At 59.4% G+C, this 56,408-nt stretch carries 57 protein-coding genes and 1 tRNA gene (2 of these 58 only partly in view); 32 read left to right on the plus strand and 26 right to left on the minus strand.

Annotation, left to right across the window (positions count from 1 at the left end; translation table 11 throughout):
* The 4 genes in view from AAFN47_RS07185 to AAFN47_RS07200 are tightly spaced (at most 18 nt apart) and all read right to left on the minus strand, a layout consistent with a single transcriptional unit that may run on beyond the window.
* Positions 1–696, minus strand: the start of a protein-coding gene (locus AAFN47_RS07185; protein WP_499808524.1) for an adenine deaminase. Its footprint begins 1,107 nt before the window's first position; 696 of the gene's 1,803 nt are visible here — the first part of the coding sequence; it begins with the start codon at positions 694–696; its stop codon lies beyond the left edge, outside the window.
* Between the two features lie 18 nt (positions 697–714).
* Complete coding sequence (locus AAFN47_RS07190) at positions 715–1,347, minus strand: glutathione S-transferase family protein (protein ID WP_499808525.1); 633 nt, start codon at positions 1,345–1,347, stop codon at positions 715–717.
* Positions 1,347–2,084, minus strand: coding sequence for a Rieske 2Fe-2S domain-containing protein (locus tag AAFN47_RS07195; RefSeq protein ID WP_499808526.1), 738 nt, complete (start codon positions 2,082–2,084; stop codon positions 1,347–1,349). The genes AAFN47_RS07190 and AAFN47_RS07195 overlap by 1 nt, the downstream gene beginning before the upstream one ends.
* Positions 2,081–2,356 (minus strand): hypothetical protein, encoded by a 276-nt coding sequence (locus tag AAFN47_RS07200; RefSeq protein WP_499808527.1) that lies wholly within the window; start codon positions 2,354–2,356, stop codon positions 2,081–2,083. The genes AAFN47_RS07195 and AAFN47_RS07200 overlap by 4 nt, the downstream gene beginning before the upstream one ends.
* Positions 2,357–2,882: 526 nt before the next feature.
* Between AAFN47_RS07200 and AAFN47_RS07205 the strand changes: the two genes are divergently transcribed.
* The 9 genes from AAFN47_RS07205 (at position 2,883) to AAFN47_RS07245 (ending at position 13,783) form a co-directional block, all read left to right on the plus strand.
* Complete coding sequence (locus tag AAFN47_RS07205; protein ID WP_499808528.1) at positions 2,883–4,004, plus strand: BMP family ABC transporter substrate-binding protein; 1,122 nt, start codon at positions 2,883–2,885, stop codon at positions 4,002–4,004.
* Between the two features lie 89 nt (positions 4,005–4,093).
* Positions 4,094–5,677 carry an ABC transporter ATP-binding protein gene (locus AAFN47_RS07210; RefSeq protein ID WP_499808529.1) on the plus strand — a complete coding sequence of 528 codons (1,584 nt, stop codon included), beginning with the start codon at positions 4,094–4,096 and terminating at the stop codon, positions 5,675–5,677.
* A gap of 1 nt (position 5,678) precedes the next feature.
* Positions 5,679–6,728 (plus strand): ABC transporter permease, encoded by a 1,050-nt coding sequence (locus AAFN47_RS07215; protein ID WP_499808530.1) that lies wholly within the window; start codon positions 5,679–5,681, stop codon positions 6,726–6,728.
* Between the two features lie 10 nt (positions 6,729–6,738).
* Positions 6,739–7,674, plus strand: a complete 936-nt coding sequence (locus AAFN47_RS07220) for an ABC transporter permease (protein WP_499808531.1) — start codon at positions 6,739–6,741, stop codon at positions 7,672–7,674.
* A gap of 2 nt (positions 7,675–7,676) precedes the next feature.
* Positions 7,677–9,077 (plus strand): 8-oxoguanine deaminase, encoded by a 1,401-nt coding sequence (locus tag AAFN47_RS07225; RefSeq protein ID WP_499808532.1) that lies wholly within the window; start codon positions 7,677–7,679, stop codon positions 9,075–9,077.
* Positions 9,078–9,088: 11 nt separating this feature from the next.
* A complete protein-coding gene (locus AAFN47_RS07230) occupies positions 9,089–9,946 on the plus strand; it encodes an aromatic ring-hydroxylating dioxygenase subunit alpha (RefSeq protein ID WP_499808533.1) in 858 nt (285 codons plus the stop codon).
* A 4-nt stretch (positions 9,947–9,950) separates the two neighbouring features.
* Positions 9,951–11,330, plus strand: coding sequence for a guanine deaminase (gene guaD, locus AAFN47_RS07235; protein ID WP_499808534.1), 1,380 nt, complete (start codon positions 9,951–9,953; stop codon positions 11,328–11,330).
* 41 nt (positions 11,331–11,371) lie between these two features.
* Positions 11,372–12,532, plus strand: a complete 1,161-nt coding sequence (locus AAFN47_RS07240) for an ABC transporter substrate-binding protein (RefSeq protein ID WP_499808535.1) — start codon at positions 11,372–11,374, stop codon at positions 12,530–12,532.
* A 36-nt stretch (positions 12,533–12,568) separates the two neighbouring features.
* Positions 12,569–13,783, plus strand: coding sequence for a cytochrome P450 (locus AAFN47_RS07245; protein ID WP_499808536.1), 1,215 nt, complete (start codon positions 12,569–12,571; stop codon positions 13,781–13,783).
* Here AAFN47_RS07245 and AAFN47_RS07250 read toward each other — a convergent pair.
* Entirely contained in the window at positions 13,767–14,768 is a 1,002-nt protein-coding gene (locus tag AAFN47_RS07250) for a zinc-binding dehydrogenase (protein WP_499808537.1), read from the minus strand. The two genes, AAFN47_RS07245 and AAFN47_RS07250, sit on opposite strands and share 17 nt — an antisense overlap.
* 83 nt (positions 14,769–14,851) lie before the next feature.
* On the minus strand, positions 14,852–15,121 hold the full coding sequence (locus AAFN47_RS07255) for an aa3-type cytochrome c oxidase subunit IV (RefSeq protein WP_499808538.1): 270 nt from the start codon (positions 15,119–15,121) through the stop codon (positions 14,852–14,854).
* Positions 15,122–15,278: 157 nt separating this feature from the next.
* Here AAFN47_RS07255 and AAFN47_RS07260 point away from each other — a divergent pair, with 157 nt between their 5' ends.
* Positions 15,279–15,569, plus strand: coding sequence for a hypothetical protein (locus AAFN47_RS07260; protein ID WP_499808539.1), 291 nt, complete (start codon positions 15,279–15,281; stop codon positions 15,567–15,569).
* Between the two features lie 25 nt (positions 15,570–15,594).
* Entirely contained in the window at positions 15,595–15,924 is a 330-nt protein-coding gene (locus tag AAFN47_RS07265; RefSeq protein ID WP_499808540.1) for a hypothetical protein, read from the plus strand.
* Between the two features lie 20 nt (positions 15,925–15,944).
* Here AAFN47_RS07265 and AAFN47_RS07270 read toward each other — a convergent pair whose 3' ends face one another.
* Complete coding sequence (locus AAFN47_RS07270) at positions 15,945–16,544, minus strand: SAM-dependent methyltransferase (protein ID WP_499808541.1); 600 nt, start codon at positions 16,542–16,544, stop codon at positions 15,945–15,947.
* Between the two features lie 573 nt (positions 16,545–17,117).
* Between AAFN47_RS07270 and AAFN47_RS07275 the strand changes: the two genes are divergently transcribed.
* A complete protein-coding gene (locus AAFN47_RS07275) occupies positions 17,118–18,554 on the plus strand; it encodes an NAD-dependent succinate-semialdehyde dehydrogenase (RefSeq protein WP_499808542.1) in 1,437 nt (478 codons plus the stop codon).
* Positions 18,555–18,612: 58 nt separating this feature from the next.
* Here AAFN47_RS07275 and AAFN47_RS07280 read toward each other — a convergent pair whose 3' ends face one another.
* The 11 genes from AAFN47_RS07280 to AAFN47_RS07330 form a co-directional block, all read right to left on the minus strand.
* Positions 18,613–19,452 (minus strand): fumarylacetoacetate hydrolase family protein, encoded by an 840-nt coding sequence (locus tag AAFN47_RS07280; RefSeq protein ID WP_499808543.1) that lies wholly within the window; start codon positions 19,450–19,452, stop codon positions 18,613–18,615.
* A 19-nt stretch (positions 19,453–19,471) separates the two neighbouring features.
* Positions 19,472–20,767: an L-fuconate dehydratase gene (locus tag AAFN47_RS07285; RefSeq protein ID WP_499808544.1), complete on the minus strand. Its 1,296-nt coding sequence runs from the start codon at positions 20,765–20,767 to the stop codon at positions 19,472–19,474.
* Between the two features lie 19 nt (positions 20,768–20,786).
* On the minus strand, positions 20,787–21,521 hold the full coding sequence (locus AAFN47_RS07290; protein WP_499808545.1) for an SDR family oxidoreductase: 735 nt from the start codon (positions 21,519–21,521) through the stop codon (positions 20,787–20,789).
* Between the two features lie 17 nt (positions 21,522–21,538).
* Positions 21,539–21,991, minus strand: a complete 453-nt coding sequence (locus AAFN47_RS07295; protein ID WP_499808546.1) for a MaoC/PaaZ C-terminal domain-containing protein — start codon at positions 21,989–21,991, stop codon at positions 21,539–21,541.
* A 2-nt stretch (positions 21,992–21,993) separates the two neighbouring features.
* On the minus strand, positions 21,994–23,067 hold the full coding sequence (locus tag AAFN47_RS07300; RefSeq protein WP_499808547.1) for a Gfo/Idh/MocA family protein: 1,074 nt from the start codon (positions 23,065–23,067) through the stop codon (positions 21,994–21,996).
* Positions 23,060–23,389, minus strand: coding sequence for an L-rhamnose mutarotase (locus AAFN47_RS07305; RefSeq protein ID WP_499808548.1), 330 nt, complete (start codon positions 23,387–23,389; stop codon positions 23,060–23,062). The genes AAFN47_RS07300 and AAFN47_RS07305 overlap by 8 nt, the downstream gene beginning before the upstream one ends.
* Entirely contained in the window at positions 23,389–24,513 is a 1,125-nt protein-coding gene (locus AAFN47_RS07310; RefSeq protein WP_499808549.1) for a mandelate racemase/muconate lactonizing enzyme family protein, read from the minus strand. Before AAFN47_RS07310 ends, AAFN47_RS07305 begins: the two co-directional genes overlap by 1 nt.
* A 4-nt stretch (positions 24,514–24,517) precedes the next feature.
* Positions 24,518–25,615: an ABC transporter ATP-binding protein gene (locus AAFN47_RS07315; RefSeq protein ID WP_499808550.1), complete on the minus strand. Its 1,098-nt coding sequence runs from the start codon at positions 25,613–25,615 to the stop codon at positions 24,518–24,520.
* A 2-nt stretch (positions 25,616–25,617) separates the two neighbouring features.
* Positions 25,618–26,484, minus strand: coding sequence for a carbohydrate ABC transporter permease (locus AAFN47_RS07320; RefSeq protein WP_499808551.1), 867 nt, complete (start codon positions 26,482–26,484; stop codon positions 25,618–25,620).
* Between the two features lies 1 nt (position 26,485).
* The gene (locus tag AAFN47_RS07325) at positions 26,486–27,382 is read right to left on the minus strand and encodes a carbohydrate ABC transporter permease (protein ID WP_499808552.1); all 897 of its coding nucleotides are present in this window, start codon (positions 27,380–27,382) and stop codon (positions 26,486–26,488) included.
* Between the two features lie 114 nt (positions 27,383–27,496).
* Entirely contained in the window at positions 27,497–28,813 is a 1,317-nt protein-coding gene (locus tag AAFN47_RS07330; RefSeq protein ID WP_499808553.1) for an ABC transporter substrate-binding protein, read from the minus strand.
* 168 nt (positions 28,814–28,981) lie between these two features.
* Here AAFN47_RS07330 and AAFN47_RS07335 point away from each other — a divergent pair, with 168 nt between their 5' ends.
* On the plus strand, positions 28,982–29,764 hold the full coding sequence (locus AAFN47_RS07335) for an IclR family transcriptional regulator (RefSeq protein ID WP_499808554.1): 783 nt from the start codon (positions 28,982–28,984) through the stop codon (positions 29,762–29,764).
* Between the two features lie 63 nt (positions 29,765–29,827).
* Positions 29,828–30,664 (plus strand): amidohydrolase family protein, encoded by an 837-nt coding sequence (locus tag AAFN47_RS07340; protein ID WP_499808555.1) that lies wholly within the window; start codon positions 29,828–29,830, stop codon positions 30,662–30,664.
* A gap of 15 nt (positions 30,665–30,679) precedes the next feature.
* Here the strand turns inward: AAFN47_RS07340 and AAFN47_RS07345 are convergent, their stop codons facing one another.
* Both AAFN47_RS07345 and AAFN47_RS07350 read right to left on the minus strand, forming a co-directional pair.
* Positions 30,680–31,789 (minus strand): extracellular solute-binding protein, encoded by a 1,110-nt coding sequence (locus tag AAFN47_RS07345; RefSeq protein WP_499808696.1) that lies wholly within the window; start codon positions 31,787–31,789, stop codon positions 30,680–30,682.
* Positions 31,790–31,806: 17 nt separating this feature from the next.
* Positions 31,807–32,967 carry a CaiB/BaiF CoA transferase family protein gene (locus AAFN47_RS07350; RefSeq protein WP_499808556.1) on the minus strand — a complete coding sequence of 387 codons (1,161 nt, stop codon included), beginning with the start codon at positions 32,965–32,967 and terminating at the stop codon, positions 31,807–31,809.
* A 597-nt stretch (positions 32,968–33,564) separates the two neighbouring features.
* Between AAFN47_RS07350 and AAFN47_RS07355 the strand changes: the two genes are divergently transcribed.
* From AAFN47_RS07355 to AAFN47_RS07385, 7 genes are all read left to right on the plus strand, one after another.
* The gene (locus tag AAFN47_RS07355; protein ID WP_499808557.1) at positions 33,565–33,957 is read left to right on the plus strand and encodes a hypothetical protein; all 393 of its coding nucleotides are present in this window, start codon (positions 33,565–33,567) and stop codon (positions 33,955–33,957) included.
* Positions 33,958–34,142: 185 nt separating this feature from the next.
* On the plus strand, positions 34,143–34,520 hold the full coding sequence (locus tag AAFN47_RS07360; RefSeq protein WP_499808558.1) for a hypothetical protein: 378 nt from the start codon (positions 34,143–34,145) through the stop codon (positions 34,518–34,520).
* Positions 34,521–34,789: 269 nt separating this feature from the next.
* Positions 34,790–35,308, plus strand: coding sequence for a putative pterin-binding protein (locus AAFN47_RS07365; RefSeq protein WP_499808559.1), 519 nt, complete (start codon positions 34,790–34,792; stop codon positions 35,306–35,308).
* A gap of 11 nt (positions 35,309–35,319) precedes the next feature.
* Entirely contained in the window at positions 35,320–37,917 is a 2,598-nt protein-coding gene (locus tag AAFN47_RS07370; RefSeq protein ID WP_499808560.1) for a PAS domain-containing hybrid sensor histidine kinase/response regulator, read from the plus strand.
* Positions 37,918–38,464: 547 nt separating this feature from the next.
* Positions 38,465–39,313 (plus strand): CsgG/HfaB family protein, encoded by an 849-nt coding sequence (locus AAFN47_RS07375; RefSeq protein ID WP_499808561.1) that lies wholly within the window; start codon positions 38,465–38,467, stop codon positions 39,311–39,313.
* Positions 39,297–40,034, plus strand: a complete 738-nt coding sequence (locus tag AAFN47_RS07380; protein WP_499808562.1) for a hypothetical protein — start codon at positions 39,297–39,299, stop codon at positions 40,032–40,034. Before AAFN47_RS07375 ends, AAFN47_RS07380 begins: the two co-directional genes overlap by 17 nt.
* Positions 40,035–40,167: 133 nt before the next feature.
* Positions 40,168–40,830, plus strand: coding sequence for a hypothetical protein (locus tag AAFN47_RS07385; RefSeq protein WP_499808563.1), 663 nt, complete (start codon positions 40,168–40,170; stop codon positions 40,828–40,830).
* Between the two features lie 38 nt (positions 40,831–40,868).
* Here the strand turns inward: AAFN47_RS07385 and AAFN47_RS07390 are convergent, their stop codons facing one another.
* Complete coding sequence (locus AAFN47_RS07390; protein WP_499808564.1) at positions 40,869–41,552, minus strand: response regulator; 684 nt, start codon at positions 41,550–41,552, stop codon at positions 40,869–40,871.
* Between the two features lie 152 nt (positions 41,553–41,704).
* Here AAFN47_RS07390 and AAFN47_RS07395 point away from each other — a divergent pair, with 152 nt between their 5' ends.
* Both AAFN47_RS07395 and AAFN47_RS07400 read left to right on the plus strand, forming a co-directional pair.
* Positions 41,705–42,028, plus strand: a complete 324-nt coding sequence (locus tag AAFN47_RS07395) for a WecB/TagA/CpsF family glycosyltransferase (RefSeq protein ID WP_499808565.1) — start codon at positions 41,705–41,707, stop codon at positions 42,026–42,028.
* A gap of 24 nt (positions 42,029–42,052) precedes the next feature.
* Positions 42,053–42,349, plus strand: a complete 297-nt coding sequence (locus tag AAFN47_RS07400) for a sugar transferase (RefSeq protein ID WP_499808566.1) — start codon at positions 42,053–42,055, stop codon at positions 42,347–42,349.
* Here AAFN47_RS07400 and AAFN47_RS07405 read toward each other — a convergent pair.
* The 3 genes from AAFN47_RS07405 to AAFN47_RS07415 form a co-directional block, all read right to left on the minus strand.
* Positions 42,307–43,230 carry a 50S ribosomal protein L11 methyltransferase gene (locus AAFN47_RS07405; protein ID WP_499808567.1) on the minus strand — a complete coding sequence of 308 codons (924 nt, stop codon included), beginning with the start codon at positions 43,228–43,230 and terminating at the stop codon, positions 42,307–42,309. The two genes, AAFN47_RS07400 and AAFN47_RS07405, sit on opposite strands and share 43 nt — an antisense overlap.
* Positions 43,231–43,394: 164 nt before the next feature.
* On the minus strand, positions 43,395–43,667 hold the full coding sequence (locus AAFN47_RS07410; RefSeq protein ID WP_499808568.1) for a hypothetical protein: 273 nt from the start codon (positions 43,665–43,667) through the stop codon (positions 43,395–43,397).
* Positions 43,668–44,280: 613 nt separating this feature from the next.
* Positions 44,281–45,054, minus strand: coding sequence for a class II aldolase/adducin family protein (locus AAFN47_RS07415; protein WP_499808569.1), 774 nt, complete (start codon positions 45,052–45,054; stop codon positions 44,281–44,283).
* Positions 45,055–45,378: 324 nt separating this feature from the next.
* Between AAFN47_RS07415 and AAFN47_RS07420 the strand changes: the two genes are divergently transcribed.
* The 6 genes from AAFN47_RS07420 to AAFN47_RS07445 all read left to right on the plus strand — a co-directional run bounded on the left by AAFN47_RS07420 (position 45,379) and on the right by AAFN47_RS07445 (position 51,947).
* Positions 45,379–46,335 carry an NAD(P)-dependent oxidoreductase gene (locus tag AAFN47_RS07420; RefSeq protein ID WP_499808570.1) on the plus strand — a complete coding sequence of 319 codons (957 nt, stop codon included), beginning with the start codon at positions 45,379–45,381 and terminating at the stop codon, positions 46,333–46,335.
* 161 nt (positions 46,336–46,496) lie between these two features.
* Positions 46,497–47,153 carry a TetR family transcriptional regulator C-terminal domain-containing protein gene (locus tag AAFN47_RS07425; protein WP_499808571.1) on the plus strand — a complete coding sequence of 219 codons (657 nt, stop codon included), beginning with the start codon at positions 46,497–46,499 and terminating at the stop codon, positions 47,151–47,153.
* Positions 47,154–47,164: 11 nt separating this feature from the next.
* Entirely contained in the window at positions 47,165–48,361 is a 1,197-nt protein-coding gene (locus AAFN47_RS07430) for a pyridoxal phosphate-dependent aminotransferase (protein ID WP_499808572.1), read from the plus strand.
* 862 nt (positions 48,362–49,223) lie between these two features.
* Positions 49,224–50,216 carry an OmpA family protein gene (locus AAFN47_RS07435; protein WP_499808573.1) on the plus strand — a complete coding sequence of 331 codons (993 nt, stop codon included), beginning with the start codon at positions 49,224–49,226 and terminating at the stop codon, positions 50,214–50,216.
* Positions 50,217–50,310: 94 nt separating this feature from the next.
* Complete coding sequence (locus tag AAFN47_RS07440) at positions 50,311–50,841, plus strand: DNA adenine methylase (RefSeq protein WP_499808574.1); 531 nt, start codon at positions 50,311–50,313, stop codon at positions 50,839–50,841.
* 128 nt (positions 50,842–50,969) lie between these two features.
* The gene (locus AAFN47_RS07445; protein ID WP_499808575.1) at positions 50,970–51,947 is read left to right on the plus strand and encodes an SIR2 family protein; all 978 of its coding nucleotides are present in this window, start codon (positions 50,970–50,972) and stop codon (positions 51,945–51,947) included.
* A 139-nt stretch (positions 51,948–52,086) separates the two neighbouring features.
* On the opposite strand, the gene AAFN47_RS07450 is transcribed toward AAFN47_RS07445, so the two are convergent.
* A tRNA-Met gene (locus AAFN47_RS07450) sits at positions 52,087–52,163 on the minus strand.
* Positions 52,164–52,371: 208 nt separating this feature from the next.
* Between AAFN47_RS07450 and AAFN47_RS07455 the strand changes: the two genes are divergently transcribed.
* Complete coding sequence (locus AAFN47_RS07455) at positions 52,372–53,331, plus strand: Gfo/Idh/MocA family protein (protein WP_499808576.1); 960 nt, start codon at positions 52,372–52,374, stop codon at positions 53,329–53,331.
* A 313-nt stretch (positions 53,332–53,644) separates the two neighbouring features.
* Positions 53,645–54,784: a DegT/DnrJ/EryC1/StrS family aminotransferase gene (locus tag AAFN47_RS07460; RefSeq protein WP_499808577.1), complete on the plus strand. Its 1,140-nt coding sequence runs from the start codon at positions 53,645–53,647 to the stop codon at positions 54,782–54,784.
* 71 nt (positions 54,785–54,855) lie between these two features.
* On the opposite strand, the gene mnmA is transcribed toward AAFN47_RS07460, so the two are convergent.
* On the minus strand, positions 54,856–56,001 hold the full coding sequence (gene mnmA, locus AAFN47_RS07465) for a tRNA 2-thiouridine(34) synthase MnmA (RefSeq protein WP_499808697.1): 1,146 nt from the start codon (positions 55,999–56,001) through the stop codon (positions 54,856–54,858).
* A 335-nt stretch (positions 56,002–56,336) separates the two neighbouring features.
* On the opposite strand from mnmA, the gene sciP reads away from it, so the two are divergent.
* Positions 56,337–56,408 carry the start of a CtrA inhibitor SciP gene (gene sciP, locus AAFN47_RS07470; protein WP_220229729.1) on the plus strand. The gene runs 204 nt beyond the window's last position, so the window shows 72 of its 276 coding nt (coding positions 1–72); it begins with the start codon at positions 56,337–56,339; the stop codon falls past the right edge of the window.

A 56,408-nucleotide genomic window follows, 5' to 3' on the forward strand; every position in this document is an offset into this window, starting at 1 on the left:
AGCGGCGGCGTAGGCCGCGACGAACTGGCGACCGTAGATATGACCGCAGACTGGCCGGCCGCGTTCAAGTGCCGCGGCGATGATGGCGTGGCTGCGTTCGTCGCTCATCGCCACCGGAACGAAATCCATCTTTTCGCCGAGCGCCACGGCCTCCGGCCATTTGTCGAAGATCGCGGCGATCTTGTCCGGCGTCAGGTCGCCGCCGGCAGTCTCAAGCTCCGGCGAGGTCGCGGGCACGGTGCTCGGAACGGTCAGGAAGATCGAAAGTGGCGCCTGGCGCGCATCCTCGAGCATCGCCTCGACGCCCTCGACGTCCATCACGTTGCCGATCTCGTGGCTATCGCAGAAGATCGTCGTGGTGCCGTTAAGGAGCGCCGCTTCAGCATAGGCGCAAGCCGTGATCATGCTGGACTCGACATGGATGTGCGGATCCACCAGCCCCGGGGCGATGATGCCGCCGGCGGCGTCGTAGATCTTTGCGCCGCCGCCCTTGTAGGTTCCCTTTGGCTGCACGGCGGCGATCCGCCCGCCGGAGATCCAGATTTCCTTGTCGGGCAGGATACGTTCGGAATAGGTCGAGAGCACCCTTGCGTCCCCGATCACGAGATCCGGCTCCTGTCGGCCGAACGCCACATCGGCGAGTTTGCGGGTCATGGTGGAAAGAGGGGCGACTGAAAATCGTGTGATGGTGCTCATCGCAACAAATATCCTGCTTCAGTGATAGTCGGGAATACCGGGCATGGTGGTGAAGTTTTCGAGATTGCGGAATCGCCTGATCCACCGGCGAAGCGCCGGAAACTCGTCGTGGTCGATTCCGAAATCGCGGCTAAGCGCAAACGACGGAAAAAGTGCGAGATCGGCCAGCGTCACATGATCGCCGACGAACCACTCGCCGTTTTCATAGCCGCGCTTCGTCATATGATCGTCCATGATGCGGAAAGCATTCCGGCTCGCCTCTATCAGCGGAGCGTCGACGCCCGTCGTCCCGAAAAGCGACTGCAGCCGGGCTTGCGAAGCAGACTGGAGATCCAGAGTGGAGAAATTGAGCCACATCATGACGCGACCGAAATCGGCGGCTTCTGCAGGCAACCATGTGTTCGCGCCGTCATAAGCGCGCGCCAGATAGGCGAGCAACGCCTCCGTTCCTTGCAGGACCAGATCGCCATCTTTCATGACAGGCAGTCGGCCAAGCGGATTCAAGGCAAGCATGGGAGGCTGCTTCTCCTCTTCGCCCGGAACCATGTCGATCGGATGCGGCTCCCATTCGAGGCCCAGCATGGTCAGCAGCAACCGAACCCGGTAACAATGTTCGTCGAGTTCGTAATCGTAAAGCGTTATCGCGGACATCAGGCGACCTCCGCCGTCGCCATCTGCGCAGATGTCGCTTCATCAGGCACGATGTCTTCCAGGCTTCGCCGCAAGGTTTCCAGCCATCCTGAAAAGTGCGCCTGGCCTGCGCCGGCATAGGTAGCCTCCGGCCCCGCGATTACGACATGGAGAGCTGTTTGGGATGAACTGATCGGCTGAACGCCGATAAAAAGTCTGTCCTTGCCAGTTGTCAGGGTCCAGACAGTATCGGCGAGAGCGGCAAAGTCGGTCTCTTCCTCCGAAGCCGAGAAACCAGGCAGTGATGTGGTTTCCAGCGATTCGCGGATCAAGGCCGCCGGACAATCGATGTAAAGGCTGCGCAAAGGGGTGAACTCGTCTGTTTCGCCGGGAATTGCTTCGTCCGGAACCTCTTCGGACAAGGTCGACCAGATGACGCCGTTGGCCTCCTTTGTCGTGTAGGTCGGCACCTTGATCGTTTGCGGCACATCGAGATCGGGATGCGCGGGAATGTACTGGCACTGGCCCGCTGTATCATATTGCCATCCATGATAGAGGCAGGCGATATGGTCGCCGCGCACAAAGCCGAAACTCATACGCATGCCGCGATGCGGGCAGCGGTCTTCCCAGGCATGCGCCTTGCCGCTGGCGTCACGCCACACCACCACTTCCTTGCCGTCGACCACCGCGCCGGCTGAAGCGCCTGCTTCAATCTCCGACGAAAGGGCCACAGGTATCCAAACGGTCGGCGCCGTCATGCCAGTTTCTCCTTGGTTTTGCCGACGAGCAAAGCTGCGCCGGACTTTCGTTCCACATCCATAATTATGCAGTCATGCGGCCCGAGGCTGCAGGCCATCTCGAAGGCGTCCACAAGGTCATGAGCGCCCTCCACCGCAACGCTTACGGCGTCGTTGCTGCATTCGCCAAAAGCGTAGCCAAGATCGAGACGCCGGGCGCGATGCGTGGCGAACTCCAGAAAGCTGTCGGCCTGAAGGCTCCCCAAAAAGGTGAATTGCACCGCCTCAGTCATTGCAGGCGCGACCAATTGGACGCTTGTTTCGACATGTCCCGCCAGATACTTTTTCGGATGCAGTATTGATCACGATGAACCCGTATTCGATGCCTAATTATTGGATAATTGCCTAATAATTAGCCTTGCATTATTCGTAGGCATTCTAGTCCGCGCGCGCATAAGCTTTCAAGTGGTTTTTTGATCGGAACTGTTGCGTTTGACGCAAAGCCACGTTCAAAAAATTCTCTCTATTCCGAACAACTGCTTTTTGTCAGGCTGCGGTTCGGACCGTTTTTCCAATCGAAAACAAGCAGTAATCCCTTGGAGTTTGAACTGGTCCGGTCAGCCGTCGGGACCGCCGGCCCGGTCTGCTCGCATTCACGGCTCAGACGACCCTCGTGAAAACGGACCATGACGGAACAGGCGCGGCCTGGAAGCATCGCGGTTGGCACAATTGTTGCGTTGCAAAACGCAGTTATTCTCGATCGGCACGAACGGCGCGGTGCTGGACTGCCGGTCTCCTGTAGAAAGAAAAGGGAACCTCATGGTCAATCTACGTAACCTTTCCCGCCGCGGATTCCTCAATATGAGCGCCGCCGGCGCCGCTTCGACATTCCTGCCGAGCGGCCTTATGAGGCAGGCGGCCGCCGCCGAGCCATTGCCGGCGATCAAGGAAGAGGACACGGTCCTCGGTTTCGGTCACGTCGGCCCGATCACTGACGAAGGCTGGACCTGGAGCCACCACCAGGGCCTGCTCGCCTGCAAGGAAGCCTATCCCAACCTGAAGAATATCCTCGAAGTCGAGAACGTTCCGTACTCCTCCGACGCGACGCGCACCTACCGGCAGTTTGTCAAGGAAGGCGCAAACATGATCTTCGACACCTCGTCCACCGGCGACTTCCTGCACGAAGTCGTCAAGCGCGCGCCGGAAGTCGCCTTCATGGAATGCAACGGCCACGCCCTGATGGACAACCTCGGCTGGTACTACCTGGCGCACTGGTATCCGACCTATGTCATCGGCGTCGCCGCCGGTCACCTCAGCAAGACCGGCAAACTCGGATACGTCGCGTCCTTCCCGGTCGCTTCCGTCTACTGCAGCACCAACGCCTTCATCATGGGCGCGCGCACCGTCAATCCGGACGCGACGCTGCAGACGATCGTCATCAACTCCTGGTTCGACCCGCAGGCCGCGACCCAGGCCGGCACAGCGCTGGTCGACAATGGATGCGACTTCCTGTTCGGCATCATGGACGAGGCGGGCTACCTGCAGGTCGCCGAAAAGCGCGGCGTCTGGGCGGCTATGTGGAACACCGACATCCGTCGCTACGGCCCGAACGCCTACGTCTCCTCCGTCATCATCGACTTCAAGGACTTCTATGTCGATCAGGTCGGCAAGCGTCTCGCCGGCACATGGACGCCGGGCGAACATCTCCTGCCGCTGAGCGGCGGCGTTGATCGTGACGCATGGGGACAAAACGTTCCGCAGGAAGTCGGCGACGCCGCCGACGCCGTGCGCCAGAAAATGCTCGACGGCTGGTCGCCCTTCGTCGGCGAACTGAAGGACGTCAACGGCGAAGTCCGGGTTCCGGAAGGCCAGAAGATGACTGAACTGGAACTCTACAACTGGGATTGGTCCGTCGAAGGCGTCACCGGCCTTTCCAGCTGACGCAACGCAATCATGCCAATGGACCGGGCGGAACCAACCGCCCGGTCCCTCTCCGCGGTTTTTCAAAGCCTGGCGTCAGGTCACCTTGAATGAATGAAACAGCACCACATTTCACCCCGCCCGCCGGCACGCCGCCGATCGTTCAGCTGAGGGGGATTGCGAAATATTTTCCAGGCGTCATCGCCAATCAGGACGTCGACCTCGAAGTCCATCCGGGTGAAATCCACGCCCTGCTCGGCGAAAACGGCGCCGGCAAATCAACGCTCATGAACATCCTCACCGGCATCTACCAGGCCGACGCCGGCGAGATCATCATTGACGGCTACAAGCGCGAGTTCGCATCGCCGCAACAGGCCATCGCCGCCGGGATCGGCATGGTCCACCAGCACTTCAAGCTGGTCCAGGCCTTCACCGTGGCCGAGAACATCCATCTCGGCTGGGACGACACTCCGCGCAGGGCGTCCGCCGCAAAACTCGAACGGCGTACGGCGGATCTCGCCAAGCGTTTCAATCTGCAGGTGCGTCCGGGCGCGCGCATCAGCGATCTGTCCACCGGCGAACAGCAGCGCGTCGAGATTCTCAGGGTTCTGGCGCGCCAGGCGCGCGTTCTCATTCTCGACGAACCGACCGCGGTGCTGACGCCTGCGGAAGCGCGCGAGCTCTTCAGCGCGCTCCGGAATTTCGTCGCCGAAGGCAACGCCGTCTTCTTCATCAGCCACAAGCTTGATGAGGTTCTCGAAATTTCCGACAGGATCACCATCCTGCGCGGCGGCAGGAAAATCGCCACCGAAAAGGCTTCCGACTGCGACCCGCGCATGCTCGCAAAACTGATGGTGGGACGCGACATCGTTCTCGACGACATGCGCGCCCGGCCGCAAGGCGCCGCGCCGGTTTCCACGGAGCCGGTGTTGAGCCTGAAAAACGTGACGGCGAAGGGCGACGACGGCTCTCCCGCCCTGCACGATATCAATCTGGCCGTCCACGCCGGTGAAATCGTCGGCATCGCCGGCGTCGCAGGCAACGGCCAGCGCGAACTCAGCCAGGCGCTGACCGGCGTGCGGCCTGTCACGTCCGGCCAGATCATCGTCGACGGCAAGCCCATGGGCGGACGCAACGCCGCAGCTTATGCGGCTGGCGGCATCGGCCACATACCCGAAGATCGCCTGCACAGCGGTCTCGCTCCGGCCCTCAGCATCACCATCAACGCCGTCATGCGCGAATATATGAAGCCGCCGATCACCAACGCCGGCGTCTATAATCCAGCCGCCGCCACGACCCTCTCGAAGGAGATCGCCGAGGCGGCGGACGTCGCAATTCCCGATTACGGCATGCCGATCCGAAACCTTTCCGGCGGCAACCAGCAGCGCCTCGTCGCCCGCCGCGAAATGCGGATCGCCAACAAGGTGCTGGTGGCCGCCTATCCGAGCCGCGGCCTCGACGTCGGCGCCATCAACACCATGCTGCGCTACATCGTCGAACTGCGCGACGCAGGCGCCGGCATCGTCCTCATCTCGGAGGAACTGGAAGAATTGCTCAATCTCTCCGACCGCATCGCCGTCCTCTATGAGGGCCGGATCATGGGCGAACTGGAAAATCAGAACATCGACATCGACGAAATCGGCCTTCTCATGGGCGGCAGAACACAGTCGACGGAAACCCGGGAGGTCGCCTGACATGTTCGGCAACTGGCGTTTCCAGAGGCTCCCGTCCGCCCATCCCGGCGTCGCCTTCGCGGCGCGCGCGGCGGCGGTCATCGCCGCGCTGGTCTTCACCGGCATCATCCTTGCCATCGCCGGCGCCAACCCGATCGAGCTTGCCGCCGAAGTGATCGATTCCTCGTTCGGATCGTCCTTCGGACTGGAAGACCTCGCCCTCCTTTTCATCCCGCTGATATTGACCGGCCTCGCCGTCACCGTCGCCCAGCAGATCGGCACCTGGAATATCGGCGCCGAGGGCCAGTTCTATCTCGGCGCCTTTTCGGCGACGGCCGTCGGCCTGTTCGTGCCCGGTCCGCCGGCGCTGATCCTGGTGCTGATGTTCTTTGCCGGAATCGTCGGCGGCATGCTGTGGATCCTGATCCCGACGCTCGCCCGCGCCTACGCCAACGTCAACGAACTCATCACCACCCTGCTGCTCAATTTCGTGGCTGCGCTTCTCGTTTACTACGTCTCGACCGGTCCATGGCGCGATCGCGTGGGTCTCGCCAATTCGGCGACGCCGCGGCTGTCAGCGGAAGTTCCGGAATTCTGGGGCATTGTCCACTGGGGCTTGCCGGTCGCGGTCCTCGTCGTCATCGCCACGGCCGCCGTCTTCACCTTCTCCAGGTGGGGCTACGAGGTGCGTCTGTCCGGCTCCAATCCGTCTGCCGCCAAATATGCCGGCATTCCGGTTCGCCGGCATCTCATCACCGTCATGCTGCTGTCGGGCGGCGTCGCCGGGCTTGCCGGCATGCTGGAGATCGCCGGCACGGTTCACAGGCTGCAGGGCGGCATCTCCAACAATTTCGGCTATCTCGGCATCATGGTCGCGGTCCTGGCGCGCGGCTCCAGCATCGGCGTGATCTTCTCGGCCGCGCTGATGGCCTTCATTCTCAATTCCGGGATCATCCTTCAGACACAGGGACTGACAACCTCCGCCGTACTCGCCATGACCGGGCTGATCCTGTTCCTGACAGCGATCGGCGACGAACTCTCGCATTACCGCATCACGCGGGAAAAGACCTAGGAGCGCGACCATGGATCTCTTGACCGGACTGCTCACGACGGCCTTTCTCGCAGGCGGCGTTCTGGCCCTGGCGGCCATCGGCGAAGTGCTCGCCGAACGCGTCGGCGTCGTCAATCTCGGCGTTGAAGGGCTGATGGCCATGGGCGCCGTCACCGGCATCGCGACCGTCGCCGCGACGCCTGTTCCCATCTTCGGTTTTCTCGCGGCCCTTGTTGTCGGCGCCGTTTTCGGCGCAATCTTCGCATTTGCAACCGTCATCGTGCGCGCCAACCAGGTGCTGTGCGGACTGGCGCTGACCCTCATGGGCGCCGGCCTCGCCTCGACGATTGGCCGCAACTATTCGGGCATGCCGGCCCGCGCCAGTTTCGAAGGCGTCTCCATACCGCTTCTCAACCAGATCCCGATCCTCGGCCGGGCGCTGTTCTCGCAAAACATCCTCGTCTACCTGATCTACATCATTCTGCCGATCGGCCTGTCCTACCTCATGTTCTACACGCGCCACGGCCTTAATCTGCGCGCCGTCGGCGAAAACCCGGCCGCAGCCGACGCCGCCGGCATTCGGGTGACCCTGATCCGCTTTACCTATGTCACCGCCGGCGCAGCGCTCGCCGCCGGCGCAGGCGCCTATCTAACCCTCGCCTTCGTCCCGTCATGGTCCGACGGCGTGGTCGCCGGTCGCGGCTGGATCGCCGTGGCGCTTGTTATCTTCGCCGGATACCGTCCGGTCGCAGCCGCTCTTTCAGGCCTGCTCTTCGGTCTCATCACGGCGCTCGGCTTCGTCGGCCAGGCCCGCGGCTGGCCGGTCGCTTCGGCGATCCTTTCCATGCTGCCCTATCTCGGAACCATGGCCTTCATCATCGTGCCGGTTCTCGCCTGGCAAAGGATGCGCCGCGTGCTGGCGGCCCCGGCGGCGCTGGCCGTTCCCTATTACCGCGACATGCGCTGACAATGGCGACCAGGCTCTTCAAGAATATCAGCCATCTCGCGACCTTCGACGATGCGGGATCGGAAATCGAGGACGGCGCGATCCTGATCCGCGACAACGTCATCGAGGCGGTCGGCACGACGGCCGAACTCGGCGACAGCCGGGCCGACGAAGTGCTGGATCTTTCCGGCCACATCGTCATGCCCGGCATGGTGAACATCCATCACCACATGTACCAGAACCTCACCCGCGTCATGGTGCAGGACGATGAACTGCTGGTCTGGCTGAAGACACTCTATCCGATCTGGAGCCATCTGGACGATGAAGCGATGGGCGTTTCGGCCCGCGTCGCCATGGCCGAGCTGATCGCGTCGGGCTGCACGACCACCTCCGACCATCTGTATATCCTGCCCAACAACTGCACGCTCGATTCCACTATCGACGCGGCCCGCGAAATCGGCATGCGCTTTCACGCGGCCCGCGGCGCGATGTCGCGCGGCGAAAGCCAGGGCGGTTTGCCGCCTGACCGCTGCGTCGAAAAGGAAGACGATATCCTGAAAGACGCCGAACGGCTGATCGGCGAATACCACGACAATAGCCGGCACTCGATGAGCCGGATCATTCTTGCGCCCTGTTCGCCGTTTTCCGTGACGCCGGACCTGATGAAGGACGCGGCGGCGCTTGCAAGACGCCATCCGGGCGTCCGCCTCCACTCGCATCTCGCCGAAGACCTGTTCGAGGAAGATTATTGCCACGACGTCTACGGCATGCGCTCGGTCGGTTTCGCCGAATCCGTCAACTGGCTCGGTCCGGATGTCTGGTTCGCCCATTCGATCTTCATGACCAGCGAGGAGATCGATCTGTTCGCGGAGACCGGCACGGGCGTCGCCCATTGCCCATCGGCGAACATGCGATGCGGACAGGGAATCGCCAAGATCCGCGAAATGCTCGACAAGTGCGTCAATGTCGGCCTGGGCGTGGACGGATCGGCGTCCAATGACACATCGAACATGTTCATGGAGGCGCGGCTCGCCATGATGCTGCAGCGCGTCGCCCCCAACAAATATCTGTCCGAAACACCGGGCGGGCGCGGCGGCTTCGGCGGCACGCCCAGCGCGTTGTCCGCCCGCGAGGCGCTGACCATGGCGACGCGCGGCGGCGCAGCCATTCTCGGCCGCGACGATATCGGCTATCTGGCGCCGGGTATGAGCGCGGATTTCATTGCAGTGAAACTGCGCCAGCTCGGCCTGTCCGGCACGAAACGCGATCCGCTGGCCGCCCTCGTCATGTGCGGGCCGTTCAAAGTCGACTATTCTTTCATCAATGGCCGTGAAATAATCACCCAGGGCGAATTCCGGGATGTCGACATTCCGGCATGGCTTGAAAAGCACGAAGACGTCATGGACAGAATCTACAGTCACTAAGGAGAACTGGCATGAGCACGATTGCGGAAAAGGCGGCTCTCGATCAGTGGTACGTGATCGACACCGAAGCGGATATCCCCTACGGAACGTCCGCGAACCGGTTGCTTGGCGTCGACCTTCAGGTGACCCGCAGCAAGGATGGCGAAGTTGTTGTCATGGCTGCCGACCGCGAAGAGCCGCTTGCCATCAAACGGCGCTTCGGCTTTATCTGGGCGACGCTCGGCGCGCCCGAGCGCGATATCTTTCCGGTTCCCGAAACCGAAGAACCGGACCGCCGATACGTCCCTTGTGGCGCGGTGTCCGTGAAAGCATCCGGGTTGAGAATTGTCGAGAACTTCCTCGATCTCGCGCATTTCCCCTTCGTGCATACCGACATTCTGGGATCGGAGCCGCATACGGAAGTCACCCACTACAATGCGGAGATTCGCCGCGACGTTGACGAGGTATGGGCGACGAACTGCCAGTTCTTCCAGCCGCAGGCTGCGCTTTCGGCCACTGAAGGGATCATGACGCAATATATCTACCGGGTCATGACGCCGTTCACGACGTTGCTCTACAAGACCTGTCCGAACGCCGCCAATCGCTGGGACGTGATCTGCCTTTTCGTCCAGCCCGTCGAGGAGGATTTCTGCCGGGCGCATCCGGTCATGTATCTGATCGACGACGAGTCGACGCTGGCCTCGCTCGTCCACTTCCAGCAGCTCATCTTCCTGCAGGACCGCATCATTCTGGAGAACCAGCGGCCAATCCTTCTGCCGCTGGAGCCGCGCGCCGAAATTCCGACCCGCGCCGACGCCACCTCGATCGCCTATCGCCGCTGGCTGAAGGAAAAGGGCATCACCTACGGCACCACGCTGCAAGCCGCCTGAGACCGTGAACCTCCGCGACAGGACGCTGCTGACTTCGGGATTCCACGCGCCGGAACCGGGCGTCGTGGAAGTGTTCGAGGACGCCTTGATCGCCGTCGATGCAGCCGGAACCATCCTTTCGGTCACGAGAAAAGGCGATGCCGGCTACGACGCGGTTCTCGAAAAAGCCCGTTCCGATCAACGGCTATCGACCTTGCCGTCCGGCTCCTGGCTCTTGCCTGGCATGGTCGACATGCACATCCATGCGCCGCAATATCCGCTGCTCGGCAACGCGCTGGACGTGCCGCTGGAAGTCTGGCTGGAGCGCTACACCTTCCCGCTGGAGGCGCGATACCGGCACGCGGCCTTCGCGAAGCGAACCTATTCTGTCCTTGTCGACGACCTCATCGCCAACGGAACGACGACCGCGCTCTATTTCGCCACCATCCATGAAGAGGCGACGCGATTGCTTGCCGACATCTGCATGGAAAAGGGCCAGCGCGCCCTCATCGGCAAGGTGGTCATGGACAATCCCGACCAGTGCCCGGACTATTACCGCGACGCATCGACGGACGCCGCTCTGTCCCAGACACGCGCCTTCATCGACTATGTCCGCACGCATCCGGACAACGGGCAAGGCCGGGTGCAGCCAGTCGTCACCCCGCGCTTCATACCCTCCTGCACCGACGAGGCGCTGGAAGGGCTGGGCGCGATAGCAAAAGACTGCGGCTGCCACGTCCAGACGCATTGCTCGGAAAGCGACTGGGAACATGGCTACGTTCTTGCCCGGCACGGCGTGACGGATACAGCGAGCCTTGACCGCTTCGGCCTGCTCGGCCGCCGCAGCGTGCTCGCGCACTCCAACTTCCTCACTCCTGAGGACATGGAGACAGTGAAGGTCCGACAGGCGGCGGTCGCCCATTGCCCACTCTCCAACGCCTATTTCGCAAACGCAGTCTTTCCGCTTCGCGCCGCGCTTGAAAAAGGGCTGCATGTAGGATTGGGAACCGATATTTCCGGTGGCCCGAGCGTCTCGCTCTTCGAAAACTGTCGCGCCGCAATCATGGCCTCGCGCATGCTCGAAAGCGGCGTCGATCCAGCGCTGCCGGCCGAACAGCGCGGCGCCGGCGGCAATGCGCGGATCGACTTCCGAGACGCTTTCTACCTCGCCACCACCGGCGGCGGCGTCGCCCTCGATCTGCCGGTCGGCCTGTTTGCGCCCGGCTATCGCTTCGACGCAATCGCCATCGACACGAATGCCGCTGACGGAACGATCCGTCTCTGGGACGAACTCGATTCCGGCGATCACATTCTCCAGAAGATCATCAACACGGCGTCGCGCGCCAACATTGCCGATGTCTGGATTGACGGCGCGGCCGTTTCCGGCGTTGCCCTCAATAGTTGAATTGGCTATGCCGTCGGGAGCAATAACAGGAGAGCGGTGTCATGGGCGCTATCGGATTGATCAGATTTACAACCCTGTTTGCGGCATTATGCCTTTTGGCCAGCGCCGCAACGGCTCAGGATCAAGACATCGAGATTGGCACGATGTTCAACACCATGGGCGCGATTGCTCCGCTGGGCGCGCCATCCGACAAGGGCGCGAAACTCGCGATTACCCGGATTAACGAAAACGGCGGCGTCCTCGGCCGGAAACTCCTGCAGAAAGACGCGCCGACCAACAGCGTGTTGAGCGATATCCACGTGGCAAGCCACAAGCTTGTTTCGGACAATCCCGATCTGGTCGGCGTCGTGGGCTTTGTCGATTCAGGCAGCGTCCTGGCGGCGGCGCCGGATATCGCGAATGCCGGGATGACATTCATCACAAGCGGCGCGACCTCGCCGCAATTGCCGTCGGAAGTACCGACTTATCTCTATCTTGCCTGCTTTGGAGACAATGTTCAGGCGGCAGCGGCGGCGCAATGGGTCTATGAAGAGCAAAATGCGCGGAACGTCACGGTCTATGTCGAAACCGACAAGCTCTATCCGCGTCTCCTGCAGGGCTATTTCCGCGCAAGCTTCGAAATGTACGGCGGCGTGGTCAGGGCTGTCCATGCGGTCGATCCGTCCGACAAGACCGGAAAGATCCGGCTTCCGCATGCTTCCGACGTGGTGTTTCTCAGCACGGAATCGGCCGAAAACGCTCTGGTGATCATCAAGAAGCTGCGCGAGCACGGGTATGAAGGACTGATCGTCGGCGGCGACGGCTACGACGCACCGGAAGTCTGGGCGGCGAATCCCGATATCGGAGAGATCGTCTACACCACCCACGCCTATCTCGGCGAAAGCAACAAGGACGAACAGGTGCGCGCCTTCGTCAGCGCCTATGAGGCAGCCTATCCCGGAGAGAAGCCGACCGCCTTCTCAGCGCTCGCCTATGACGCCATCGGTCTCGTCAAGGCGGCGATCGAGCGTTCTGGAGAGGCGACGCCCGATGGCCTGTTGCAGGGTCTTGCAGGCCTGGAGGACTATCAAGGCGTCACGGGAACCATCTCTTACAATCAGGGGAGCCGCATCCCGCTCAAAAGCGTCACATTGATGGGCGTCGAAAAAGGCGAGCTCCACTATGTGGGGAAAATCACGCCACGTCTGGTTGCAACGCCGTAAAACGCTGTTTCCCGACTGACTGCAACAGGCGCACCAATGTCCCCTCGCGAAACAGAAACCCTTCGACCCCTTCCAGTTACTGCCGACGAATTCCGTCCCGATCCGCATCAGGGCTACGCTCTATACAGGCCGCAAACTGCAGTAATCGACTTCGGCGATGGCGTTGCGAGCGCCATCCGCCACGATGACGTCGTCGCCATGATGACCGATCCCCGTACCCGCCAGCTCGAAACCGAGGCGCTGGCGTTCCGCGGAATCAGTTCCGGCGCACTCCATGATTTCTATTCAAACAGCCTGCTGCTTTCCAATCCGCCGGACCACGCCCGCCGCCGCGCGCCGCTTTCGCGCACCTTTGCTTCAAAACTCATGGAGCTATGGCGTCCGCGCGTTCGCGAACTGGTAGAAGGCATGATCGACGACGCTGCGAAAGAGAATGAATTCGATGTCCTGACGCAGATCGCGTCGCCGCTGCCGTCGCGGATCATCGCCGAAATCCTCGGCGCTCCGGAAGAAGACGCGCCGCGCTTCGCGGAAATGGTCTACACCATGTCGCGCGGCCTTGGCGGTTTTCGCATGGAGGATTTCCCCGGCATCGAAACAGTCGCGCGCGATCTCTGCGCCTACGTGGAAAATCTGCTGGAGGAGCGCCGGCGACAGCCGCGCGACGACTTCCTCTCCCACTACCTGGAGCGCGTGTCGGGCGAAAACGGGCTCGATCCGAAAGAGACCATGATTCAGGTGGTCAGCCTGATCATTGGCGGCAGCGACACCACCCGCTTCGCCTTCACGATGCTCGTCTCTCTTCTTTTGACCCATCGCGACCAGTGGGAGGACTTGTGCCGCAATCCCGACCTTGTGCCCGGCGCGGTTCGCGAGGGTCTTCGCTATGAACCCTCGGTGGGATCGATCGCCCGCGTCGTCCTCGAACCGCTGGACATCGGCGGCGTCGCCTTCAAGCCCGGAGCGCTCGTGCAACTGTCGATGCTTTCCGCGCAACGCGATGAAAGGATTTTCGCCGACCCGCAGCGGTTTGACATCAGGCGCGAGGATCATCCGCGCTGGAGCGTGAGTTTCGGCATGGGCGCGCATCGCTGCCTTGGCGAGGCGCTGGCCCGCGCGGAACTGGAGGAGGCGCTCGCCGCCCTTGCCCGCAAGCTGCCGAACCTCGCTCTGGCTGGAGAGCCTGCGAGAGCCAAGGGCCATGTCGGCATTCGCGGCGTCGGGCCGTTGGTCGTCAGATCCCGGTCGTGACGACGACCTTTCCGTGCTTTTGGCGTGGTTTACTGAGATAATCGAAGGCCTCCTTGTACTCCTCCATCGGATAGACCCGGTCGATGCTGGGCGCCAGGCGGCCGGAACCGATCATCTCGTAGACGAAATCCATCCCGCGCCGGCAGGTCTGCGGATTTTCCACGTAGTTGAACAGCGAATAGGGATGGAAGACGGCGTTCTTCTGGAACATGTCGACGATCGGCAGGCTCGGAAAATGTTCATCGAGCGTGCCGTAGAAGAAGATCCGGGAATCCCGCGCCAGCGCAGGGCTGTATCGGTGTATCAGGCTCGCGCCGACCGGATCGAAGACGGCGTCCACGCCGTGACCGTCCGTCATTCGGTTGATCGCGTCGGCGATGTCCGTCTCTTCGTCGGTAACGATGACATGGTCGGCGCCCATTTCCATGAGATAGTCCGTATTGCGTTCGAAACGCGTCGTGCCGATCATGTTCGCACCCAGGATCCTGCCGATCTGCAGCGAGGCGGCGCCTGCGGTGCTGGTGGCGGCCGTCACGAGCACATGGCTGCCCGGACCAACTTTTGAGACCTCTCCGAGCGGGAAAAACGCCGTCATGTATTGCATCCAGATGGAGGCGCTTTCCACGGCGTTCAGCCCCTCCGGCGCCCTGGCGACGAAGCGCTGATCGATGACCAGGGATTCCGTGCTGGCGCCGCGATTGCCATAGAAATAAGGCAGTGTTCCCATGCGATCGCCGATCCTGACTCCCTCGACGCCAGGACCGATCGCGTCCACGATACCCGCCGCCTCGATGCCCACGCGCGCCGGAAATTCCGGAAAGCTGAAGGAATAGCGGTCCCACATCAGGTCCATGTCGCCCCAGTTGAGCGCGAAAGCCTCGACGGCGAGGCGGAGCTCGCCCTCGCCCGGTTCCTCCAGCGCCACATCCTCCAGGGTCAGGCTCTGATACCCCTTGTAATCGTGCAAAAGCCAGGCGCGCGGCATGGTGATCCTTTCCAGCTGCTATTTTAGTGGCACTAAAATTTCACAGCGTAAGGACGAGATGTCAAGCGCCCATTCGGCCCCACTCAAGGGAGTCGGTGATGGTGGGCCTCATAACGTCCGACGGACTCGCGGGCCGTTCTGCCAATCGATGCAACGCCGTAAACCAACGTGGCCAGAGCCAGGATGAGAAATGAAGCTCCAAGAAAGTATGAATGCAGGACAAATGCGAAGGCGAGAGCCGCCAGGATCAGAGCCAGATTGATCACGATCCACTTCACGAGATGAAGGACGCTGTAATAGGTCTTCTCATGTGTGTCGAAATCGTCGTCGGAATTTGCTGATTCCTGTGCCATTGCCGAGATCGACCGAATGCCGGTCGCTCCTGTCGTGAAAGAACATGGCAGGTCGGAGTTCCCGAACGCAGACGGGTCGGCTCGGGAACTGTCACCGGGCCATACGTGTTTATACTCCAAAGACAGAGTTGTGACAATCAAACAGGAGTGACACGACATGAATGTCACAGGAGAAAACGAAACGATGACCGGCCGGCGAAACGCGCCGGAATCGAAGGCCAGACGGAAGCCGGGCGCCCGTTTGCGCGCCACTGCATTCGTCATGCCTGAATTCCACCTCAACGCCTTCAGCATGCCCGGCCATCCACCGCGCCCGGGCGAAGCCGGGGGTTCGTTCCGGCCAGCCGAAAGTCTTTACGCCGAACGAAACCAGCGAAACTGGGCGACGATCCTGCTGTCGTTCCTCATTCTGCTGACGGTCATCGGCGTAATGCTATCACTACTTTGATAGGCTGCTCCTGAGGTGCAGGTTCATGACCAGACATACCCATCAACTGGCGGAAACCCTTCCGCCAGCGCTGAACAACGCTTCTCCGCCGGCAAGACCAACCGCTGCGAGACATTATCCCGAACTGCTTGCCAAGCTCAGGGAACTGGGCGGCAAACTTGATCGCAGCGGCTGTTCGCTCCGGGATCTGATCCTTTGGGAGCAGAACGTCCTTCCGCTTCTTTCAGACGCCGAGCGCGACCTGCTCCTGTCGCGGCGGGACCACCGGTCGGGTTTCGATCCAGAAGATCTCCCCGAACTGCGCTGGAAGAACCTGCGCCGGATCATGATGCGCCGCAAGGGCCTCAGGATATGATGACATTTCGATGTCGCTGATCAGCAGGCCGGCTTCCTCGCCGCCAGATCGATCAGCGCCGACATGCCGTCATGACCCGGGCCTTCGCTGATTTCGCAGTCATGGGTTTCCAGGGATATGATCTCGAAATCTCCGAACGCCTTTTCCAGAAGATCGCGGGTATACATGTGCTCGCGTTGCGGCGGACCGCCGGTCCCGTAGTCGACCTGTTCCGGCCTGTAACCCTGCATCAGCACAAGGCCGCCCGGTTTGACCGTTTGCCCGATCCCGTCAAAAATTCCGGCGCGCAGATCCGGCGGGGCGAACTGGATGAAGATCGCCGCCACGACGTCGAAGCGGTCCGGCGTCCAGTCCCAGTCTTCGATCGAGGCAAGCTGATAGTCTACCGTCACGCCTTTCGAGGCCGCCAGTCGCCGCGCGTTGTCCAGCCCCACCGACGAGGCGTCGAACGCCGTGACGTCCAACCCCCGGGAGGCAAGCCAGACGCTGTTGCGCCCCTCCCCGTCCGCGATCGCCAGCACGGACTGCCCGGGCGACAGCAATTCCGCCTTTGACGCCAGAAACATATTCGGTTCCGTGCCGAAGACATAGTCGGGCTGGTCGTATCGCTCGTTCCACATCAGTCCTTCTCCTTTCGGATCAAACGCAGCACGAGAACAAATAACGAACGTACTGGATGCATTCTCGCGCATTTTCTGATATAAATACATTCTTGGAACGTTCGGGAAGGAATGTATCGTCCATTCCAGGATAACTTTTTCTCCCTGGAAGGGCGGAACCGTCGAAATCACAAATTACCGAAACAAAGCCAGATCCGGATTCTGGGTCAACAACTGAAAACGCGGATTCCCGAAACAAACCCAGAGCGCCACAAGCCAACCCTGATGGAGTGAAACCAGTCGAAAAGCAAATTCCCGAAACAAAGCCAGAGCGTCATGAGCCAACCCTGATGACTTGAACCGAGTTGAAAACGCAATTTCCCGAAACAAAGCCAGATTGACCAGACGGCGACAAGCATCACGAAAAATACTCAAAAATCGGATTCCCGAAACAAAGCCAAATTCAATTTATAGCCCCATATTTCGATCCCCGGCGTCATCTGCGCGCAGTATCGGAAACATTTATTCCTCAATGAGCGAATCCGGCGAACAAATCGGTTGCCGCGAGCCCGCGAATATGGTTCTCAACGACCCATGACCAATTATCCTGACACAAAACTGTTCATCGGCGGAGAATGGCGTGACGCCATTTCCGGCCGCTCCATCCCAGTCATTGATCCCGCCACCGAAGAGACCATCGGAACCGTCGCGCACGCCGGCGTCGAAGATCTCGATCTGGCGCTTGAAGCCGTATCCGAAGGGTTCAAGATCTGGAGCGCTGCCGGCGCGTTCCAGCGATCCCAGCTCATGCGCAAGGCGGCAAGCCTGCTTCGCGAAAGGGCTGACGCCATCGCCGCGATCATGACGGCCGAACAGGGCAAGCCTCTCGCCCAGTCGAAGATGGAGGTGCTTGGCGGCGCCGACACGATCGACTGGTTCGCCGAAGAAGCGCGCCGCACCTATGGCCAGATCATTCCGGCGCGCATGCCAGGCGTCACCCAGATGACGATCAAGGTCCCCGTTGGACCGGTCGCCGCCTTCTCGCCGTGGAACTTCCCGATCAACCAGGTGGTGCGCAAGCTCTCCGCCGCGCTCGCCACCGGATGCTCGATTATCGTCAAGGGACCGGAAGAAACGCCGGCATCGCCCGCGGCGCTGATCCAGTGCTTCGTGGACGCCGGCATTCCAGACGGCGTCGTGAATCTCGTCTACGGAACGCCGGCTGAAATTTCCGAATATCTCATTCCGCACCCTGTGATCCGCAAGATCTCCTTCACTGGCTCGACAGCCGTCGGCAAGCAGCTTGCATCGCTCGCCGGCCTGCACATGAAGCGCGCCACCATGGAACTCGGCGGTCACGCGCCGGTGCTCGTCTTCGACGACGCCGATATCGACAGCGCGATTTCGCTGATGTCGGCGCACAAATATCGCAACGCCGGACAGGTCTGCGTGTCTCCGACGCGCTTCCTCGTTCAGGACGCTGTTGCTGATCGGTTCGTCGACGGCTTCGTGGAAGCGTCGAAGGCGCTGAAGGTCGGCGCCGGCGCCGACGAAGGCGTCGATATGGGCCCGCTTGCAAACGAGCGGCGCATTCCGATGATGGAAGAGCTGATCCAGGACGCCGTCGATCGCGGCAGCAAGCTCAAGACAGGCGGTCGGCGCATCGGCAACAAGGGTTACTTCTTCGAACCGACGGTCATCACGGATGTGCCGATCGAAGCGCGCGGCATGAACGAGGAACCCTTCGGCCCCATCGCCTTCATCAATCGCTTTGATTCGCCCGAAAGTGCGATCGCCGAGGCCAATCGTCTGCCATACGGTCTGGCTGCCTATGCTTTCACCGGCAGTTCGGCGACCATGCAGTCCCTGCGCAGCGAGATCCAGTCGGGCATGCTGAGCGTCAACCACCTCGGCATCGCTCTGCCTGAACTGCCGTTCGGCGGACTTCAGGATTCCGGATACGGCACGGAAGGCGGTTCAGAGGCGACAGAGGCCTATCTCGACACCCGCCTTGTGACACAAAAAGACTAGTCTTATCAAATAGATACGGCCCCAATATGGGGCCGTATCCTTTCAGGAATTGATAGGCTTAGGCCGTAACGACTTTCTGCTGCTGTGCGCCCAGGCCCTCTACGCCAAGAGACATGACCTCTCCGCCTTTCAGGAAGGTCGGGGGATTCTGTCCCATTCCGACGCCGGGAGGCGTTCCGGTCGAAATGATATCGCCCGGCTGAAGGCTCATGAAACGGCTGATATAGCTGACGAGAAACTGAACGCCGTAGACCATCGTTTCGGTCGTGCCGTCCTGATAGCGATGCCCGTCGACTTCCAGCCACAGCTTCATCTTCTGCGGATCGGCCACCTCGTCGCGCGTCACCATCCACGGACCGATCGGGCCGAACGTGTCGCAGCCCTTGCCCTTGTCCCAAGTGCCGTGGCGCTCGATCTGGAATTCCCGTTCCGAGACGTCGTTGATCACGCAATAGCCGGCGACATGGTCGAATGCGTCCGCCTCGTCGATATAGACGCCGCCCTTGCCGATGATCACGCCGAGTTCGACTTCCCAGTCCGTCTTCACGGAATTGCGCGGGATAAGCACGTCGTCATTCGGACCGCAGATCGCGCTTGTCGCCTTCATGAAGATGATCGGTTCCGGCGGAACAGTCGCGCCGGTTTCGGCCGCATGGTCGGAATAGTTCAGGCCGATGCAGATGAATTTGCCGACATGGCCGACACACGGTCCGATACGACCATCCGCCAGAACCGGCAACGTGTCGATGTCGATCGCGGCGATTTTCTCCAGTGTCTCCGGCAGCAGCGCCTCGCCGGCAATGTCGTCGACGATCGTAGAGAGGTCGCGGGCCTTGCCCTCGGAATCCAGAATGGCGGGCTTTTCCTTGCCGGCATCGCCGACGCGTAGCAGTTTCATCAGTCTATCCTTGTTGTTGTCAGGCTGCGGCAGTTGTGTCGCCGTGAAAGACATGGCTGTCAATGGACTCCGGCTTCATTTCGATCGAGAATCCAGGAAGGACAGGCGGCATGTAAGCCGCGTTACGAATAACGCACGGGTCAACGAAATGCTCGTGCAGATGGTCGACGAACTCGATCACCCTGCCCTCCTTCGCGCCGGAGACCGCGACATAGTCGATCATCGACAGGTGCTGGACATATTCGCACAGCCCGACGCCGCCGGCGTGCGGCCACACCGGAAGCCCGAATTTCGCCGCCATCAACAGCACGCCGAGCACTTCGTTCAGCCCGCCGATCCTGCAGGCGTCGATCTGAACGATGTCGATGGCGCCGCCGGCGATCAACTGCTTGAAGATGATGCGGTTCTGGCACATCTCGCCGGTCGCGACCTTGACCGGCGCCACCGCCTCGCGAATACGCCGGTGACCGGCGATATCGTCCGGGCTCGTCGGCTCCTCGATGAAATACGGTTTGGCGAAGGCGAGCTTGCCGACCCAGTCGACCGCCTGATCGACATCCCACACCTGGTTGGCGTCGATCATCAGGAACCGGTCCGGCCCGAGTTCTTCGCGGGCGATGGTCAGGCGGCGGATGTCGTCTTCCAGATCGCGCCCGACCTTCAGTTTGACATGGGTGTAGCCCGCGGCGACAGCCTCACGGCAAAGCCGGCGCAACTTGTCGTCGGGATAGCCGAGCCAGCCGGCCGATGTCGTATAGCAGGGATAGCCGTGCGCCTCGAGGTCGGCGATGCGCTCCTTCTTGCCCGGTTCCGCCTTGCGCAGAATTTCGAGCGCCTCGTCCCGCGTGATCGCGTCGGTCAGATACCGGAAGTCGACGATGTCGACGATCTCTTCCGGGCTCATTTCCGCGACCAGCCGCCAGACCGGCTTGCCGGCCTGCTTGGCGAGCAGGTCCCACACCGCGTTGACCACCGCGCCGGTCGCGAGGTGGATGGCGCCCTTGTCCGGTCCGATCCAGCGCAACTGGCTGTCCGAGGTCACATGCCGCCAGAACCGGCCGGGATTTTCCCGTATCCAGTCGAGATCGAGGCCGACGACCAGATGGCGCATCGCCTCGATGGCCGCGCAGCAGATATCGTTGCCGCGTCCGATCGTGAACGTAAGACCATGGCCGGTAAGGTCGCCGCGGTCCGTTTCCAGAATGACATAGGCCGCGGAATAGTCCGGATCGGGATTCATGGCGTCCGATCCGTCCAAGTGCTGCGACGTCGGAAAGCGAAGATCGAAGGTCTTGAGTCCGGTTATTTTAGTCACTGTGCAGCCATCCTCAGCTTCAGATCGTCCATCCGCCGTCGATGGCGCATGCCTGGCCTGACGTGTAGGTGGCGTTGGCGAGGTAGACGGCGAGATCCGCGATTTCCTCGGCTTCGCCGAGGCGTCCCATCGGCTGGCGCGCGATAAAGGCGGCGCGGGCCTTGTCATAGTCGCCCTGCGCCCGCATCCGTTCCTGCAGCGACGGGCTTTCGACAGTGCCCGGGCAGATCGCGTTACAGCGGATGTTCTGCGCCACATAGTCTGCGGCCACCGCCTTCGTCAGTCCGACGATAGCCGCCTTGGTCGTGCCGTAGGCAAAGCGGTTGGGCACGCCTTTGATGGAACTGGCGACAGACGACATGTTGATGATCGCCCCGCCGCCATGTTCAAGCATCGAGGGAAGCACGGCGCGGATCGTGCGGATCATGGAGCGCACATTGAGGTCGACCGCGAAATCGAACTCCTCGTCCTTCATCTCCAGAATGGATCCGCCATGGACGAAGCCGGCTCCATTGAAGAGCACGTCGACATGGCCGATTTCGCCGACGATGGCTTTGACGTTCTCGTCGCTCAGCACATCCAGCTTGCGCGTCTCGACGCCGCTTTCGCCGGCAAGCTCCGCCAGCGTGGTTTCGTTGATATCCGTTGCAAACACCCGCGCGCCGGCGGCGGCGAACGCCAGCGCGGTCGCGCGACCGATTCCCTGACCCGCCGCCGTGACCAGCGCCGTCTTGCCGTTGACCCAATTCGTCATCTTCTCTCCATCAAGCCTTACGCGGGCTTGTTCTTGCGTTCCACGATATGAATGTGATCGGCGACGAGAACCACCTCGTCGCGCTGGTTGAGCACCTCGGTGCGTTCCACCACCCGGCCCATCTCGGCCCGCTTCGGGTCATCCTCCTTCGAAACGATGGTAACCTTGCTGCGGATCGTATCGCCAATAAAGACCGGCCTCACGAAGCGCAAGCGGTCGTATCCGTAGGAGAAGGCGACCGGATTAATGACGCTCGCCGTCAGACCGACGCCGATCGCAAACACCATCGTCCCGTGGGCGATACGCTGCCCGAAAGGCTGCGTCTTCATGAATTCGACGTCCATGTGATGTGGAAAGAAATCACCGGTATGACCGGCGTGCACGACAAAGTCCGTCTCGGTGATCGTGCGGCCATAGGTCATGCGCTCGTGGCCGATTTCATATTCCTCGAAATAGATCGCTTGTTCCATCTTTACGGTCTCTTCTCAAGCGGCGTGGCGGGCGACGCCGACGATTTGTAGGCGGCCTCGACCAGCGCCATGGTGTTCCAGGCGTCTTCGACGGAGCTCACGAGTGCGTCGTCCTCGCCGGCGGCGAAACGCTGCAGGTTCGCCATGCGGCCGACAAAAGCGTCCGGGAACCACGATCCCTGAAGCGGAACCGGGATCCATTCCTTGCCGCCTTTCGGACGGATCTCCAGAATGTCCGGTTCGCCGCGCGGATAGTCCAGATTGACGCCAAGCTGCAGATAAGCCGCCCCTTCCGTGCCGCAGACTCGAAATTCGCAAGCCTGATGCTTGCGGCCGAAATCATGATCGTGATTGATCGAGAGCGAACAGCGAACACTGTCGCCATAGTCGAGGATCGCGCTGGTGCGTGTCTGCGCGACGTCGTGGTTCGGATGGCCGATCGTCTTCGCGTGAACGCCTTCCGGATCGCCGAGGACCTGGCGGATCAGATCGAGGTAATGGATCGAATGCATGGCGATTTCGATCCGGGGCAGGCCTTTCAAAAACGGCCAGAGCTGCCAGGGCGTCGCGAGCGCCAGCCACGCGTCGAAATCCACCACCTCGCCGAGCCAGCCTTTGGCGATGGCGTCCTTCAGCGCCAGCATCATCGGCGCGAAGCGAAGCTGGAAATTGACCGCCGCCTTGAGTTTCTTTTCGCGACAGATCTTCAGGATTTCGGTTGCATCTTCCAGGTCGCTTCCCATCGGTTTCTGGATCAGCACCGCCGCGCCGTCCGGCAGTTGCCTCAGAACGGCGGCATGGGCTTTCGGCGGCGTCGCGAGATCGAAAATGGCGCCAGTCACGCCAACCGCGTCTTCAATCGACGAGAAGGCTGTCACGCCCCATTCGCCTGCAAGCTTTTTCGCTTTCTCCTGATCCGGATCGTAGAGACCGGCCACGGGAAAGCCTGCCTTTCGGTAGGCAGGGAAATGCGCGTCGCCGACAATCGACCCAGCTCCAAAAGTCACGATGGGCCGCGGCTCGGAAGGCATCGACCAGGACTGACTGAGCGCGGCCGGATCGAAGCGATCACTCATGGTGGAAGACCTCGTCCATCATCGCCCACCACTCGCCCTCCTTGCGGGTTTCGAACGGCTTCTGGCAGGGCATGCAGACATCCCACCATTCCAGCGTCCTGGGATCGCCCGCCATCTTCGCAGCGTCGGCCTCGAAATCCTCGCCGTGATACTCCCAGTAGCCGAAGAGCAGATTTTCCGGCTCTTTCAGGAAGATGGAATAGTTACGGATATTGCACTTCGAGATCATGGCGAGCACATCCGGCCAAACGGCCGCATGGAGGCGCTTGTAGTCGTCGACCTTTCCCGGATTGAGGCCGATGACCATTCCCATTCTCTGCATCAGGAATACCCTCCCTCGGTGATCGTGGTCGTGAATTCCGAAATGCTCTGGCCGACGACCGCGTCCCAGTCCCAGTCGATGCCGAGGCCCGGCGCTGACGGGGCAATGGCGTGGCCATCCTCGATCTTCATGCTGCTGGACGTAAGCGTATCGAGTTGAGGGATGTATTCGACATATTTGCCGTTTTGAACGGCGCAGGTGAGGCTCACATGCAGTTCCATGAGGAAATGCGGGCACACGGGGATATCGAAGGCCTCCGCCGCATGGGCCACCTTTAGCCAAGGCGTGACGCCGCCAATGCGGCCGACATCCACCTGCACGATCGAACAGGCGCCACGCTGCATGTACTCCCGGAAATGGCGAATGGAGTAGAGCGACTCGCCAACGGCGATCGGCGTCGACGTGGAGTTCGACAGCCGCACATGACCGTCGATGTCGTCGGCGGCGATCGGTTCTTCGAGCCAGGCGAGATCCAGTTCGCGCAGCCGATCCGCCCTTCGGATAACCTCGTCGACAGTGAAACCCTGATTGCAGTCGGTCATGATCTCATAACCATCGCCCACGGCGGCTCGAACCGCCGCGAGACGCTCATGGTCTTCCGAGCCATGCGGCCTGCCGATCTTGACCTTCGAGCCTTTGAAACCCTTCGACTGCGCATCCAGAGCATCGTCGACAAGCGCCTGCTTCTCGATATGCAGCCAACCGCCCTCGGTTGTATAAAGCGGGCATCGATCCTTTGCTCCGCCAGCAAGCTTCCACAAAGGCAAACCCTGCTTGCGCGCCCGGAGATCCCACAGCGCCGTATCCACAGCGGCGAGCGCGATCGATGTGATTGCGCCGATGGTCGTTGCGTGCGTGGCGAACTCCAGATCGTGCCAGATAGCTTCGATCCTGTCGGCGTCACGACCGATCAGCCGCGGCGCCAAGTGGTCGCCGAGAAGCCGCATGACGGAGGAGCCGCCGGTTCCGATCGTGTAACTGTAGCCCGTTCCCGTTGCCCCGTCGCTATCCGTGATCGTGACAATCGGAGTTTCCTGACTGTCGAAACTCTGGATGGCGTCCGTGCGTTGGACCTTGGGAACAAGGTTGACTATCCGCAATTCGACTTTTTCGATCTTCGCCATTGGATTAACTCCTCAAGGTTTTCTGCGTGTCCGCAGAGAACAGATGCGCCTGGCTCAAGTCAAAACTCAAGTCCACCTGGTCTCCCGGATGGAGCGTTTTCGGATTGAGCATGCGCGCGATCCAGTCGTCGCCCGCAAATTCCGCGAAAACGAGGGTCTCGTTGCCCAGCGGTTCCGTAATCGACACCGGCACGTCGATCGTGTGCACATCCGTGGCATCGCCCGAGTGGATGCCGTGTCCTGCCGGAAAGACATCGTCCGGACGAATGCCGAAGACCACTTTTCCGCCGGCCGACACCTTGTCGCGGAACTGCGGCGGGATCGGCAATGCATCGCCATTGGCGAAGACCATCTTTCCGTCGGCAATCTCGGCGTCGCGCAAATTCATGGTCGGCGAGCCGATAAACCCTGCGACGAAACGGGTCGCCGGCCGTTGGAACACTTCCTCCGGCGTGCCCACCTGCTCGATATGCCCGTCGCGCATAATGACGATGCGGTCGGAGAGCGTCATCGCCTCGACCTGGTCATGCGTAACGTAGATCACCGTGGACTGAACCTGCGCATGCAGCTTCTTGATTTCGGTGCGCATCTGCATGCGCAGCTTGGCGTCGAGATTGGACAGCGGTTCGTCGAACAGGAAGACGTCCGGCTTGCGCACGATGGCCCGCCCCATGGCGACGCGCTGACGCTGACCACCGGATAGCTGGGATGGGCGTCTTTCCAGAAGCTCCTCAAGGCTGAGGGTGCGCGCCGCTTCAATCACCGCAGCATTGATCTCGGACTGCGGTCGCCCGGCGATCTTGAGCGAGAATCCCATGTTCTCCGCGACCGACATGTGCGGATAGAGCGCGTAGGACTGAAACACCATGGAAATGTTGCGTTGGCGCGGCGGCAGGTCGTTGACGACGCGGTCGCCGATCCGGATCTTGCCCCCGGTAATATCCTCCAGCCCCGCGATCATGCGCAGAGACGTCGACTTTCCGCAGCCTGACGGCCCGACGAGGGCGATGAATTCTCGGTCGGCGACGTCCAGGTTGATCGAATGCACGACCTCTAGGTTACCGTATTTCTTGACCAGGTTGTTGAGCGAAACAGTAGCCATGACTATCCCTTGACCGCCCCGGACGTCAGTCCGGACACGAGGTGTTTCTGAACAATGAAAGTAAGCGTCAGCGCCGGAATGATCATCACGACCGCGAGCGCGCACATGCCGCGCCAGTCGATGGTGAACTCGGCAGTGTAGTCCAGCAAACCGACCGGTAGCGTTTTCGAATTGGTGGATCGGGTCAGTTGTGACGCCAGAGCGAATTCGTTCCACGAGATCAGGAACGCGAAAATCCCCGCCGATGCGATGCCCGGACGCGCCAGTGGAAACTCGACCCGCCAGAAGGCCTGCCAGCGCGTGCAGCCGTCGATCTGCGCCGCTTCGGCGAGATCGCGCGGCACCTGCCGGAAGAACCCGTCGATGAGCCAGACCGTGAACGGCACGTTGAGCGCCACATAGGCCAGGATCAGACCGAAATGCGTGTCGATAATGCCGAGGCGGGCGTAGACGAAGAACAGCGGCAGCGAGAGCGCAATGCCCGGCACCGTGCGCGTCAGCATGAAACCGAGGAAGATAGACGTCTTGCCGCGGAAACGGTAGCGCGCGAAGGCGTAGCCGCCGGCCATACCGATGCAAAGAGCAATAACCGTCGACGTCACGGAAATGATCAGCGAATTGCGGAAATAGTCGAGCACCGGAATGCCACCCTGCCCCACGCCTGAGAACATGGCGACATAGGCGTCGAGCGAGACATTCCGCGGAATCCAGACCGGTGGCTTGGCCATGATCTCAACCGTCGGGCGCAGGGATGACAGTACGATCCACAGACCCGGAATACAGATGATGGCCATGGCGAAGAACAGGCCGATCAAATGAGAAGCTTTGAGAACGGCTCGTTTGACGCGGTGTGCGGTGTTTTCGTCCATTCTACCACTCCGCTCCGATCTGCTGGCGCGCCTTGGCGAGTTGCCTGAAGAAGATCACCGTAAACAGGATCGACAGCAGGATGGCGATATAGCTCATGGCGTTGGCGAGACCCATCCGCGCATCCGAATAGGCGGTGCGGGCAATCAGAGTCCAAAGGATCTCGGTGCGTCCAGCCGGGCCGCCGTCGGTCATGATCTTGACGATGTCATAGGCCCGCGCAATGTCCAGCGACCGGATCGTCATGGCGATATAGGCGAACGGCATGACGAAAGGCCAAGTGACGTAGCGGAAGCTTTGCCATGGCGTGCAGCCGTCGACCTTCGCCGCCTCGAGCGGCTCGCGCGGCATGGCCATCAGACCCGCCAGAATGAAAATCGCGAACACCGCGGTCGAGGACCAGATTTCTGCCGTCAGGATAGAGATAAAGGCCAGCCGCCCATCGATCAGCCATGGTATCGCCTGATCCGTCAGGCCCAGCGACTGAAGCGCGTTGTTCACCACGCCGATATTGTCGTTGAACATGAACTTGAACTGGAAACCCACCAGGATCGGCGAAAACATCATGGGAAACATCATGATGGTGCGCAGAATGCGCTGGCCTCGGGTCGCCTTTTCCACCAGCAGCGCCAGGACGAGGCCGAGCACCATTTCAAGATTAAGCGCAAATGTAAGGAGTAAAACAGTACGGCCGAACGCGACCCAGAAATCCCAGTCCGAAAACAGCCGCTCATAGTTCCGAAAGCCGATGAAGGTGTAGATCGAATCCGGACGCGTCAGCCGGAAGGGCGTGAAACTGGAATAGAGCGAGAGAAGCAACGGCACTATGACGACGGCCGCCAGCACAATAAATGCAGGTAGAAGCAAAAGCACATGCGGTGCAGGCTTCCAGCCTCTCATCGTTCCCTCACCTGTTTCTTGTCGGTTTTTTTAAAACAATACCGGTTATCGCCAGACGGGTGAACCGGAGACAGAAAGGGCGCAGACACGCCGCGCCCTCAGTTTCTAAACGGCCTAGAGTTCGCCGGCGTCTTCCAGTATTTCGGTCGCCGACTGGTTCGCGTCGTCCAGCGCCTGCTGAGGCGTCTTGTCGCCGAGAATGGCCGCCTGAAGCTCGGGATAGACGGCGTTGGATATCGCAATCCACTCAGGCGTCTGGGGCACAGGATATGCGCCCTTGGCCGCTTCCTGGAAGGCTTGAAGCACCTCGGTGCGATAATCGTCGCCCTTTGCCTCCGCGATCACCCATTCCCAGACGGCGTCCCGGGTCGGCAGCGGGCCGGCCCCGGCTTCCAGCTTCTGACTGTCTTCGTTGGTCAGGAACCAGATCAGCGAGGCGGCGGCCTCCTTGTCGGGACAGCTTTCGGTTACCGAGAAGCCATGATGGCCGGACCAACCGGTGCGGGCGCCAGAGGAGCCCTTGGGCGGCGCTACCACGCCGACATTGCCTGCGACTTTGGAAGCGCCCGGGTCGTTGAAGAAACCAGCCCAGCCCGGCCAGTCCAGATTGAGCGCCACGGTGCCGGAGGCAAATCCCTGTCCGAGATCGTCCCAAAGATAATTGGTCGTGCCGGCCGGGACAGCCTTTTTCATGTACAGCTCGACGAACCAGTTCAGCGCACGGACGCCAGCTTCGGAATTGATTGCCGGGCGACCGTCCGCGTCGAGATATTCACCGCCCTCGGCAAGCAGCATCTCATAGAAGCGGCCATTGATCGCCTCTTCCTTGCCTGCGTACTGTGTGCCGTAGAAATCCGGCGGATTGGCGAAGAACTCGGCCTGGTCGGTTACCTGCTCCCAGGTTTCCGGCGGGGCAAGATCGTAGCCGTATTTTTCCTTGAACTTCGCCTTGTTGTCTTCGTCGGCGAATAGATCTTTCTGATAATACATCGCCGAAACGTCGAACTGCGCCCGCGGCAGCATCACCAGCTTGCCGTCAAGCGTCGAGGCGTCGATGTTGGCGTCGACGAAGGCGTCGATTTCTTCCTGCGGCAGAAGCTGCGAGAGATCGGTGTAGATGCCTGGATACTGTGGAGCGAACGATGAATGGTTCGATCCGACGCACCAGTTCAACGCGCCGACAGCGATATCGGATTTGATTTCCTTGTCGAGATCGAAGTGATTCTTCTTCGAAATGACGTTAACCTTCGCGCCGGTCGCTTCTTCCCACTCGGCAATTCGCGAGTAGAGATTTTCGTATTGCTGACCGCCGATCAGCTTGGCGTCGATGGTGACGCCGTCGAATTTTCCCGGCATGTCCTGCGCAACAGCAGCCTCGCCGGCAACCAGTGCGAGGACGCCGGCGGATACGCCGGCCAATAGCTTGTTCATGAGCCTCCTCCCGAGACGTTGATGATTGGCGGGCAATGCGCCCCAAACCCTCACTGATGAGTGGTTCATTCATATACAAACATCTTCTTTACAGGCGGTCAAGCGATTCCTTTGTTGTTAACGCGCACATATATGCGTATATGAATACTCAATTTCACGGAGGAAGAGATGAGTCAGGAGGAAGATCGCTACCGCGCGCCAGCGCTCGACAAGGGGCTCGACATACTCGAACTTCTAGCGCAGATCGACGGCGGACTGACGCAGGCTGAAATCGCCAAACATCTCGGCAGGAGCCCGAACGAGTTCTACCGGATGCTGGACCGTCTGGTCAGACGCGGATACGTGACGCGGATCGACGGCGACCGTTATTCGCTCACCCTTAAGCTGTTCGGACTTGCCCAGTCCCACGCGCCCGTGCGCCGGCTGGTCTCCTATGCGACGCCATTCATGCGCGAGCTTGCCGAACAAACGCGGCAGGCAAACCAGTTGGCCGTGTTCGATCGCGGTTCCGTCGTCGTGGTTGCGCAGCAGGAAGCGCCCGGTTACTGGGGAATTTCGATCCGTGTCGGCTCGCATATTGGTCTCTTCGACACCGGTTCCGGTCACGCGCTTCTGGCCTTCAGGTCCCAGGAAGAACGATTGCTGATGATCAACGAATATTCCAGCAGCAAGGAACATCCGACCATCGCAAAGGAGTTCTTTGACCGTCTCGACCAGATCCGCGAGAGGGGTTACGAAATGATGCCGAGCGCGCAGACAGCCGGCGTCTACAACCTTTCGGCGCCCGTGCTCGGCCCGGATGGAAGAGCGATCGCCGCCCTGACAGTTCCCTACATCGCGCTGGTCAATGTAACCCAGGCGCCCGACATGACGGAAACGCTGGAATTGATCGCCGAAACCTCCAGACAACTCTCCGCTCTGGCCGGATCCGAAGCTTTGAACGCAAAATAATTTCTTATTTGAACAATTTATTCTCCTGTGAAAGATTGCGCTGCGGGGGAGGGAGGAAACCGAATGATCGTCGACACGCATCTTCATGTCATCGACCGCGAAGCTCTGGACTATCCCTGGCTGAGCGACGTTGAACCGCTGAACCGGGACTGGTTCTACGAGAATTACGAGCGTGAAGCCCGCCGCGCCGGCATCTCCAAAACGCTGCACATGGAAGTAGACGTCGCAACTTCCCGCATCGAGGACGAAACGGCCTACGTCAAGACTCTGTCGCAGCGCGAAGACAGCCTGATCACCGGTGCAATCGTGTCCTGCCGTCCGGAGGAGGAACACTTCTCCGAACACCTGGAATCTTGCCTCTCCGATCCGTTCGTCAAGGGCTTCCGTCGCGTTCTCCATGTCATGCCGGACGATCTGTCCGAACAGCCTTTGTTTCGCCAGAATATCAAACGTCTCGGCGACAGCCGGTTGACCTTCGATCTGTGTGTACTGCCCCGCCAACTGGACAAGGCGATTGCCCTGGTTGACCTGGCGCCTGACGTCAACTTCATCCTCGATCATTGCGGCGTGCCTGATATCGCGGGAGACGCCCGCCAGCCCTGGCGGGACCGGATCACCGAAATTGCAAAACGGCCGAATGTCACGGCAAAGATCTCCGGCGTCGTCGCCTATGCCGATCCGGAAACCTGGATCGCGGAAACGCTGCGTCCCTGGGTCGAGCAGACGATTGCAAGCTTCGGCTGGGACCGCGTGGTTTGGGGCAGCGACTGGCCGGTCTGCACGCTGGGCGGTGGTCTGCTGGCCTGGGTTGCAGCAACGCATGCGTTGCTCGAAGGCGCAAGCGAGGACGAAAAGGCCAAGCTCCTCAACGCCAACGCAAGGCGGGTCTGGGACCTGTAGTCCGACGGCGACCGCTCAGCCAAAACTCCTTTCAAAGAGAATGTTGATATCGCAGACCACGGGCCGCGCTGGCTCGCCGGACATCAGGCCCGCATTCAGACGGTCGGAGGCCTGCTGCTGAAACGGCATGTAGCCGCTGTGGCGCGGGCGGACCCAGGCGCTCTCCAGCGTTTGCCTCGTATTCCTGTAGAAATCATTTGTCGCTGCGTTGACCGCATCGTCCTCCCAGCCGGCGGCGTGTCCGGGCTGACCGCCGGCGCCTGCAAACGGCCCGCGCTGTATTTCATCACTGGCGATCCAGTAGGCGAAGTCCACGGCCTCACTGACGTGATCGGAGAAGGCGGAAACGGCGATGCCGGTCCCGCCGAGCGCCGAGCCCACCGGTCCATTCTCGCCAGCCGCCGGTATGTCGGCGAACGCCAGACGCTTTTCGCGAAAGCCGTCGATCCCGTAGTTGACATAGCCATAGATCAGCGGCGCGCAGGCGGTCTCGTCGCCGGCGCTCATTTTTTCCGAGACCGCAATCGGATCCATCTCGTAGCAGGCGACAGGAACATGCCGCATCAGTTTGACGATCAGGTCATAGACGGCCTCGCCGGCGTGCCTGTTAATCAGCGCGCCCGGTCCCTGTGTCGCGCAAGACGTTCCGAGATTGGCGGCGAGCGTATAGAAAGTCATCAGGCAATGCGGCGGCCGCATCGGGATCAGAACCCGGCCCTGCTCGGAGAGCGTGATCACCTCGTCGAATGTTCGCGGCGCTTCGGCGATCAGGTCCGGTCGCCAGGCCATGACCTGTGCTGCGGCGTCTATCGGAAAGGCCCATTGACGCCCCTGCCACGTATAGCTGGGATAGGAGCCCCCCACCGATCCGTTCTCGAGAGCGTCCCTCTCCCGCTCCCTGCCTGCAATGTCGAGCGGCGTCAGACAGGACTGCGCCGTGATCTCGCCGACATGGGGGTGATCGATGACGATCAGATCATAGGTTCGGGCCAGTTCCTCGACCGGAAAGGATTCGAAATCCTGCAGCGAGCGCTTGTCCCAGTCGATCTCGACTCCGGCCCGCTCCTTCCAGAGCGAAGAACAGGCCACCATCGGGTCATATCCGCGCGGGTGGCTCCAGGTCATGCCCTTGAGCCGAACCGTCACAGGCCGAATTCCTCGCAGATGGCCGCCGTATGCTCGCCGACAGCCGGGGCCGCGCGCGCCAATTTCGGACGCACGCCGTTGACCCGAATCGGCGAACTTGTCGTCAGGATCGAGACATCGTCCTCCCGCTCGACCCGCTGCAGCATATCGAGAACGGAGAACCCTTCGCTGTCCATCAACTGATCCCAGTCGAGCACCGGAGAACACCAGATGTCCGCCGGCTCGAACACCGCCTGCCATTCCGCGATCGACTTTTCAGCGATCGCCGCCGCAATGATCCTTTTGATTTCGTCGCGGCTTGTAAACCAGCTGCGCGGATCCTCGGCATAGGGCGACAGCGCGGCGACGTCCATCAGGTCGCGAAGCCTGGATATCGGCGTCATGGCGATCGCGAGATAGCCGTCCCTGGCCTCGTAGACTCCGTAGGGCGCCGAGAGATAGGCGTGGGCGCTGCGGAAGCCGGAGCGTTTCGGCATCCGCCTGCCGTCATTGAGATAGGTGGTCAGCACCTCGAACTGAAAGTCGACGAGAGCCTCCAGCAGGCTTGTCTGGACATGGCTGCCCTCGCCTCTCATGCTGCGCTTGACGAGGCCGGCAAGAAGACCCTGCGCCAGCGCCGCGCCGGCGAACATGTCGCCAACGGCAAGTCCCATGGGCACCGGGCCGTCGCCATCGTCACCGCTCAGCCACATGACGCCCGACCGCGCCTGTGCGAGCAGATCCTGACCGGGCCGCTTCACCCACGGACCTTCCTCGCCATATCCGCTGATCGATCCGTAAACGATCTTCGGATTGATCTGTTTGACGGCGTCGTAGTCCAGCCCGAGACGTTCTATGACGCCGGGACGGAAGTTCTGAACCAGCACGTCGGCCCTTGCGATCAGCCGCCGCAGCTTTTCGACATCTTCCCCGCTTTTAAGATCGATCGCCAGGCTTTCCTTGCCGCGGTTAATGGCGTGGAAGATAGTCGAATCCCCGCCAATCTCGGTGTCGCTGAGATAGAGACTGCGGGAGAGATCGCCGGCGCCTGGACGCTCAATCTTGATCACGCGCGCGCCGAGATCCTGCAGGCGCAAGGTCGCGTAGGGCCCGGATAGAAACTGGCTCATGTCGAGCACGACCAGCCCGGCAAGCGGCAGATCCGAAGCGCCGGTCATGCCGAAACCGATCCGGACGGAAGCCCGGCCGCATGAGCGAGATTGTCTGGCGTAAGCGTGCGCATATCGCACGGAATGTGCGCGAGGGGCAGTCTCATAATTCCTCCAAAATTCTTATGTGAATAATATATTCACATATGGAAGATCGATGCAAGCCGACACGCTGATCCACATGCGCCAATTGTCGAACGAAACTCGAATAGGCGGAGGACGTCCAAACCCCACGAAAATAAAATTCTATATATGATATTGTTTTATATACGTTTTTGTAAATTTTGCTTTGTTTCGGGAATCGGGCTTCAACGATCTGGCTTTGTTTCGGGAATTCGCTTTCCGAGGCTCTGGGTTCGTTTCGGGAAACCTCACATTACGCTGTTTGGCTTTGTTTCGGGAATCCGCGCTTTCGCATGTCTGAAGGCAAATGGCGCTTCAATTACACCGCGCCTCCTTTAGCACAGAACCGCTGCAATTGCATTCGGTTTGTTCATGTTTTGTACCTTCCGCGCCAAGGATCGCGCCGTCTGCGCTGACAAATGCGAAGTAAGGCGCGCTTTCCGAATTCACCATTTCGATTGTAAGTCTCTCAAATTCCCTGAAATGCGGCCCGACCACGGCCACGCCGTCGTCGCGCACGCTCAGGAGCATGAGTTGCTCGCCCTGATTGGCGCCACCCTGCCGGACAGTAAAGACATAGAGGCGCTCGTCGCCCTCATCGCCATTGTCGGCTTTTTCCAACCAACGGCTTTCCCATGTGACCTTGAGGCCGCTTTGACTTTCGGCGTCGTTTGCTGGCTGATCGTTGTGATCAGCCTGCCGATCTTTGCAAATGCTCACGACAATAGCTGGGGAACCGGCAGTCCGGCTGGCTGGTACATCATCTTCTCGATTGCGACGTATGGCGTCATTCCCGTCCTGATCATCTCGGCCCATATATACGCCAGGCGTTCAGCCGGTTACTGGTACAGGCGCTACAGATTGCGGACGCGCTGACAAGAGAGCTTGTTCCGTATTCACCGCTGTTTGAACGATCGGCCGCGATCCAAAATATGATGCAGGCGCCTTGCAAGGATCGCGACTTGCGAGGACAAAATTAAATTTATCAAGATCGCCGATCTCACAGTGGATTCAGACTCTGGAAGTCGATAAGAAGGCTCAAAGTCAGATATGGAGTTCACATGAGCAATCTTCTCAAAGCACTTCCACTTGCAATTATACTGTCACTCTCAACTTTTGCTGCTGCTCATGCAGCTGACGAGCGCGTCCTCAGTGGAGAATGGCTCAGTGTCGAGACGAATAACATCATCGGCACTTCCGTTATAACACTCGCAGAAGATAAATCGGTGACGGACTGCTTAACTTCAAAGAGGTACGGTGAAAGATGCTTCACCGGATTTACGCTAAAAGAAACCGACACAGGTCTCGAGTTCGGAAACAAGCGGGTCCTCTATGTACTGACTGCTGACGGCGATGGCTACAAGGCGGAACGCTTCCAGCGGAATAGCGAGAACGAAGAATTCTCCCTGGCGAACACTGCGACATTGTCCGCGAAGTGATGTAAGGCCCGTAAAACTCGGGCCTGACAATCCCCTTTTTCAGACTTTTTGCAGCCAGCATCGAGCCGACGATTTTCAGGGCGTTGCTAAAGGTCAAAGCGCTGACCGGCAATGGTGTGAGTGGCCGCGCCAAACGAAAACAGCACGACACAAGCGAACGACGTTCGAACATGACTATCCTTTCGTATAGGTCGATAGTCTTTTGGAGCGAGCGGCGACGGTCGGCTTGAGGTATACTTGGCGCAAAACCTTGGAGAAAAGGGTACGCCATGAACGTCACCAAGATTGCCTCGACCATCGCCGCGTGTCTGTGGATCTCAATGTTCGCAACGGCAGGGCAGGCTGCGGAACTACCTTCTCCCAAGGGCGACGTCATCCTGACCGTGTCCGGTGAAATTGGCGTGACGAACCGGGATGACACCGCTGTGTTCGATCTTGAGATGCTGAAGGCGATGCCGGAAGCCTCGTTTAAAACCTCAACCATCTGGACTGAAGGCAAAAACGAATTTCGCGGCGTGCGCCTGAGCGACCTGCTTGAATCAGTCGACGCCAAGGGAAGCGAACTTCACGCGATCGCGCTGAACGACTACGCCGTGGATATTCCAACTGCAGACGCCATTCCGGATGGGCCGATCATTGCTTACCAGATGAATGGCAATGAAATGTCGGTCCGCGACAAGGGCCCTTTGTGGATTGTCTTTCCCTATGATCAGAACGCGAAATTCCGCGCCGAACTTGTTTATTCCAAGAGCATCTGGCAACTGGATCGGATTGAAGTTCGAAAATAAGGCAATCCGCTTTGTCAAAGGAAGCAGCGAAAGGCATTGTAAAGCCGCCGCTCCTGAAGCGGCGGCTAAGACTTTTGTTGCTGCTTCTGATCCTTGCCATCTGCGTCGCCATGCTCTCGGTGCTTGGCTCGCGCATGGCGCGGGAGATTGCAAGCCTGCAATCTGCGCCACTGGACAACATCCAGTGGAACCTCGCACAGCTCGAAATCGAATATCTGTCGCTCCTCAACAGCATCAACACCGCGCAGGACGCAGCCGGCTCCAACGAATCCTCCCTGTCGGAACTCCGCAAAAGATTTGACATCTTCTACAGCCGGATCGACACGCTACACACCGGCAGATCGTTTCGACAGATAGAAAATGACACAGCCGCCAAACGATTGCTGATCAAGGTTCGCTCAAACCTCATCGAGGCCCTTCCTGTTATCGACGGAGACGACGCCGATCTCTTTGCGTCTCTCGCCAGCCTCGAGGACAATTTTCTCCTGCTCAGAACCGATATCAGGTCTCTTTCGCTGAGAGCCGTCAAGATATTCGCGGAATCATCTGATCTGCAACGCGCAAACTTCTCGCTATTGCTTCAGCAAACAGCCATCGTCGGCGCGTTTCTCGTTTTTGCATTGCTCGTCGCCGTCTCCGTTCTTGTCCGCCAGTTTCGGGTGGCCGAACGCCGGGCGCGAGAAGCAAATCGCAGCAGTTCCCGGTTCATCAGCACCGTCAATGCGTCGCTGGACGCCATCATACTGGCCGACGCCAATGGAACGATTATCGATTTCAGCCCCGCCGCCGAAGCAATATTCGGCTATACCCGAAATCGCGCATTGGGATCGAGCATGGCCGAGCTCATTATTCCTCCCAATTTGCGTGACGCCCACCATGCGGGGATGCAACGTTTTCTCGAGACCGGAGAGAAGAAGATTATCGACGCCGGTCGCGTCGAAGTAACCGCTATGCGATCCAACGGCGCATCTTTTCCCGTAGAACTCTCCATCGGCATGACGATGGAGCCTGAAGGACCGATCTTCATTGCCTATGTCAGGGATATTTCGCGGAGAAAACGCGACCAGGAAGAACTGATGTCCGCGCGCGACGAAGCTCTGGCCGCGGACAAGGCGAAGTCGCAATTTCTCGCCATGATGAGCCACGAGATGCGAACGCCGCTCAACGGCGTCCTCGCCACGCTCGACCTGTTGCAATCATCAGCTCTGGACAGCCGGCAGGAAGATTATGTGCGCACCGCCATCGCCTCGGGTGAAATCCTGCAACAACATCTCGACGACGTGCTTGACATCACAAGCATCGAGGCGGGCGCCATGGAGTTCCGCTACAACTATTTTTCGCTGAACGATTTGCTGGAGGAAGTGCGCAACCTGAACGAACACACGGCTGCGGAACAGAATGATGACATCATTCTGGATATCGGAGACGGCCTATCCAACATCTACTCCGACAGGCACCGGCTGAGACAGATCCTGCTCAACCTCGTGGGCAACGCGGTCAAGTTTACGCAGGGCGGCACGATCACGGTCACCGCGCGATCGATCTCGAGCACCTACCACAACCGAATTATCGAATTAAAGGTAAGCGATACGGGTATTGGCATAAAGCCGGAAGATATCGAGCGCATTTTCGACGATTTCGTCACCCTGGACAGTTCCTATCGGCGAAAGACGCAAGGCTACGGGCTGGGACTGGCGATCTGCCGGCGAATATCAGAAGGGCTGGGCGGTCACATCGACATCGAAAGCGCGCCAGGCGCCGGCAGCACCTTTACCGTCACCATACCGATCGCCACGACGTCGCAAATGGACGCCGAAAGCGACGCGGAAACAGCCGAGAATAAAGGCGTCGACAATCTGAAAGTGCTGCTCGTCGAGGACAACGAGACAAATCGCTTTGTAGCGGTCGAGCTACTGCAGGCGGAAGGGTGTGACGTGGACGTCGCCGTCAACGGAATAGAAGGCGTGGAAAAGTCGCAAAATGGAGATTTCGATCTCATCCTGATGGATATCAGCATGCCGCTGATGGACGGTATCGAGGCGACCCGCATCATCAGGAACGGCGGCGGAAAATCCGCTTCAACGCCCATCATCGGACTGACGGCCCATGCGCTGCCCCATGAACTCGAAAGTTTGACGCAGGCGGGCATGCAGGACTGCCTCATAAAGCCCCTGCGGAAACGCAATCTGCAGAAAGTTCTGAGAAGTTTCATAGAAGAGCTATCAGCAAAGCGGAGAAGTACGGTCACTCACAGCAAGACGCTCGACATGAGTGTAATTGAAGAACTGTCCGAGGTGTTGCCAACTGGAAAGTTGAACCAACGCCTGACGCAGTTCCTGCAAGAGATCGACGAATCCGAAGTGAGTTTGAAAACGCTGTTTGCTGCCGGTCGCAATGAAGACCTGGCGGTTCTGGCGCATCTCTGCGCCGGATCCGCAGGGGCGCTCGGCGCCGTTGATCTCGCCCATACACTACGCGATATTCAGACTGCAGCGCAGGAAAGCCGCAGCCGGGAACTTGCCGGTTTGATGAGCGGCATCGATTCACGCATAGCCGACGCACGTCAGGCAATGCTTGATGTCATTGCCGCAGACATCCAATCGGTCTGATCCGTTCTTACAGCGCCTCAAATCCGGAGTTCGTTGCATCTCGCGGCGGGTTCGCTTCTCCATTTCGAACCTATCAGAACGTCAGCAAGTGTATGATTCTAATGTCAATTGCGGACGCAAAACACTTCAAAGGGTCGCAGCACGAACGTCACGGATTTCAGACCCGCTACACCAGCGCCAATTCCCTCGCGCCAGATTTCGCGCCTCGTTGATACGATTGAGCCCCCGCGCCCTGCCTCGACCACTTCGTTGTCTTCGTAGAGCCAGTCGAGGAATTTTTTTGATCTGTCTGAATACACATTGAGCACCCAAGCCTGACGGAAAGCGCCATCCATATACTTCGGTATATAGACCGGTACCTCTTCAGATGAGTCTAATATTCATAGTTGCTCATATATAACCTTTTTCCGATCCCAATCCGTCACTGATCCGATGTTTATTCGCTCTGTCTTCAAGACATGCCTTTCCTGCTCAAGGGGGAGGCGCTTCACACAAGATGGAGGGCGAGATGAAACAGGAAATCGAACGCGATCGCAAGAAAGGCGACATGGCGCGCCGGATTGCCACGATGGCGCTCGGCGCAGGCCTGCTTGCGAGCGCCGGCTGCCAGACCGCCTACAAAGCGCATGAAGCCGTCACGCCCCTCATGGGAGCGCCGGTGCAGACCAACAACACGCCATATACGGCATGTCTGGAACATCTGGCGGGCACCCTAACCAGCAAAAAACCTAATATCGCGATTGGACAGATCAGCGACAAGACCGGGCAGAAAGCATATTCCCAATATACCGACAGTACGGAGCTCACACAGGGCGTATCGGAAATGGTTATCAGCGCGTTCTTCAAGACGCGGCAGGTGACCCTCACAGAACGCCTGGACGTGCGCGTACCTCTGGCTGAGCAGAAATTCGTCGAAACGAATGCGATTACCCAGCCCACGCGCGGACTGTCCGTGGTGCCTGCGAACTTCGTGGTGCTCGGAGCACTGACGGAGCTCAACTACAACATCGTAAGTGGCGGAGCGCGACTGTTTGTCGGAGGTGTAGGTGGAGGCGTCCGCAAAGCCGTCGTCAATGTCGGCCTGGACCTTCGACTGGTCGATGTCCGTTCTTTCAGAACCCTTTATGTCACAAGCCTGCAGAAACAGATCGTCGGTTATGAGATTGAATCCGGCGTCTACCGTTTCTTTGGCGATCATCTCATCGAATTCGACGCCGGCGCTGTCAAAAACGAGCCGCTACAGCTCGGCGTTCGATCGGTCGTGGAACTGGCAACGTATCAGATCCTCACCGAAGGACTCGGTTTACCTGTCTCGAAGCGGGAAGGTTGTGAGCCGGGAGTTTCAACCCAATCAGCGGCGAACCCCAAGGAGAAAGACCATGAAAATGAAGCATAAAAATCTGATCACCTCTTCCGCAATGATGCTGTTTATCGCAGCAACCGGAACCGCCAACGCTTTTGACGAAGTCAACTGGGTCTGGAACGCAGATGTCGCCACAACAGTGACGACAGCCGCAAGCTCGATCACTGACGTTACGCCGACCGGCTTGAACCAGGCTGAGAACGAACAGCAGACGCTGGGAGCCCTGACTTCGACGAGTAACGTTACGGCTGTCGACAATGCGCTTATCTCGGGCCTCACCGGCGCAGCGCCGATCACGGATCTCGCCGCCGTCGAAACCTCGGCCTCTGCCCTGGGCAACAGCGCCAGCATCGAATCCGACGTTCAGGTCAGCTACGATTCGATCCAGACGTTCGGCGGCGTTGACGTGGCCCTTGCCGCGCCGCTTGTAGGCGACATCGCTGACCTCAGCCTGCCTGGTACGGTCACCTCATCCTCTTCGGCCATCGGCATTCTGAACGCCTCGGTCGACAGCAGCGCAACCGGCGTGGCCAACAACCTGACGGTCAACCTGGAAACCACGTCGGACCAGGATGCCTTCGGCATCGGCAACAACGAGCAGACAGCGCTCGCTATCGTTTCGTCAACTTCGCTCGTCGACGCAGTCAGCTTTGGCGGCTTCGCGGATCTCGGAACGCTGGACAATGCCGTCGTCAATTCCGTTTCGACCGCGGTTGGCAACAACTTCGGCGTCACGATCGACGGCATCAACTAATCCGCATGTACTGGCGGAAGTCCCCCGATTTCCGCGGTGCGGCGGCGGGCCGATACTCGCCCATCGGTCCGCCGCAACATGTTCAACCAGCCCGTTATAGATGCGATAGCAAAGACAACAGAGGAACTGCCCGATGTACCGCACTAAAACCGTCACGGCTCATGGCGTCTTCGCCGCCGTTTTGTTGGGTTCAAGCATCCTGACTCACAGTCTGTCTCTTGCAGGTGGACGCGAAACGCTGAACGCCCCGCATCCCTGGGACTTCCCTGACCGCAGTCGCGATGCGGCTCTTGCCTTCCAGCTTGCCCACGACAATGATGACGGCCTTGCCGCAGCCGCCGGTATCGCCGCTTCGACCGGTTCTCCCATCGTTATTAACTCGACGTCCACGGCTGTCGGCAACTGGCAGCAGATAGAGATGACCCTGGGCGACGGCGCTGAGGGTATGATCATGACCGAAAATCACCAAGACAATTCCGGCAACACAAGCGCCGTGTCAGATGTCATGAACGACAGCAATCTGTCTGTTTCGAACGGCAATAGAGGACCGTCAGTAGTTCGTTCGATGTCGCAGGAAACAGGTGAACGACAAGCTGGTCGTCCGCAGCGGGACTTTAACAAGCGACCGCCATTGCGCAGTCGCCCGTTGATTGAAAAGCCTAAGCCGAAGCCAATGGATCATCATTGGAAACAGGCCAGCAACCGCAGTCACAAATACGATATCGATCACCGCATTGAAACGAGTGGGACTCAGGAAGAAAATAACTCGCATTTCGACTGGGGAACCAGCCGATAGCCTCCCCACCGCATCCTCGGTGTTTTGGAGAGCCGGCTTCAGAAGATGCCGGCTTCCTTGGCGAGGATGGCTGCGTTTGTTCGATTGCGCGCTCCGAGCTTGCGGCAGAGAGTTTTGACGTGGAGCTTGATCGTCACTTCCTGAAGGTCGAGATTCCGTCCTATTTCCTTGTTGGAAAGACCTTCGACAAGCCCCTTCAGCACTTCCAGCTCACGCGTCGACAGCTTTTCCGCCATCGGGTGTTTTTCGCTTTCCTCTTTTTCGGTAAAGAAAGCAATCGGCGCATATTGCTCCCCGGTCGCCATGAAGCGTACGGCGTGGATCAGCGATTTCGCAGTCATCGTTTTCGGCAGGAAGCCGGCCGCGCCCATGGCGAGCGCCTGTTCTGCCGCCGCCCGCGTCATGGTGCCGGAAATGATTGCGACGGGACTACCCAGATTGAGGTCTTTCGCCTTTTCCAGTCCTTTCAGACCGTTCATGCCGGGCATGGTGAAATCCAGAAGGACGAGGTCATAGGGCCCCTCTTTCAACATCCTGGTCTCTGCTTCCGCGAAATCCTTCGCAACGGAAACGGAGAATCCCTCCTGCGCCGCCAGATAATCGGATATCATGTCACGAACCAGATCGTGATCGTCTGCAAGCAGCAGTTTCAGTTTTTGCATCGCCTTGATCTCCGGCCGTGATTCGGCGGCGTCCTGCCCATCGCCGGCGCTGACCGCCATTCTCGCTCCCGGAGCATCGAACCTTGTATCCTATGGTGCAGCGCCAATAGTCTTCAGTACAATCGACACTATACCGGAGAAAATCTGAATCAGCGACTAATCCGTGACTGCGCTTTCTCGCCGCCCTGCGCCCCGCCGCGCTCCTTTACAGTGTGGACGAAATCAACGCGTCCGGCGCCGACATCGATCTGGTCGCGCTTGGCGTGCCGCTTCAGGAAATCTGGATCGAGCGTAATCGCGAGCGCCTTTCCGCGTCTCTTGTCATGGGCGTCGGCGCACAGTTCGACTTTTGGTCCGGAGAGGTGCGCCGCGCGCCGATGCTGTTCAGGAAAACCGGAATGGAGTGGCTCTGGCGGCTGGCTCTCGAGCCAAAGCGCCGGGCGCGTCGCAATATCAGGAACAATCCGGAATTTATGCCGAGGGCCTGGCGCGACAGAAAGCCGGATGCAAGTCCGGTCAGGTTCTCAACCAGATGAGCATTGTCGGTCCGCGCTCGGCCCTTGCCGCAGGAAGTTGCAGCCTATCCGGGCGACGCGCTGCGCCGGCTCGACGTCAAACCTGGCCTGACCGGGCTCTGGCAGGTGTCGGGTCGCGCCGACATCGGCTTCGACCGGATGATCGAAATGGACAGCGCCTACGCCCGATCAAGAACGTTGCTTGTCGATTTCACGATCACGGCGCTGACCCTTCGGGCCGTTTTGTCGGGACGCGGGAGTTATCGAGCAATGGTGGCGGAAGAAGGAGACTGCCCTGCTCAGGCGCCGGTCGGACGGCCGCGAATAACGCAGACCTCATGATAGAGAGCAACGTCGGGATTTTGTTCCGACAGGTTCTGTGCCTCGCATGCCGAAAGCGGCATGTCGCCTTCCTCGTCGGCAAAGAATTCGCAAACGAATTCCTTCTCGAGGCCCGTGCCCGTCAGGGCTTTCTCGAGCGCCACGAAGAACGAGATATCCGTGCCGGCGTCCTGTCGCACCATTTGTGAAGCCAGCTTTTCCGGCTCAAACCCGTTGGCCCTGAAGAAATCGAAAATGATGTCGGTTCCGATACGACAGCCAAAATTCATGACGACCTCGGCTTTGGGAGCGTATTTGCATATCCGGCGCAACAGGGCCTCATTCAGGCCCAGACCGACCGCATTGAAAGGATATTCGTCAAACATCGCCCAGGGATAATAGTGGGCGATATGATCTTCGGCCCGCTCATCCGCCCCGCTTGCGAGCGGCACGGACTGCGCCTCGCGAAACGCCGCCAGCCGGGAATCATCGGGATCCCCCACCTGAGGAAGACAAGCGATAACGACATCTGTTTGCGCAATTTTCGCACGTGCTTCCTCGGTATCGACAAGGCTGACAGCGCCCTTGACTGGCTGGAACTGCTCGGCGTGCTCAGGTGACAGGCTTTGAATATTTCGTTCGGCGAGTTGAACGAGGCGCGGATCAAGATCGCTGCCGAAAACGGTTGAAGCGCCACACATTCGCAGCACGAACGCCGCGTTGATGCCTGTGCCTATGCCGACTTCGTAAACCGTTTTGCCCTTCAGGCCGGCGCGTTCCAGACCCTTTTGAAACGTTCGGGTCCATGGATCGCCCGGATCGAATGCGAAGCCGGGCGCTTCGGGAGTAAGCCTATAGGTTTCGCGTTCACGGGTGGCGCCAAAGCCAGTGGTTTCGACCATTTTTTTCCCTTTTTTCGGATAGCGCAGCCGTGTCGAATGCTGCCGCTTTTTGCAGAATCGTTCTTGCTGATGCTATCGGGTGCTGCTGCTCGCAAGCGTCGCAGTTCGTCTGTGCAGCGCTGTTACATGCAAAAGAAAACCGCCGGAAAGGCGGTGAAAGACTTTCAGGATGCCAGATGGATCGTGTCGGCCAACCGAGCGGATCCTGTTCGGGAGGAAGCCAGATGTGCGGGCATTTGTCTGACATCGGACGCCAGATACACATTACCGGCCATCGCTCCCAGAGAACTGACGAGGCGCGCGCAATCACATGCCGTATCGACCAGGACACTGAGCGGCAATTTGCTGTCCGGCAACCCGATGAGAGCCTGCTTGATGCGCAGGACAGTCGGCGCCGTGGAAAGGCCGCTACAATTTATGGTGTTCGAGACGTGCATTATTAGCTCCTTGCTGGGCGGTTCGAATTAATCGAAAGCACCGCTTGGTGCGCCGGAAAATCCGACACGAGAACGTTTGCCATTGCATGGCGGGGCGTGGCGGGATGCAGGCAACCAACCAACTGTGCATGCAATTCCAGAGGCGGGGCGACTGCGCACCCCGCTCGCATACCTGTCTTGTCCTTCGTGTCCCCGCACTTCGGGAGACATCATCGGACGGTCGTGATTTTTTCAACGGTCGTGGCAGCCGACTCTCACAGCGAGCTCGCTATGGCCTACAAGGCGACCGTAGATGGGTCGCCAAACCGTCGATTTTCAGGGAATTGCGCTCCGAGACATGCCCGCAATCCTGAAAGAAGGCCTTGTCAGACGGCGTCTTGTCCGCCCAAACTCATCGTCAAGGGTAGGCACGCCCCGTTGGGATGTCAAGGTTATTTCGGCTAAATTTTAGGCGAACGTTGATTGAGATTAAATTTTCATCACACGGAAAAATTGCGCATCGCACAACCATTCTTCGCAGATGCGGCAGTCTCCTTCGTCTCGGCATCCGCCCATGCTCCATCGCCAGGCGACAGGAAGTCCAAGCCGGTGCGGTGTGCATCAATAAATCGGATCAGTCCCGAAAACCGGGATCAAGGCGATCGGCGAGCCGCATCTGCGCGTCCCATTCAAGTAGCAAGTCGCCGTCATCGAACGCCATCTGGTCATATTGTTCGGTGACCCGGCGCGCGACTGTCTCGTCCACGGGTTTGAGAGGCACACCCATGGACAACGTCGATTCCTGAATTTCGCAGGCCCGGTTGAGGTAGAACATGTTGGAAAACATCTGCGCGGCGTTTTCACCGACCGTCAGCAGGCCGTGATTCCTCAGAAAAAGCACCGGATGCGCGCCGAGATCCCTTGTGATTCGGCGCCGTTCCTCCAGATCGAGCGCAATGCCCTCGAAATCATGATACGCGATCCGGCCGTAGAATTGCAGCGCAATCTGATTGAGAGGCATGAGTCCTTCCTCAAGGCAGGAAACAGCCACGCCCGAGCGTGTATGTGTGTGCATCACCCACGCCGCATCGTGGCGCTCCATATGGACCGCGCTGTGAATGGTGAAGCCGGCGGGATTCACGCGGTGGGGACTGTGGGCGACCTTGGCGCCGTCGGTATCGATCTTGACGAGGGAAGAAGCGGTGATCTCTTCCCACAGAAAGCCGTAGGGATTGATCAGAAAATGGCCGGGCTCGCCCGGAACCCGCGCCGTAATATGCGTGTAGATGATGTCAGTCATCTTGTAGTAGGCCGCGAGCCTGTAACACGCGGCAAGCTCTACTCGCGTCTGGTATTCGGCGTCGCTCATTGCAGATGTTCCGGCAGATGTCTCGCTCGTGCTTAGCATTTCATCCTCTCTTGCCCCTGCCGACGGTTGCATTCATCGCGCGGTCACGAGGCCATATACAAGTGGACGGAGCGCAAGGTCCACGCTCCGGCGCTGCATGTCGGGAGTCGTCCGCCTCTCGAATCTTCGCAGCGTTCAGCTTTACTCTTTAATATACATTTGTATAACTAGCTTGCGAGTGCAAGGCAAACAATTCGGTCTCGGGCGTCTACACAAACCTGTTCGTTACGCATGCCATTTCCGGATTTGCATCTGCGGGCCTCGCGATCTGTAGTCCAGAACTTTGGCGCCTTACGCACGCAATGCAGGTGGAGACTTTTGAAGATGGCGAACGTTGAAACGATTCACGGCGTTCTTTTAAGCGAAACCATGGACCTGAAATCCTTTTACGATCTTGATTTCGGCGACCGGGCCAGGGACGTACGCCTTCTCAATCCCGACGAGATCCGGCATGCCGATTCAATCCGTTTTGCTGTTTGCTGGCTGCCCGGACCCGACGCCTTTGCGCCGTATCCGAATCTGGAAATGGCGATGTCCGTCGGGGCCGGCGTCGACGCCCTGCTCAATCATCCGGGTTTGGGTGATGACGTTGCGATCTGCAGGGTCAGGGATCCGCACCAGGCAGACCTGATGGCGGGCTACGCCGTCCATGAGGTTTTGCACGTGGAACGCGGTTTTGCACAAATGCGGACTGATCAGGAGTCCGCGCGATGGCGGCCGCTTCCGATGCGTGCGCCAAACGAGCTGAAAGTCGCCGTTCTTGGGCATGGAACCATGGGGGCGGCCGTCGCAAAGGCCCTCGCCCGCCTGGGTTTTTCCGTCACGGTCGCCTGTCGCCGACCGCCTCGCGACGCCTCACAGGGTATAACATATACCACGGGCGAAGACGCAGTCATGCAAGCGGTCGATGGGGCGAACATGGTCATTAACGTCCTGCCTTTGACGCCGCAAACCGAGAAGGCGCTCAACAAAGAACTGTTTGAACGGCTCGCAACGGGAGCCTGGCTCGTGCAGATCGGTCGCGGCGAACATCTGCATGAAGACGACTTCGTTGCTGCGCTCGACAGCGGCCAACTGAGCGGCGCCAGCCTGGATGTGTTCCGCGAGGAGCCCCTGCCCGCGGACCACCCCTTTTGGCAGGACCGACGGTTGCGCATTACACCGCACATTGCGAGCGACTCCATGCCCTACATCGTGTCCGAACAGGCCCTGTTGTCCGCGAGGGAGCTTCTGGCAGGTCAACCGCTCAGCCTGGCCGTCGACCCCACACAGGGATACTGAGCTGACTTCACCGTCCAATCCAAGCGTTCCCGGGGGAGCGAAATTTTGAAAAATGTCGCCCGACAGAACCAGGCAATATTCTTCCTTTTGACGTAAAATTATTCAGATGTATAACTACTGGCGTCTTGGCCAGTGTGGCCGGGGGACTACGGAATCAGGATATGAGCAGGAAAGCCTTTCAGCGCCTGTCGCTCGATGACCGTCGGCGAAGCCTTATGGAGGCGACACTCGTCTGTGTCGCACAATTTGGGTTGCACGGAGCAACTGTCCGCAGGATCGCCGAGGAAGCTGACGTTACCGCAGGTCTTGTCAGGCATTATTTCGGCAGCAAGGACGAAATGATCAGGAACGCCTATGCCTATCTGGTCGGACAGTTGACGGCCCGCGCCAGCGACAGCGCCAGGCGAACTGAAGGAGATACGGATCTGCAACTGCGCCAGTTCCTGCGTGCGAATGTAACGATGCCCAACCTCTCGGAGCAGAAGGTTTCGCTGTGGGCCACCTTCATTGGACGGGTTCGCTACGATCCGCAATTCGCCGAGATACACCGGGAAGGCTACCGGGAGTTTCTCAACCTGCTGGAGGCGCTCGTCGAACCCGTGCTCATGGCCCACAAGCGACCACACAGCGCCGCGATCTGCAAACGTCATGCGATTGCGCTGAACGGGCTGATTGACGGCCTGTGGATGGAAGGCTCGCTGAATGCCGGCCTCTACAGCCAGGCGCTTCTTCCCGACATTCTCGTCGAAGCGAGCGAAAGGCTGCTGGGACTTCCGCCGGGCTCGCTATCGAAACCCCAGACAACCCAGGAACAGTAAAGACAGACATTATGCGCTATGCAGGAATAACCGATCGTCTCGCCGAACTCGGCGGAGAAAAATGGGCCGTCCATAACGCAGCCCGGGACAGGGCTGCGGCCGGTGAACAGATCATCGAACTGACCATAGGCGAACCCGATATTCCGGTCGATCCGACGCTGATCGACGTGTGCGAAGCCTCGATGCGCAGGGGCCGGACCCATTACTCCAACGGCCGTGGGGAGGCCGGGCTTCTCGAGGCGCTGGTCGACAAGTACAAACCACGCTATCCGGACATCACCACGCAAAACGTTCTCTGTTTTCCAGGCACGCAAACGGCTCTTTACGCCGCGATTATCGCCCTCGTCGACGCGGGTCAGGGCGTCCTCGTCGGCGATCCTTACTATGCGACCTATGCAGGCGTCATTCGCGCCTCCGACGCCGTTCTCCAACCTGTACCGCTCAGCATAAAACATGGCTTCGTCATGCAGCCCGAGGATCTGAGGGCAGCCGTTACGCCGCAAAGCCGAGTGCTTCTGCTGAACACTCCGCACAATCCGACCGGGGCCCTTCTCGACATCGAGACGATTGCAGAAATTGGCAAGATTGCTCGAGACCACGACCTCTGGATCGTTTGCGACGAGGTCTACGAGGACCTTATTTTCGAAGGCGCCTTCGCCTCTCCCCTGGACATCGAGGAACTGCGCGAGCGCACAATTGTCGTATCATCGATTTCCAAGACCTTTGCCGCGACCGGCTTTAGAAGCGGCTGGGCGATAGGGCCAGCGGAATTCTGCATCAAATTGCTGCCGATTTCCGAAACCATCCTTTTCGGCAATCAACCTTTCATCGCCGACATGACGGAAGCGGCGTTGCGCGGCGCCTTCGACACGGCCGAAAGGATGCGCAGCAGTTACGCCGCGCGCGTCGATCTCATTTCGTCCGAACTGGCGCCCTGCCCCGACCTGAAGCCGGGCAAGGCCTCGGGCGGAATGTTCGTGATGATCGACGTTTCGGATACGGGGCTGGACGGCGAGCAGTTCGCCTGGCGCCTCCTCGAAGAGCAGAGCGTGGCCGTCATGCCCGGCTCATCCTTCGGCGAAAACGCGAAGACATTGATCCGCGTGGCGCTGACGGTGCCCGACGACGTCCTGCGCGAAGCCATGCGGCGCCTTCATGCCTTTTCGGACTCTCTCGGCGCTACGGCGCCAAGAGCAGCCGCGCGATAGGCGTCCCGCTGCGGCCTTGGCGGATGTAGTTTGACACCGGGTTCTGGTTTTTCCGGGAAAATCCGGGATTATAAGGGAACCGCCGGGAAACGTTCATAATACAAGGTGTTGCGTAGCGTCTGATCAAACCAATTATGGACACTGCGTTTTCGTTTTGAAGCCGTGCCTTCGAAAGGCCCCAGCGCAATTCTCGCCTGGCGTTCGAAAAATAAAATTAATTCGGATGATGCATCCGAGCTACCAAAAGCGGCACTGCAAAATGCGGGAAACTATTAAAAAACAACGCAGTAGAAAAAAGTACGATACCTCGGAGTTGCGTACCAATACATTTTCGTTTGCCAGCCGTCGGCGTACGCTTCGGGAAAGTCGGAGGCTGTCGAAGACCGCGCTTGCCAAGCAGGCCGGGGTTAGCACGACATGCCTATGGAACTGGGAGGAAGGCAACACCTAGGCCCGGCCAGAGAATTTGGCGGCTTTGAGCAAGGCGCTCAACACACCACTCGCCCATCGTCAAAACGGAAGTGAATGGGACGAGGCACCTTCGGTCATCCCGGCAACGCCGACCCTTTATGAAGGAGTCACACTCGACGAAGTCATCGCGGACGCCAAAGTTCGCATTGCCCAACTCTCGGGAATTCCCCCGGAGAAAGTAAACGTCTCACATGAATAGTAACATTCAGCCGCTCAGGAGAGAATTTTCTCGTCTTAAACAAAATTCCTAATTCTGTCGCAGATTCCGCAGCTAGCGTGGGACCGACAAGGCGGAGCATTTGCGAGCCGGGCTTGCGTATTTCTGAAGAATGTTGCTTTTCTTGGGTGTGTTTTTGGAAGCAACCAGTGCTGAGATTGAGAAATGTGCGCGATGAACAAGTTCTTTGCTCGAGGATTGATCGGCGTCTTGCTGTCACTTTTGTGGACGGTGACAGTGTCCGCGCAAGATATCGATGGTGTAATCGAACATCCGATGGTCGAACGTTATCCCGGGCAGGATATCCGCTGGCAAGTGATTGAAAACTATTTGCCGTTTCGAATTCCCGTAGGCCCCGTCACAGGCTACCGTCAGATTGAGGATTGGATCGATACGGAAGGCCGCGTCACCCGTACTTTTTATAGTTATGAGGGTACAGACAGGAGCTACGCAGAAATCTACAAGAACTACCTCGATGCCTTTGAAACTGAGGACTTCGAAATACTCACTGAAGGCAATTCGGTAGATCGCAAGGGAGTGGAAGCAGGATCAACCAAGTGGTTCGATGTCTATTCTCGGACAAATCCGTTCGGCAAGCCGGGCGATGTCAATACCCTCAAAGCCGGGACCTCTTCTTCCGGCGGAGCTGGCGGTTTTGTTGCGCGCAAGGAACGAGCGGCAGGAATTGTCTACGTAGTTGTGAACGTCGAACAACATTCGGAAAACTATGTCGGCACGTTAATCGACATCATAGAAGTGGCCGCTGCTGAAACCGGCCTCGTGGCGATTGATGCAGAAGCGATTGGCAAGGATTTGACGAAGAAGGGCCGGGTAGTTCTCGATGGCATCCTGTTCGACTTCGACAAGGCGACCCTGAAGCCGGAATCCAAATCAGCGCTTGATGCCGTGGCGGCCTATATAAAAGCCAATCCTGACGGAAAATTCTATATCGTCGGCCACACCGATTCTACTGGCGCCTTCGAATATAACCGTGACCTTTCGGCAGACCGCGCCGCTTCCGTTGTCAAGGCCCTTGGCGAGAGCTATGGGATCAGGTCTGGCAGGCTGGAAGCTCACGGTATCGGACCGCTTGTTCCCATATTTTCAAATGCGAGCGAGGCGGGACGAGAAAAGAACCGTCGGGTGGAGATGGTCGAACGCCAATAGTTGTTGATCGTCCGGAATTCAATCGTGTCGGCGAACTCACGTCCTGCATCCCTTCAATTGCTCGTCGCGAAAAAGTCGAGAATGAAACAGGATCATGGTGTCAGACGCACCAGAAGATAACGCCTCACCCGGCGCTCTCACAAGCGCCGGCAAGTTGGCAGATTCCGCGAGCTTCCTCTACCTTCAGAAGACGGCCTTCGGCGGCAAGGTGACCGGTCGAACCTTCGGCGTCGACAAGTCGGGCGGCGCGCGCTTCAACCTGACGCGCCTGGCGCCGCTCCTCGAGGACGTGCACGAACGGCTCTCCGGCGTCGTGATCGAGTGTCTGCCCTGGGCCGAGTTTATAACCCGCTGGGACCGACCGGGCATGCTGTTCTATCTGGATCCGCCTTATTTCGGGAACGAGGCGGATTACGGTAAGGGCGTGTTTTCAAGCAAGGACTTTGGCCGCATGTCGGAGATCCTTGCCAGCATCCAGGGCCGGTTCCTGCTCTCGGTCAATGACCGGCCGGAAATCCGCGATGCGTTCCGCGCGTTCCGGTTCGAGGAGGTATCACTGACCTATTCTGTCAATGGCAGCAAGGGCGTGCCGGCGAAGGAGTTGATTGTGTCAAATGGCCTTTGACTGCACTTCAAACACCATTTGAGGGTACTGTTCTTTACAGCACCTATAGGTTTTGCTGTAGTTTTCTGACTGTGCGAAAAAGAAGGCCTGAAGGTGTCAACTGCATATCGAGTACACGGTGAATTAGAATGGAATCTATGCCGACTCCACGTCCAACCATCCTGCTTACCGGCGCCGGCTTTTCGCGCAACTGGGGAGGCTGGTTAGCGAGCGAAGCCTTCGAGTACTTACTTGGTAGCGCGGAAATTAATCCCCGCCTCAACAACCTTCTTTGGAATTGTTACGACAATCGTACAGGCTTCGAGGGCGCGCTCGCGCGGCTCCAGAAGAAACCCAAAGACGCGGAGGACCTGCGGCTTCTCACAATGGCACTCAGTGGCATGTTCGACCAAATGAACAGCGCCTTTCCGGGAGTACAGGGCCCCGATCTCAACAGTGGCCACAAGGCCTCGAAATTCTTGGCGCGTTTCGACGCGATCTTCACGCTTAACCAGGATCTATTGCTTGAAAAAGGTTATCGTCCAACAGCCAAGCGGCGCTGGAGTGCGTTTCGATTACCAGGGACCAAGCTCCTTGAAACCCGCAAGGGTGAGCTGTGGGATCTTAGAATTCCGGACGAACGAAAGAACTTCAAGGTGGAGAGCGGCTTTCAGCCATATTTTAAGCTACATGGGTCGAGCGCGTTTCGTTCGGAAACTGATACTGATGATGCCCTCCTCATTATGGGGGGCGAAAAACTCGCTCACATTAACGGCAGCGAACTACTCACGTGGTATCGGGAGGAATTCGAGCGTTACCTTGCTATCCCGGATACCCGTCTTCTCATTGTCGGCTACAGCTTCGCCGACCAGCACATCAACGACTTGCTCCGAAAGGCCGCCACAGGCAATACCGGCCTGAAGATGTTCATAATAGATCCAGCCGGCGTAGACGTGCTGGACAAACGCCCGATGGGTAGCGGACTCATCACGCCGAACCGGAACACTAACCATCTTCTGCGTGATCTCACACCCGTTGTTGCGGGAGCGTCCCGTCGTGGGTTCTCGTCGCTATTTAATGGAGATGACATCGAATTCGCAAAGGTTCGACGTTTCTTGGAGATTTGAGCCACACCCGTACTTTGAGTGAGTCCAAACCCGAGTCGGTGTTAAGCCTAAAATGTTCCAGAACCTGCTGGCAAAAAAACCAGAACCAGCTGGCGCGCTACAAGCGCTACATACAACTTTTTGTTTTTATTATGAAAAATGGTAGCGGGAGAGGGACTTGAACCCCCGACACGCGGATTATGATTCCGCTGCTCTAACCACCTGAGCTACCCCGCCATACCGATCCGGAGACACCGCGCGAAGCGGTGTTGATCACAAGCGTCGCCCGTCGCGCGATAGCGCAACCGGCCGGACCGGCGCGATATAATGGCGCACGCGCGCGGGTGTCAAGCAAAAGCTTGCAGAATTTCCGAAGCGCCTCTTGCACCCCCCTGCGCCTGCCGATATGCCATCGGCGGGCGAGGATGCAAATGGAAAGAAAAACATGAAAAACCGCCCGGCGGTCGCCGTCATCGGCTGTGGATACTGGGGCCGAAATCACGTCAGAACCCTGCACGGGCTCGGCCATCTGGCCGCTGTGGCCGACAGCGACGCCGAGCGAAGCGCGGCGCTGGCGGAAGAATTCAACGTACCCGCGATGGCGCCCGACGCGGTTTGCGAGAGCGCCGATATCGACGCCGTAGTGCTTGCCCTGCCGGCGCAGTTTCACACCGCCGGAGCCCTGCGCGCGCTCGAGGCCGGCAAGCATGTGCTGGTCGAAAAGCCGATTGCGCTGAATGTCGGGGACGCGACCAAGGTCGTCGAGGCGGCCGAACGCTCCGGGCTGATCGCCATGACCGGCCATGTGCTGCGCTTTCACCCGGCCTTCGAGGCCATGGAGGCGATGATCGCCGACGGAAAGCTCGGCGCCGTCCGCTACGTCCATTCGCATCGCGTCGGCCTTGGCAAGTTTCACGCGGAAAACGACGCGCTGTGGGACATCGCGCCGCATGACCTGTCGCTGATCATGGCGGTGACCGGCGAGGAACCGTCTACGGTGCGTGGAGAAGGCTCGGCGGTGATCAACCATTTGAGCGATTTCGCACATCTTCATCTGACGTTTCCCGGCGGCGTTCGCTCGCATGTCTTCGCCTCGCGCCTGAACCCCTATCGCGAGCGGCGCCTGACGGTGATCGGCGACGAGGCCATGGCGGTGTTCGACGATGTGGCGCCCTGGAACGAGAAGCTCTCCGTGTTCGACCACAAGGTCTGGCATGACGGCCAAGGCTGGCAGTTCGAAACCGCCGAGCCGCGCTATATCGACATACTGGAAGGTCTGCCCCTGACGCGCGAATGCGCGCATTTCATCGAATGCATCGAAAGCGGGGCGCGGCCGCGTACGCCGGTCGCCGACGGTCTGGCGGTGATCCGGATTCTGACGGACGGCACCGTCACGCATGACTGACACGCATGCCTGAAACCGGCGCGTTTTGAAATCGCAGCCGGCGAAAGGCGCAGTTTCTTAACCTTCCTGCCTCACAATGGACGATCACCTGCAATTACATGCTGCGAGCGAGTGTGAGTTGGACGCAAGCGCAAATATGTGTAATGACTGCGAAAAGGCTTGATTGAATCGAACTGTGGACGGGGCACAGCAGTCCGTTTCGCCAAACCTCAAAACAGTCTTTACTAGTGCAGACACGCTGTCGAAAACGCCGCGCCCGCGTCGGGATGCACGGGAATCCGGCCACTCACAGTTCGAGGGGATAACGACAAACATGCAGTTCATTGACCTTGCTGCGCAGCGCCAGCGCATCGCAACCCGGATCGAACGGGCCGTATCGAAAGTGATCGAGGAAGGCCGCTACATTCTGGGGCCGGAAGTCACCGAGTTCGAGGAAAAGATAGCCGACTATGTCGGCGTGAAGCACGCGATCTCCTGCGCCAACGGCACCGACGCCCTGCTGGTGCCCCTGCTTGCAGCAAAGATCGGCCGCGGAGACGCGGTTTTCGTACCGTCCTTCACCTTCGCCGCCACCGCGGAAGTCGTGGCGCTCGTCGGCGCAACGCCGGTCTTCGTCGAAGTCTCGCACGACACCTACAATATGAGCCCCTCGCATCTCGAGGACGCGATCATCGCCGTGCGCGACGCCGGAGACCTTGAGCCCAAGGCGATCATACCTGTGGATCTGTTCGGCACGCCGGCCGACTATCCGTCGATCTCGGCGATCGCGGACAAATACGGCCTGCGCGTCTTGTCCGACGCGGCGCAGAGCATCGGCGGCGAAACGCCCGAAGGCATGTGCGGTTCCTTCGGCGACGTCGGCGCCACCAGCTTCTACCCGGCGAAGCCTCTTGGCTGCTACGGCGACGGCGGCGCGATGTTCACCAATGACGACGCCATCATGGAGCTGCTGCGCTCCTACGCCTTCCACGGCAAGGGCGAGACGCAGTACGACAACCTGCATGTCGGCCTCAACTCGCGGCTCGACACCATCCAGGCCGCAATCCTGCTGGAAAAGCTGGCGATCTTCGGTGAAGAGCGCGATCTGCGCCAGACCGTCGCCGACTATTACTGCGACAACCTGAAAGACCATGTGCGCGTTCCTCACGTACCGGCCGGCATGCGCTCCGCATGGGCCCAGTTCGCGATCGAGACGTCCCATCGCGATGCGCTGAAGGCGCATCTGGGGGATAACGGCATTCCCTCCGTGATCTACTACGTCAAGCCGCTGCACCAGCAGCCGGCCTATGCGCATAATCCGACCGGGCCCGGCGCCCTGACAGTGACGGAACAGCTTCCGAAAACCATATTGTGCCTGCCGATGCACCCGTATCTCGAACGGTCCGACCAGGACCGAATCATCGAGACGATCACGGATTTCGTGGATTCGCGAAAGGTCATCGCGGCCGAATAGCTTTCGGACATATGAACGCGGCAAAGCCGGGCTCAGTCATTCAACTGACCCGGCTTTTTTGTGTCCCGATTTCAGGCGGGATTGACGCTGGCCGTTGTGCGGCGTCCGTCGAGCAGAGCTCTGAGCAGATGCTCGGCCTCGTCGGTGCGTTCGGTCCGCTCGATAAAGCCGCCGCCATAGACGCGCGCATTGTCCGCGTCGCTGGAATAAAGCACACAGGCCTGACCGGGAGCGACGCCGGCTTCGCCTTCCAGCAGCTCGACAACCAGCGCGCCGCCGGTATGCCAGGCTTTCGCCGGCGTCGGCGGCCGGGTGGAGCGCACCTTGGCGAAGCAGTCGAACCCGTTTTCGGGCAAATCGCTGACCGGACCGTCGCCGAGCCAGTTCACATCGCGCAGGATCAACCGGTGGGTCTCCAGCGCATCGCGCGGGCCAACCACCACCTTGGCTGTCGGCGCATCGAGATGCACCACGTAGAGCGGTTCGCCGACGGCGACGCCGATGCCCCGGCGCTGGCCGATCGTATAGTGCATGATGCCGTCATGCGTGCCCAGCACCCGTCCGTCCATGTGCACGATGTCGCCGCTGCGGGCGGCTTCCGGCCGCAACCGCGCGATGATATCGGAATACTTGCCCTGGGGCACGAAGCAGATGTCCTGGCTTTCCGCCTTTTCGGCGACGCTCAATCCCATTTCAGCCGCAAGCCGGCGCGTCTCGGCCTTCGGCAGATCTCCGAGCGGAAACCGCAGATAATCGATCTGTTCCTGCGTCGTGGCGAACAGGAAATAGCTCTGGTCCTTGTCCGCGTCGAGCGGACGATAGAGCGCGCGATGGGCGCCGTTCGGTCGCGAGCGGATATAATGGCCGGTCGCCAGCGCGTCGGCGCCGAGTTCCCGCGCGGTCTTCAAAAGATCGGCGAACTTGACCGTCTGGTTGCAGGCAATGCACGGAACCGGGGTTTCGCCGGCCACATAGCTTTCGGCAAAGGGATTGATGACGGCTTCGCGAAAGCGCTTCTCATAGTCGAGAACGTAATGCGGAATGCCCAGCGTTTCAGCCACGCGGCGCGCATCGCCAATGTCCTGGCCGGCGCAGCACGAGCCGGCGCGATGCACGGCGGCGCCGTGATCGTAAAGCTGAAGCGTCACCCCGACCACATCGTAGCCCTGCCCCTTCAGGATGCCGGCCACCACCGAGGAATCAACGCCGCCGGACATGGCGACGACGACCCGGGTGTCTTCGGGGTTCTTGTCGAGATCGAGCGTATTCACTGTGCTACCCGCGTTCAAAGGCGTTGAAGGCGCCAATCAAGCTTCGTCCGGCCCGCCTTTGGCGCGGCCGGCATATGCGCAGACATATAGGCAATTGCCGGCTGTGCGGCAAGGACAGATGCAAAGGCTCGCGACGGGACCATGCCGGAACCGGCAGCTTTGACCGCCAGCAGCGATGCCTACAGGTTGTATTGAGTTGAGCCCTTTTGTTTAGACAATCTTTAATTCTCGGTTCGTATAGTGCTGTTCAAACAGGTCTTTGAGTAAGTGTAGAGAGTCCAATGGCCGAAATGGTACGTCCAAGAATTAAATATGTTATCGGGCCCGATGGCAGCCCGTTGACGATTGCCGAC

Source organism: Hoeflea sp. CAU 1731, assembly GCF_039888615.1.
Taxonomy (GTDB): domain Bacteria; phylum Pseudomonadota; class Alphaproteobacteria; order Rhizobiales; family Rhizobiaceae; genus Flavimaribacter.

Coding starts and splice junctions, on each gene's coding strand:
- AAFN47_RS07190 (WP_499808525.1), bottom strand. CDS start 1,347: ATGTCCGCGATAACGCTTTACGATTACGAACTCGACGAACATTGTTAC.
- AAFN47_RS07195 (WP_499808526.1), bottom strand. CDS start 2,084: ATGACGGCGCCGACCGTTTGGATACCTGTGGCCCTTTCGTCGGAGATT.
- AAFN47_RS07200 (WP_499808527.1), bottom strand. CDS start 2,356: ATGACTGAGGCGGTGCAATTCACCTTTTTGGGGAGCCTTCAGGCCGAC.
- AAFN47_RS07205 (WP_499808528.1), top strand. CDS start 2,883: ATGGTCAATCTACGTAACCTTTCCCGCCGCGGATTCCTCAATATGAGC.
- AAFN47_RS07210 (WP_499808529.1), top strand. CDS start 4,094: ATGAATGAAACAGCACCACATTTCACCCCGCCCGCCGGCACGCCGCCG.
- AAFN47_RS07215 (WP_499808530.1), top strand. CDS start 5,679: ATGTTCGGCAACTGGCGTTTCCAGAGGCTCCCGTCCGCCCATCCCGGC.
- AAFN47_RS07220 (WP_499808531.1), top strand. CDS start 6,739: ATGGATCTCTTGACCGGACTGCTCACGACGGCCTTTCTCGCAGGCGGC.
- AAFN47_RS07225 (WP_499808532.1), top strand. CDS start 7,677: ATGGCGACCAGGCTCTTCAAGAATATCAGCCATCTCGCGACCTTCGAC.
- AAFN47_RS07230 (WP_499808533.1), top strand. CDS start 9,089: ATGAGCACGATTGCGGAAAAGGCGGCTCTCGATCAGTGGTACGTGATC.
- AAFN47_RS07240 (WP_499808535.1), top strand. CDS start 11,372: ATGGGCGCTATCGGATTGATCAGATTTACAACCCTGTTTGCGGCATTA.
- AAFN47_RS07245 (WP_499808536.1), top strand. CDS start 12,569: ATGTCCCCTCGCGAAACAGAAACCCTTCGACCCCTTCCAGTTACTGCC.
- AAFN47_RS07250 (WP_499808537.1), bottom strand. CDS start 14,768: ATGCCGCGCGCCTGGCTTTTGCACGATTACAAGGGGTATCAGAGCCTG.
- AAFN47_RS07255 (WP_499808538.1), bottom strand. CDS start 15,121: ATGGCACAGGAATCAGCAAATTCCGACGACGATTTCGACACACATGAG.
- AAFN47_RS07260 (WP_499808539.1), top strand. CDS start 15,279: ATGAATGTCACAGGAGAAAACGAAACGATGACCGGCCGGCGAAACGCG.
- AAFN47_RS07265 (WP_499808540.1), top strand. CDS start 15,595: ATGACCAGACATACCCATCAACTGGCGGAAACCCTTCCGCCAGCGCTG.
- AAFN47_RS07270 (WP_499808541.1), bottom strand. CDS start 16,544: ATGTGGAACGAGCGATACGACCAGCCCGACTATGTCTTCGGCACGGAA.
- AAFN47_RS07275 (WP_499808542.1), top strand. CDS start 17,118: ATGACCAATTATCCTGACACAAAACTGTTCATCGGCGGAGAATGGCGT.
- AAFN47_RS07280 (WP_499808543.1), bottom strand. CDS start 19,452: ATGAAACTGCTACGCGTCGGCGATGCCGGCAAGGAAAAGCCCGCCATT.
- AAFN47_RS07290 (WP_499808545.1), bottom strand. CDS start 21,521: ATGACGAATTGGGTCAACGGCAAGACGGCGCTGGTCACGGCGGCGGGT.
- AAFN47_RS07295 (WP_499808546.1), bottom strand. CDS start 21,991: ATGGAACAAGCGATCTATTTCGAGGAATATGAAATCGGCCACGAGCGC.
- AAFN47_RS07300 (WP_499808547.1), bottom strand. CDS start 23,067: ATGAGTGATCGCTTCGATCCGGCCGCGCTCAGTCAGTCCTGGTCGATG.
- AAFN47_RS07305 (WP_499808548.1), bottom strand. CDS start 23,389: ATGCAGAGAATGGGAATGGTCATCGGCCTCAATCCGGGAAAGGTCGAC.
- AAFN47_RS07310 (WP_499808549.1), bottom strand. CDS start 24,513: ATGGCGAAGATCGAAAAAGTCGAATTGCGGATAGTCAACCTTGTTCCC.
- AAFN47_RS07315 (WP_499808550.1), bottom strand. CDS start 25,615: ATGGCTACTGTTTCGCTCAACAACCTGGTCAAGAAATACGGTAACCTA.
- AAFN47_RS07320 (WP_499808551.1), bottom strand. CDS start 26,484: ATGGACGAAAACACCGCACACCGCGTCAAACGAGCCGTTCTCAAAGCT.
- AAFN47_RS07325 (WP_499808552.1), bottom strand. CDS start 27,382: ATGAGAGGCTGGAAGCCTGCACCGCATGTGCTTTTGCTTCTACCTGCA.
- AAFN47_RS07330 (WP_499808553.1), bottom strand. CDS start 28,813: ATGAACAAGCTATTGGCCGGCGTATCCGCCGGCGTCCTCGCACTGGTT.
- AAFN47_RS07335 (WP_499808554.1), top strand. CDS start 28,982: ATGAGTCAGGAGGAAGATCGCTACCGCGCGCCAGCGCTCGACAAGGGG.
- AAFN47_RS07340 (WP_499808555.1), top strand. CDS start 29,828: ATGATCGTCGACACGCATCTTCATGTCATCGACCGCGAAGCTCTGGAC.
- AAFN47_RS07345 (WP_499808696.1), bottom strand. CDS start 31,789: ATGACCTGGAGCCACCCGCGCGGATATGACCCGATGGTGGCCTGTTCT.
- AAFN47_RS07350 (WP_499808556.1), bottom strand. CDS start 32,967: ATGACCGGCGCTTCGGATCTGCCGCTTGCCGGGCTGGTCGTGCTCGAC.
- AAFN47_RS07355 (WP_499808557.1), top strand. CDS start 33,565: ATGCGGCCCGACCACGGCCACGCCGTCGTCGCGCACGCTCAGGAGCAT.
- AAFN47_RS07360 (WP_499808558.1), top strand. CDS start 34,143: ATGAGCAATCTTCTCAAAGCACTTCCACTTGCAATTATACTGTCACTC.
- AAFN47_RS07365 (WP_499808559.1), top strand. CDS start 34,790: ATGAACGTCACCAAGATTGCCTCGACCATCGCCGCGTGTCTGTGGATC.
- AAFN47_RS07375 (WP_499808561.1), top strand. CDS start 38,465: ATGGCGCGCCGGATTGCCACGATGGCGCTCGGCGCAGGCCTGCTTGCG.
- AAFN47_RS07380 (WP_499808562.1), top strand. CDS start 39,297: ATGAAAATGAAGCATAAAAATCTGATCACCTCTTCCGCAATGATGCTG.
- AAFN47_RS07385 (WP_499808563.1), top strand. CDS start 40,168: ATGTACCGCACTAAAACCGTCACGGCTCATGGCGTCTTCGCCGCCGTT.
- AAFN47_RS07390 (WP_499808564.1), bottom strand. CDS start 41,552: ATGGCGGTCAGCGCCGGCGATGGGCAGGACGCCGCCGAATCACGGCCG.
- AAFN47_RS07405 (WP_499808567.1), bottom strand. CDS start 43,230: ATGGTCGAAACCACTGGCTTTGGCGCCACCCGTGAACGCGAAACCTAT.
- AAFN47_RS07410 (WP_499808568.1), bottom strand. CDS start 43,667: ATGCACGTCTCGAACACCATAAATTGTAGCGGCCTTTCCACGGCGCCG.
- AAFN47_RS07415 (WP_499808569.1), bottom strand. CDS start 45,054: ATGCTAAGCACGAGCGAGACATCTGCCGGAACATCTGCAATGAGCGAC.
- AAFN47_RS07420 (WP_499808570.1), top strand. CDS start 45,379: ATGGCGAACGTTGAAACGATTCACGGCGTTCTTTTAAGCGAAACCATG.
- AAFN47_RS07425 (WP_499808571.1), top strand. CDS start 46,497: ATGAGCAGGAAAGCCTTTCAGCGCCTGTCGCTCGATGACCGTCGGCGA.
- AAFN47_RS07430 (WP_499808572.1), top strand. CDS start 47,165: ATGCGCTATGCAGGAATAACCGATCGTCTCGCCGAACTCGGCGGAGAA.
- AAFN47_RS07435 (WP_499808573.1), top strand. CDS start 49,224: ATGAACAAGTTCTTTGCTCGAGGATTGATCGGCGTCTTGCTGTCACTT.
- AAFN47_RS07440 (WP_499808574.1), top strand. CDS start 50,311: ATGGTGTCAGACGCACCAGAAGATAACGCCTCACCCGGCGCTCTCACA.
- AAFN47_RS07445 (WP_499808575.1), top strand. CDS start 50,970: ATGGAATCTATGCCGACTCCACGTCCAACCATCCTGCTTACCGGCGCC.
- AAFN47_RS07455 (WP_499808576.1), top strand. CDS start 52,372: ATGAAAAACCGCCCGGCGGTCGCCGTCATCGGCTGTGGATACTGGGGC.
- AAFN47_RS07460 (WP_499808577.1), top strand. CDS start 53,645: ATGCAGTTCATTGACCTTGCTGCGCAGCGCCAGCGCATCGCAACCCGG.
- mnmA (WP_499808697.1), bottom strand. CDS start 56,001: ATGTCCGGCGGCGTTGATTCCTCGGTGGTGGCCGGCATCCTGAAGGGG.